The following is a 56,614-nucleotide window of genomic DNA, read 5'->3' as shown; positions in this document are numbered from 1 at the left end:
CCGACCGTCTGAAGCAGTTCTCACTTATCGGAAAACGAAGGTGGCGCGCTGAAACTTATGCGCGCCTGGCGGTCTTTAACGACGACCTGACCGCCCGGTCGCGTCATCACGCTCACCGATCGTTGCGGGTCCTGTCGAATGCCGCCGTTCCGTCGCAGCAGGATTTTTTCGACAAGACCCGTCCGGACCCACTTCCCGGCTAAGGAATGACAGGATGAGCGCCGCCCTGGAGCGATTGAATCATCTGAACCTGAATCACTTGTATGCCTTCGTCGCCGTCGCCGAACACAACAGCTTCACCGCCGCGGCGGAGGCCCTGGGCTTGTCGAAATCGCTACTCAGCGAGCAGTTGCGACGCCTGGAGGCCGACCTCGGGATCCAGTTGCTGACCCGTACCACCCGTCGCATGACCCTTACCGATCGCGGCGAACTGCTGTTCGGCGTGGCCCAGCGCATGCTCGGCGAGCTGGACGGCGCGCTCTCCGATGTGCGCGACTTGCAGGGCGAGCCCAGTGGCCGGTTGCGCATCACCGCGCCGCAGGACTTCGTCAAGTGGCACATCAGCAGCGTTTCCGCGGCGTTCATCCGGCAGTTTCCCAAGGTCCAGGTGGAAATGCTGGCCGATGACCAGTTCAGCGATCTGGTCGGCCAGCGCATCGATCTCGCGGTACGTATCGGCTGGCCGCGCGACTCCGGCCTGCATGCCAGCAAGCTGTGCGACTTCCAGCAGGTTGCCGTGGCGACGCCGGGATACCTCGCCGGCCTGCCGCCGGTGCTCCAGCCGCACGACCTGGCGCGTTGCGAATGGATCGGCCATACCCGCCTGAGCACGCCCTGGACCTGGACCTTCGAACGCCAGCGCGAGCGTGCCACGGTACAGACCCGAGGGCGCCTGCTGGCGAACAACACCCTGGCGGTGTACCGCCTGGTGCTCGACGGTGCCGGCGTCAGCGTGCTGCCGAGCTTCCTGGTAGCCCGCGAGATCGCCCGCGGACGGCTGGTCCGACTGCTGCCCGGTTGGCGCCTGCCGCAGGGCGGCATCTATGCCCTGTACCCCTCGGCGCGCTACATGCCGGTGCGGGTCAGGGCGTTCATCGAGTCGCTGCGCGAGCATCTCGGTCGCGAGCCGTTCCGCCTGGCGCAGGGCGAATGACGCCGGGCATCCGTGCCTGGGGGTAGGGCGAATAACGCCACAGGCGTTATCCGCCGCTGGCGTCGCGGATAGGCGGCGGATAACCGCGAGCGGTTATTCGCCTTACGGCCCCAGGCTGCCCAGGTAGCCGGCGAGCGCCTGGATGTCACTATCCTCCAGGCCGCCGGCGACCGCGCGCATGGTCGCGCTGTTGCCGCGCTTGCCGTCGCGGAAACCGTGCAACTGGGTTGCCAGGTATTCCGCCCATTGCCCGGCAAGGCGCGGCGCCTTCAGCGCCGCCAGGCCCTGGGCGGCGGGCCCGTGGCAGGTGACGCAGGGGGGTACGCCGCGCTGCGCCAGGCCGTTCTCGAAGAGCTGGCGACCGCGTTCGCGTTGCGCCGGGTCGGCCAGGGTCTGCTCGCCGGCACTCATGCGCTGGGCGGCGAACCAGGCGGAGACGTTGACCACGTCCGCCGCGCTCAGCTCCTCGCCGCGACCGTTGGTGGCCGGGTTGCGCCGGCGCTGGGTCTTGAGGTCGTAGATCTGCTTGTACAGGTATTCCCGGTCGAGCCCGGCGAGCTTCGGGTAGCTGCGGTTCGGTCGTGGCCCGCCGTTGCCGTCGTCGTCGTGGCAGCGCGAGCACATCTTCTGCGCCATCGCCTTGCCGCGCGCCAGGTCGGCCGGCGCGTCCGGGCCCGGCACGGCGGCGGCCAGCGGCAGGGAAAGCAGGGCCGAGAGGCAGCCGGCCAGCCAGCGTTTACGCTCAGTCATGCTGCCAGGGCCCCCGTAGCCAGCCGTGGATGTCGTAGTCGGCCATGCAGCGCTGGACCATCGCCTCGCAGTAGGCCAGGTGCCCGCGACGGCTGGCCCAGGCCAGCGAGTCGAGGCGGATCTGCTCGGCATTGCCGGAATAATGGCTCTCATAGACCGCGTGGCGTGCGCCGAACTCGCTGCCGGTGGCGTCCCAGATCAGCTTGAACAGCTTCAGGCGCTGCTCCGGCTCCAGCTCGGCACCGCGGTAGTAGCTGTCCACCAGCCGCCGCGCCTCGCCGTCGCGCAGGTCGGCGGCGCCCGAGACGGTGACCAGCGGGGCGCCGCCGAGGGCGCTTTCCAGCAACTCGCGGACACGCTTCCAGATCTGCGGCACCTGGATGCGCAGGGCATTGGCGTACTCCAGGCGCGGCACCGCCGAACCGGCGGCGTTGCGCTCCGGGTCGCGGGCCATGGCGGTGGTCAGCGCCTGCAGCAGGTGCTGCAGGGCGATCAGCTCGCCGAGGGCCGCCTGTATCCCGCGGAAGCCCTGGGTGCCATTGGCGCGCACGCCGAGGGAAAGCAGGCCGATCATCAGTTCCAGCTTCACCCCGAGGCGGATGCCGGACTGGAAGTTGTACAGGTTGGCGAAGCCCGACTCGGCATAGAAGCCGGTGGCGCGGCGCAGGTCGCGGTAGACCAGGACGTCCTCCCAGGGAATCAGCGCCTTGTCGAACAGCAGCACGCTGTCGTTCTCGTCGAAACGACTGGACAGCGGGTAGTCGAAGGGACTGCTCGCGCGCTCCTCGTAGGATGGCCGGCACATCAGGCGCAGGCCGGGGTTGTCCATGCGGGCGAAGAACACAACGGCGAAGTCCTCGGCCTTGCCGGCCTCCATCTGCGCCGAGGCGACCGGGGCGACGAAGGTGGCGTTGGTGATGGCGCTGCCGGTGGCGAGCATCTTCGCCCCGCTGACGACGATACCCTGGTCGGTCTCGCGTTCGACGTGGACGAACACGTCGCGCATCTCGTGGATCGCCTTGCTGCGGTCCAGCGGCGGATTGATGATCGCGTGGTTGAGGAACAGCCCGCGGTCGGCGAAGGCGCGGTGCCAGGCGCAGGCGTTCTGCCGGTAGTCGCCGTAGAAGCCGGCGCCGGCCTCCAGCCCGGACATGAACGCCGCCTTGTAGTCCGGGGTACGCCCCATGAAGCCGTAGGTCATGCGCGACCAGCAGCCGATCGCCTCGCGCGCGCCGAGCAGGTCCTCGGCGTTCTGCGCGGGGGTGAAGAAGCGGTGGCTGCGGCGGCCTTGGGCATCGACCCGGGTGAGGACGTCGCGCTGCTCGCCGTGGAGGCCGTCGTAGAGCCCGGCGATGCTGCGGCAGGCGTTGCGGAACGCCCTGTGCCGGGTGACGTCGGCGACCCGTTCGCCGTTGAGGTAGACCTGGCGACCGTCGCGCAGGCTGTCGAGATAGTCGGCGCCGGTCATCAGCGCGTTGGGGACGGAATGGCTCATGCTGGTTCCTTGTCGGGACGCCGGCCGTGGCGCGCACGGCCGGCGGGGCGGTCAGTCGCGCTGCAGGTGCGGGTTGCGCAGCGCCGGCTCGGCGTGGATATGCACCCGCCGCAGGTGGCGCGGCGCGCGGTGGACGAAGGCCTCGCGACCGTGCAGCAGGGTCAGGTTGTCGGCGATCACCAGGTCGTCGCTGCGCCAGCGGTGGGCGTAGTGCGCCTGTGGGTGGTACAGGCAGCGGCGCAGGCTGGCGAGCAGTTCGCCGCGCTGTTCCGGGGCGATGCCGTCGTAGTGGAACTCGGAGGGGTTGATGAAGCTGGCGTCGCCCTCGACCGGCGGTTCGCAGAAACGCAGGATGGGGAATTCTCGGCGCGGGTGGCGCTCGACTATCGGTGCCGCCGAGCGGCTGCTGTAGTGCGCCGCGCTGCGCTGGTACCGGCCGCTGGCGCGGCGCCAGAGTTCCAGCTCGCTACTGTCGGCCAGTTGCAGCGCCGCCGGGGTCGAGCTGAAGGTGGTGCGGCCGCCGTCGCTGTCGCCGGGCGCGTCGACACAGTGGAACAGCTGGAATTCCGGCACCGTCTCCAGGTACATGCCGTCCCAGTGCAGCGGCACGTAGTTGTTGGCGAAGATGTGGTCCTCGGCGCCCTCCTGTTCCACCAGCTCGAGCACCGCGCCGAACGGCCACAGCATCACTTCGCCGAAGTCGTGGCAGTAGCGGGTCAGGCTCTCGGCGTCGGCGAAGGCGGCGAAGCCGCGCAGGAGCAGCAGGTGGTGGCTGCGCGCCAGGCCCTTGAGCCACTGCGCCGGCAGCTCGCCGACGTGCATGCCGGGGCGGCCGGGCTCCAGCAGCAGGCCGAAGCGCGGCTGGTTGCCCTGTTCGTCGCGCAGCGGCGAGAGACGTACCGGTTGATCGCTGAGATAGGCGTTCATCGTCTGGCTCCTCGGGCTCAGGCCACGGCGGCGCGCCGGGCGGCCCTGGCCGGCAGGCGGTAGTGACTGGGCTGGCCGTTGATCTGCACCAGTTCGCCGCCGAGTTCCAGCACCTCGCTGCGCTTCATCAGCACGAAGCGGTCCTCGGTGTTCACCGCCACGCCGTGCCAGGGCGTCAGCCAGTCGTCGCGGGTCGGCATCATGTGGATGCCGAACTTCAGGCTGTCCGCCGGCTGCGGATGGATGGACAGACGGATCGCGCGGGGGAACTGGTCGGCCAGCAGCGCGCCCCAGGCCCAGCTGCGCTGGATCACCCCGTAGGCGCGCTCCTTGGCGTCGCGTTGCAGGGCGGTCTTCGAGCCCTGGTAGTCGGGGGTCAGGCCGTCCTCGTAGAGGAAGCGGGTGATGGCGCGGTACAGCAGCAGGCCTTCTTCGCTGGCCAGCAGGGTCTCGCGGATGCTTTCCAGCGGCTCGGCGTAGCCGTCGATCAGCAACTGGCGGAGCTGCTCGTGGTTGTCGCGCTGGGCCTCGAAGGCGCGTACGTCCTCCAGGTTGAACACGCCGATATGGGTGGCGCCGATCTCCTCGATCATCAGGCGCAAGGCATCCTGGTAGGCGCTGATGTGCGCATCGCCGATCCTCACCAGGTCGCCGAACACCCGGCCGTCGGAGCAGACGGTGATCTTCGCGCCCGGTGCATAGAACAGCTGGATGCGCTGGCACAGGTGGTTGAGGAACGACAGCGACAGGCGCTCGGCCATGTCCGGACGGCTGTCGAGGACCTTGCCGGGGTTCGGCGACTTGGCCGGAAACGCCGGCAGGACGAACTCGATGGGCTCGCCGGCTTCGATGAAGGCGGCGATACGCGGCAACTGGACCTGTTCGATGCGGCGGACCTCGTCCGCTTCGCTGGCGCTCTGGCGATGCTCGGGGTAACGGCGGCGATAGAGCAACAGTTCTTTCAATACGCGTGCGGGAAGGGTGTCTTCGGCGATGGCGTACATGCAGGTGTTTCCTCCTTGTGGGCGGATGCCGGCGGGGCCGGCAGCGGAAGGCGACATCCTGTGGACTCGCCGCCGGGGGATAAACCGGGGAAGGCCGGAAACACTGTTCGCTGAAGCTTGACGATGGGCGCCGGGCACGGGCGGGCCGCCGGCGTTGTCGCGTATCGCGGGGAGCTCGGAAGGAAGCGGCCGCCGGCGGGCGGCCGCAGGGCGGTCAGTCGGCGTTCTCGCCGCACAGGTCGAGGGCGAACCAGCGTTGCGCTTCGTCGCGTCCGAGGCCGGCGCCGAGCAGGCCGAAGAGCTTGCCCAGGGCCGCCTCGCGGGTCATTCCACCAGCCGAGAGCAGGCCGGCGTCGCGCAGGCGGCTGCCGGCGGCGTAGACGCCGAACTCGACCTGGCCGTAGGCGCACTGGCTGACCGCGGCGAGCAGCACGCCGCGGGCGTGGGCTTCACGCAGGGTCGCCAGCAGCTCCTCGTCGTCGGACGGGCCGGTGCCGCTGCCATAGCATTCCAGCAGCAGCGCTTCCACGCCGCTGTCGAGCAGTCCGCGCAGGTGCGCGGCGCGCAGCCCTGGATAGAGCGGCAGCACGGCGAGGTTCACTTCCCGGCGCGGCTGGCGGTAGCCGAGCGCCGCGGGCACCGGCGCAGGCTCGGCGTGGCGTGGTCGCGGCAGTTCGGCGAAGGCGTCGAACGCATCGCTGCGCAGCTTGCTGACCCGCGCGCCGTGCAGCAGGGCATCGTTGAAATAGACCTGTACGCCGCGCGCGTGGCCCTCCTGGAGGACGCGCAGGGCGCCGACCAGGTTGTCCCAGGCATCGCTGCCCGGCGCGCCGGCCGGCAGCATGGAGCCGGTCAGCAGCACCGGGATCGGCAGGTCGAGGAGCAGGAAGGACAGCGCCGCGGCGCTGTAGGCCAGGGTGTCGGTGCCGTGCAGGAGCAGCACGCCGTCGTGGCCGGCGTCGAGCGCGGCGACGATGGCGTCGCGCATCGCCAGCCAGTTGCCCTGGGTCATGTTGGCGCTGTCCAGCGGCGGTTGCAGTTCGGCGAAGCGCCAGCGCAGGTCCGGGGCGTCGCCGAGGCTTTGCAGGTGGTCGCGCATGCGCGCTTCGAAGCCGCCGGCCGGGGCCAGGCCCTGCGGGGTCTGCAACATGCCGATGGTGCCGCCGGTGTAGAGCACGAAGAGGTTCTTGACTGGGAGCATCCGTAATCCTTGTGTCGGGCCTTTTCGCGACGGACGTGCGAAGAGGGGACGCCATTGTGGCGCAGGCGCCGCTCCAGGGGGAGGGCGCCTGCGCGAAACTCAGCGAGTGCCGCTCGGCAGCGGCTCGGCGTCCGCCTGCGCCGGGGGCTCGGCGTGCTGGCCGGCGGGCCAGGCTTCGCGGTCCAGGTCGAGGTCGGCGAACTGCGCCGAGTCGAACACCGGCTGCTTGATCCCGGCGCGGCGCTGCACGTCGTAGTCGCGCATCACCCGCAGGCCGACCTTGAACAGCAGAGCCAGGGCCATCAGGTTGACGAAGGCCAGGCAGGTCATGGTGATGTCGGCGAAGGCGAACACGGTGGACAGGTCCTGCACCGAGCCCCAGACCACCAGGGCCAGCACCAGCGCGCGGTAGCCGATCAGCACCAGGCGGTTGCGGCTGAGGAACTGCAGGCTGTTCTCGCCCAGGTAGAAGTTGTAGAGGATGCAGGTGAAGACGAACAGCGACAGGGCCACGCTGACGAACACCCGGCCCCAGTCGCCGACCACCGCGGCCAGGGAGTTCTGGGTGAGGACGATGCCGTCGCCTTCGAAGCCCGGGGTGTAGAAGCCCGAGAGCAGGATCAGCAGGGCGGTGCAGGTGCAGATCACGAAGGTGTCGAGGAACACGCTGAAGGCCTGGACCACGCCCTGCGCCGCCGGATGGCGCACGGCGGCGACCGCGGCGACGTTCGGCGCGCTGCCCAGGCCGGCCTCGTTGGCGAAGACGCCGCGCTTGACGCCCATCACGATGGCGCTGCCGAGTAGGCCGCCGAACGCCGGGTCGAGGCCGAAGGCGCTCTTGACGATGGTTTCCAGCATTGCCGGGACGTGCTCGATCTGGCTGGCGATGACGTACAGGGTGACACCGATGTAGGCCAGGGTCTTGATCGGCACCAGCAGGTCGGAGACCGCGGCGATGCGCTTGATACCGCCGATGAAGACCACGCCGAGCAGCACCGCCAGGGCGATCCCGGTGTGCTGCGGGGCGAAGCCGAAGGCGTTCTGCAGCGAATGGGTGACGGTGTAGGACTGCAGGCCGTTGAAGGCGAAGCCGTAGGTCACCAGCAGGAGTACCGCGAAGACCACCGCCATCGAGCGCAGCTTCAGGCCGTGCTGGATGTAGTAGGACGGGCCGCCGCGATACAGGCCGTCGCCGTCGCTGCGCTTGTAGACCTGGGCCAGGGTGCATTCGAAGAAGCTGCTGGACATGCCGACCAGCGCGGTGACCCACATCCAGAACACCGCCCCCGGACCGCCGAGGGTCACGGCGATGCCGACCCCGGCGATGTTGCCGGCGCCGACCCGGCCGGCGAGGCTCAGCATCAGGGCCTGGAAGGAACTGAGCTGGCCGGCCTGGCCGCGCAGTGATTCCCTGAACACGCCGAACATGTGGCCGAAGTGGCGGAACTGGACGAAGCGCGAACGGATCGTGAAGTAGGCGCCCAGGCCGACGATCAGGACGATGAGGACTTTTCCGGAAAGGAAATCGTTGAGCATTTCAAGCATGGAGGTCTACCTCGGTTCTTATTCTGGTGTCGGCGTGCGCTGCGGCAGCGCCTTGGTGCGCGGCGCATGGTTGGCCATGACGCACCCGGTTACAATTTCGTGGGTTGCTCCTGCTTGATGCGACCTGATGCTAGAATCGCGTCCATAGCATCACTTTCGGAGCCGCCGATGTCCGAGCACCTGGGCGCCAATCTCAAGCTGCTTTGCAGCCATTACCGCTCGATTTCCGAGGTTTGCCGGCAATTGGCGATCAATCGCGCGCAGTTCAACAAGTACCTCAGCGGCCAGAGCCAGCCGACGCCCTACAACCGCAAGCGGATCGGCGACTTCTTCGGCGTCGAGGACTACGAGCTGGGCTTGCCGCCCGAACAGTTCGCCCGCCTGATCGGCGCCCGTGCCAGCGCCCAGCCGCGCCAGTCCAGCAACGACCCGCTGTTGCGGCTGCTGCAACCGCTGCGCGCCGAGGCCGGCGACCTGGGCCGCTACTGCGGCTACTACTTCGAATATGCCAACTGCATGTCGGTGCCAGGCAGCATCCTGCTCTCCCTGGTGCATCTCTACGAGGAGGACGGGGTGTTCCTCTTCGAGCGCCAGGAACGCCAGGAGCGCACCAGCAGTACCGACGTGCAGGCAGAGGAGTGGGCGCGTTGCCGTTATCTCGGCGCGGCCTTCCAGTTGCAGGACCGGGTGTTCCTGATCGACTACGAGTCGCTGACCCTCAACGAGATGAGCCAGACCATCCTCATTCCCAGTTTCAAGAGCCGTATCACCCGCCTGAACGGCCTGAAGATGGGCGTTTCCAGCGGTGACCGGCGGACCCCGGCATGCAGCCGGGTGGTCTGGGAGTACCTCGGTGCGGAAATCAACCGGATCAACGCCTACCGCCAGGTGCGCCTGTACCGCCCGGACGATCCGCGGATCGACGAGGATATTCGCCAGCGCCTGGCGGCGGGGAGCTTGCGGCATGGGTTGCTGGAGACGGAGTGAGGGGCGGGGGATCGCGCAGGGCGGTGAGACCTGCTGACGACCCGGTTCGCGGCCACGAAAAAAGCCCCCTTGCCCGACGGGCAAGGGGGTAATGTGCGCCGGTGGTTGGCCGGCTACCGAGGTTCGTGGGAGTCAGATGTGCAGGGCGTGTCCCAGCGCGCGCAGGGCGGCTTCCTGGACCGCTTCGCCGAGGGTCGGATGGGCGTGGATGGTGCCGGCGATGTCTTCCAGGCGGGCGCCCATCTCCAGCGACTGGGCGAAGGCCGTGGACAGTTCCGAGACCGCCTTGCCCACCGCCTGCCAGCCGACGACCAGGTGGTTGTCGCGACGCGCCACCACGCGGACGAAGCCTTCGTTGGCCTCCAGGGTCATGGCGCGGCCGTTGGCGGCGAACGGGAAGCTCGCCACCAGGCAGTCCAGGCCGGCATCCTTCGCCTGCTCCGGGGACAACCCGGCGACCACCACTTCCGGATCGGTGAAGCACACCGCGGGGATCGCCACCGGGGCGAACTGGCGACGCTTGCCGGCGATCAGCTCGGCGACCATCTCGCCCTGGGCCATGGCCCGGTGCGCGAGCATCGGCTCGCCGGCGAGATCGCCGATGGCCCAGACATTGCGCATCGAGGTGCGGCACTGGTCGTCGACCTTCACCGCCCGGCCGTTCATGTCCAGGCCCAGGCTTTCCAGGTTCCAGCCTTCGCTGCGCGGCTTGCGGCCGACCGCCACCAGTACCTGGTCGGCGGCGATCTCGCGCTCCTCGCCGGCGCCGTCGCGGACCCGCACGCCGTTCTCGCTCGGGCCCAGCAGGCTGTGCCCGAGGTACAGCTCGACGCCCAGCTTGCGCAAGGCCTGGGCCACCGGCTTGGTCAGTTCTTCGTCGTAGCCCGGCAGGATGCGCGGTTGCGCTTCCACCACCGCCACCTCGACGCCGAGCTTGCGGTAGGCGGTACCCAGCTCCAGGCCGATGTAGCCGCCGCCGACCACCACCAGGCGCTTGGGCAGGCTGCCGGGCGCCAGCGCCTCGGTGGAGGAGATCACCTTGCCGCCCAGCGGCAGGATCGGTAGCTCGACGCTCTGCGAGCCTGCGGCCAGCAGCAGGTGCTCGCACTCGATGCGCTGGCTGCCGCCGCCGGCGAGTTCGACCGCCACGCTTTTGCCGTCGAGGATCCTCGCCCAGCCCTGGACGACATCGACCCCGTGTTTCTTCAGCAGCGCGGCGACGCCGCTGGTGAGGCGGTCGACGATGGCGTCCTTCCATTCCACGGTGCGGGCGATGTCGATGCTCGGCGCCTGTACCTGGATGCCCAGCGCCGACCGGCCGGCATAGTGGCGGGCCTTGAGGTATTCCTCGGCGGCGTGGATCAGCGCCTTCGACGGGATGCAGCCGACGTTCAGGCAGGTGCCGCCGAGGGCGGCGCCCTCCACCAGTACGGTGGGAATGCCCAGTTGCCCGGCACGGATCGCCGCGACGTAGCCGCCGGGACCGCCGCCGACGATCAGCAGGGAAGTCTTCAGGATCTGGCTCATCGCTTACTCCAGGAACAGGGTGGCAGGATGTTCGAGCAGGCCGCGCACGGCCTGGATGAAGGCCGCCGCGTCCATCCCGTCGACCACCCGGTGGTCGAAGGAGGAGGAGAGGTTCATCATCTTGCGCACGACGATGTTGCCGCCGACCACCATCGGTCGCTCGACGATGCGGTTGACGCCGACGATGGCCACCTCAGGATGGTTGATCACCGGTGTGCTGACGATCCCGCCGAGCGCGCCGAGGCTGCTCAGGGTGATGGTCGAGCCGGACAGCTCCTGGCGTTGCGCCTTGCCGCTGCGCGCGGCTTCGGCCAGGCGCGCCACTTCGCTGGCGTTGCCCCAGAGGTCGCGCGATTCGGCGTGGCGCAGCACCGGCACCATCAGGCCGTTGTCGCTCTGGGTGGCGATGCCGACGTGCACCGCGCCGTAGCGGGTGACCACCTCGGCCTCGTCGTCGTAGCGCGCGTTCAACTGCGGGAAGTCGCGCAGCGCCACGACCATGGCGCGGACCAGGAACGGCAGCAGGGTCAGCTTGCCGCGCTGGCCACCCCATTTCTGGTTGAGATGGGCGCGCAGGGCTTCCAGGTCGGTGACGTCGACTTCCTCGACATAGCTGAAATGCGGGATGCGTCGCTTGGCGTCCTGCATCTTCTGGGCGATCTTGCGACGCAGGCCGATCACCGGCACCGCCTGTTCGTCGTGTCGCTCGGCATACCCTTGCGCGGCGCCGCCGCTGCGCGTGACGCTGCCGTCCTGGGTCAGGTAGGCATCGAGGTCCTCGTGGAGGACGCGTCCGGCGGGACCGCTGCCCTGCACGAACTGCAACTCGATGCCCAGGTCGCGGGCGCGCTGGCGCACCGCGGGGGAGGCCAGCGGGCGTTCGCCGGGCTGGCGCCGCTGCCGTGGCGCCTCGCTGTCGCGCAAGGCGCGCGGCGCTTCGGCGGCGGCTTTCGGCGCCGCGACCGGGGTCTCCTTGGGTTCCTCCGGGGCGGCTGCGACGGGCGCGGCCGGCGTCGCCGCGGCCGGACTCTCGGCGAGGTTGCCGGCGCCTTCCACCTCCAGGCGGATCAGTTCGCCGCCCACCGCCATCACCTGGCCCGGCTGGCCGCCGAGGGCGAGGATGCGTCCGGCCACCGGCGAGGGAATCTCCACCGTGGCCTTGTCGGTCATCACCTCGGCGAGGACCTGGTCTTCATTGACCGAGTCGCCGACCTGGACATGCCACTCCACCAGTTCGACCTCGGCGATGCCTTCCCCGATGTCCGGCATCTTGATCACATGGGTACCCATTCAGACCTCCATCACACGCTTGAATGCCGCGCCGACGCGCGCGGGGCCGGGGAAATACGCCCACTCCTGGGCATGCGGGTAGGGGGTGTCCCAACCGGTGACGCGCTCGATCGGCGCCTCCAGGTGGTGGAAGCAGTGCTCCTGCACCAGCGACATCAGCTCGGCGCCGAACCCGCAGGTGCGGGTCGCCTCGTGGGCGATGACGCAGCGGCCGGTCTTCTTCACCGAGGCGACGATGGTTTCCAGGTCCAGCGGCCAGAGGCTGCGCAGGTCGATGATCTCGGCGTCCAGGCCGGTCTCGTCGGCTGCGGCCTGGGCCACGTAGACCATGGTGCCGTAGGTCAGCACGGTCAGCGCCGCGCCGGGGCGGACGATCGCCGCCTTGTCCAGCGGCACCTTGTAGTAGCCGTCCGGCACCTGGCTGGCCGGATGCTTGGACCAGGGCGTCACCGGGCGGTCGTGGTGGCCATCGAACGGGCCGTTGTAGAGGCGCTTGGGCTCGAGGAAGATCACCGGGTCGTCGTTCTCGATGCAGGCGATCAGCAGGCCCTTGGCGTCGTAGGGGTTGGACGGCATCACCGTGCGCAGGCCGCAGACCTGGGTGAACATCGCCTCCGGGCTCTGGCTGTGCGTTTGCCCGCCGTAGATGCCGCCGCCACAGGGCATGCGTACGGTCATCGGCACGATGAAGTCGCCGGCCGAGCGATAGCGCAGGCGCGCCGCCTCGGAGATCAACTGGTCGGAGGCCGGGTAGACGTAGTCGGCGAACTGGATCTCCACCACCGGGCGCAGGCCGTAGGCGCCCATGCCGACCGCGGCGCCGATGATGCCGCTCTCGGAGATCGGCGCATCGAACACCCGCGAGGTGCCGTATTTCTTCTGCAGGCCTTCGGTGCAGCGGAACACGCCGCCGAAGTAGCCGACGTCCTGGCCGAATACCACCACGTCGTCGTCGCGCTCGAGCATGATGTCCATCGCCGAGCGCAGCGCCTGGATCATGGTCATGCTGGTGACCGTCTGGGCGTTCTCGTGTTGCGGGTTCATGGCATTCATACCCCGAGCTCCTGGCGTTGCCGGCGCAGGTGCTCCGGCAGTTCTGCATAGACGTCCTCGAACATGCTGGCGGCGCTCGGCACCCGGCCGTCGATCAGGGTGCCATGGCTCTCCGCCTGTTTCTGCGCGGCCAGTACTTCGGCTTCGAGGGCCTTGTGGGTGGCTTCGTGCTGTTCCTCCGACCAGATGCCGAGGCCGATCATGTGCCGCTTCAGGCGGGCGATCGGGTCGCCCAGCGGGAAGTTGGTCCAGTCGTCGGCGGGGCGGTACTTGGACGGGTCGTCCGAAGTCGAGTGCGGGCCGGCGCGGTAGGTGACCCATTCGATCAGGCTCGGCCCGAGGTTGCGCCGGGCGCGCTCGGCGGCCCACTCGGAGGCGGCGTAGACCGCCAGGAAGTCATTGCCGTCGACCCGCAGCGAGGCGATCCCGCAGCCCACGCCACGGTTGGCGAAGGTGGTGCCTTCGCCGCCGGCGATGGCCTGGAAGGTGGAGATCGCCCACTGGTTGTTGACCACGTTGAGGATTACCGGCGCGCGGTAGACATGGGCGAAGGTGAGGGCGGTGTGGAAGTCCGACTCGGCGGTGGCGCCGTCGCCGATCCAGGCCGAGGCGATGCGCGTGTCGCCCTTGATCGCCGAGGCCATGCCCCAGCCGACCGCCTGGATGAACTGGGTGGCGAGGTTGCCGGAGATGGAGAAGAAACCGGCCTCCTTGCTCGAGTACATGATCGGTAGCTGGCGGCCCTTGAGCGGGTCGGCCTCGTTGGAGAGAAGCTGGCAGATCATGTCCACCAGCGGGTATTCGCGGGTGATCAGGATGCCTTGCTGGCGATAGGTCGGGAAGCACATGTCGCCGTCGCGCAGGGCCAGGGTGTGGGCGGTGGCGATGGCTTCCTCGCCGAGGCATTGCATATAGAAGGAAAGCTTTTTCTGCCGTTGCGCGGTGAGCATGCGCGCGTCGAACAGACGGGTCTTGAGCATCGCCCGCATGCCGCGCAGCAGTTGTTCGTTGCTGAGCTGCGGATTCCAGGGACCGACGGCGTGGCCGTCGTCGTCGAGCACGCGTACCAGGCTGTAGGCCAGGTCGCTGGTCTCGGCGGGCTCGACATCCACCGGCGGCTTGCGTACCTCGCCGGCGGGGGACAGGTGCAGATAGGAAAAGTCGGTCTTGCAGCCAGGACGCCCCGTGGGCTCCGGGACATGCAGACGCAACGGCTCGTAATCACTCATGACAGGCCTCCGGCCCGGTCCGGGCCAAACGGTTGGAGAGATCAGAAACGGGCGAACGGCGCTCGAAGCGGCGGACTGGGCGGATGGCGGGTTCCCGTCCTGTGGGTGGGGGCGGGTTGCAGGCATGCCGGGGTACGGCAGGCGCGATGGTACTGGGTGACGTCACTCATGGTGAGGCCCTCGGGTTTTGTTTTTGTAATTTCAGTATAGGCTTCGGGTGCTAGTTTTTTGCTCCAAATTGACTAAGGTATTCCGACAGTATTGGGTTGTTTGAACTACAAGAATCGCTGACAAGAGAAACAACGCACCATGGCTGAACTCGACCGCATCGACCTGAAAATCCTCCGCGCCCTGGCCGACGACGGCCGCCTGAGCTGGCGCGATCTCGCCCAGAAGGTCGGCCTGTCGCTGACGCCGACGCTGCGCCGGGTACGCCGCCTGGAAGAGGAACACTACATCCAGGGCTACTTCGCCCGGCTCGACGAGGAGCGCCTGTCCGGGGCGATGAGCGTGTTCGTCTCGGTGTCCCTGGAAAAGCAGACCGGCGACTACCTCGCGCGCTTCGAGGAACGCATCGTCGATGCGCCGCAGGTCATGAGCTGTTTCCAGATGACCGGCGATGCGGACTACATGCTGCGGGTTGTGGTCAAGGATCTCGCCGCCTACCAGGCGTTCCTCACCAATACCCTGACCTGCATTCCCGGCGTGGCTGGCATCAAGTCGGCCTTCGCGCTGAAGTCGGTGATGCTGCGCTCGGCCCCGCCGCTCTAAGCATAGACCCTGTTTATCTGCGTAACGTTACGCTATTCTGATTGCGTAACGTTACGCAGATGGAGGCGTTCATGAAAGCCAGCAAACCCGGCCCCAAGCCGAGCGGCAAGGCCAAGTCGGCCGCCCAGCGGATGCGCGAGTACCGCGCGCGCAAGGCCGAGGAGGCCCTCGGCGCCGAGCATTCCGACAAGGAGCGCGAGCGGCAGATCCGCCGCGAGGCGCGCGCCGAACTGGAACGCGTGAAGCTGGAGCAGCAGCGCCGCGAACACACCCTGCGCAAGGAACTGGAAGCCTGCCAGACCGAGATTGGCCGCCTGCTCGGCCTGCTGCGCCGGCACGGCATCGATCCGCACCCGGGCAACTGATCAGCCGGGCGTGTCGAGGAAGGCCAGCAGGGTCGCTTCCTCGGCGCTCAGCCAGCGGCGCTTGCGGGCGCGCCTGAGCTGGCCCAGTTGCCCGGCCTGGTAGGCCTCGATGATCGCCGGGTGGATGTAGCATTGCCGGCAGATCGCCACGCTGTTGCCCAATTCGGCGGCGACCTCCGCCACCACCGCGCCGAGCCCGTCGGCTTCGGCACGCCGCAGGCGCTCCAGCGCCAGCGCGCTGCCGGCCCAGGTGCGGTAGTCCTTGGCGCTGAAATCCTCGCCGGTGTGCCGGCGCAGGTACTCGTTGATGTCGTGGGAGCCGATGCGGTGCGGCTGGCCGTCCTCGTCCAGGTACTGCAACAGGTCCTGGCCGGGCAGTTCCAGGCAGCGCCGCAGCACCCGCGCCAGGCGCGGATGCTCCAGGCTGACGTCGTGCTCGATGCCGCTCTTGCCCTTGAAGCGGAACCGGATGCGACTGCCGTTCACGTCGACGTGCCGGGTACGCAGGGTGGTCAGGCCGTAGGAGCGGTTGTCGCGGGCGTAGCGGTGGTTGCCGACGCGGATCAGGGTGGCGTCGAGCAGCGCCACCGCCAGGGCCACCACCTTGTCGCGACCGAGGCCGGGCAGGCGCAACTGGGCGTCGATGTGCCGGCGCAGCCCCGGCAGCGCCTGGCCGAAGCGCAGCAGGCGCTCGTACTTGTCGGCATCGCGTACCTCGCGCCAGCGCGGGTGGTAGCGGTACTGCTTGCGCCCACGGGCGTCGCGGCCGGTGGCCTGGAGATGGCCGTTGGGGTCGGGACAGATCCAGACCTCGCGATAGGCCGGCGGAATGGCCAGCTTGTCCAGCCGGCGGATTTCCTCGGCGTCGCCGATGCGCTGGCCGTCGGCGTCGAAATAGACGAAGCGCTTGCCCTGCCGGCGTCGACGGATGCCCGGCTGGCGGTCGTCGACGTAGCAGAGGCCGGCGGGCAGGGCGGGGATCTCCGGTGGCGCTGCGCTCATGCTTGGGTTCCGAAGGAAAGCTTGCCTGTTTAGGCCGCTGCGCCCGTTGGAACGTTCAACCGCGCTGCGCTTGCTCCTGCTCGTAGCCGATGGCGCCGGCGATGTGGCGTCCGGCGATGTAGCCGAAGGTCAGCGCCGGTCCCAGGTTGATGCCGCCGGCGGGATAGTGGCCGGCGAACAGACTCGCCATGTCCGCGCCCGCCGCGTACAGGCCGGGGATCGGCTGGCCGCCGCCGTCCAGCACGCGGGCCTGGGCGTCGGTCTTCAGCCCGGCGAAGGTACCGAAGCAGCCGGGCTCGACCTGCACCGCGTAGTACGGTCCGCGTTCGATGGGGGCGACGCAGGGATTCGGCCCCGGATACGCCGGGTCGCCCTGCTTGCGGTTGAATGCCGTGCCGCCGCGGCCGAACTCTGGGTCGCGGCCCTCGCGGGCGTGGCGGTTGTATTCGGCGACGGTGGCGGCCAGGCCGGACGGGTCGATGCCGCAGCTCCTTGCCAACTGATCCAGGCTGGCCCCGCGCTTGAGATAGCCGCTGCGCAGGTGCGCGGTGATCGGCAGCGGCGCCGGACGCACGTAGCCGAGGCCGTAGCGGCGCAGGAAGCGCCGGTCGCAGACCAGCCAGGAGCGTGCCGGCTGCCCGGGCGGGGTGGCCTCGAGCAGGGCGGCGACATAGTCGTGGTAACCGTGGGCCTCATTGACGAAGCGCCTGCCGTTGGCCAGTACGCCGATCACCCCGGGCTTGCCGCGCTCGATGATGTGCGGGAAGTGCCCGGTCTCGCCATCGCCGTGGGGAACTCGCGAGACCGGCGCCCAGGCGATCGGCGAGCGCAGGTCGTCGGCCACCCGGCCGCCGGCGCTTTCCCCCAGGCGCAAGCCGTCGCCGTTGCAGCCCGGCGGCGGCAGCGGCAGCAGGGTGTCCAGGGTAGGGGCCAGCGCGGCGCGGCGCTGCGGATCATGGGGAAAGCCGCCGCAGGCCAGGACCACGGCGCCTGCCTCGATGCGCAGGAGTCCCTCGGCGCTCTCGACCAGCGCGCCGACCACCTTGCCGTCACGCATCAGCAGTTCGCGGGCTGGCGCCGATTCGATCAGGCGCACACCCAGGGCTTCGGCGGACTTGGCCAGGCGCGCTACCAGGGCCACGCCATTGACCAGGTGCATGGCGCGACCGTAGCGCAGCAGGTGCCAGAGGTGGCTGGAAAAGCGCCGGGCGACATGCAGGAAGGCCGGCAGCGAGCGGGTCAGGTCGAGGAAGGCGGCGAGGTCGGCGCCGGCCATGATCGGCATGCCCATGAACGAGGTCTCCCGCAGGGTCTTGCGCAGGCGCGGCAGCAGCGGGCCCAGTTGTCGTGCGTCATAGGGCGCGGCGACCAACTGGTGGCCGCCCTCGGCGGCGCCCGGCGTGTCGCCATGCATGTCCGGGATGCCGTTGCCGTCGACGAACCGCAGGTGGGTGTGGCGCTCGAAGAAGGCCACCATGTGCGGGCAGGCTTCGAGGAAGGCGTCGATCCGCGCGGCGTCGTAACGCTCGCCCAGTTCGTGGCGCAGGTAGGTACGCGGTTGCTCGATGTCCTCCTCGATACCGGCGCGACGCGCCAGCGGGTTGCGCGGCAACCAGGCCCAGCCGCCGGACCAGGCGCTGGCGCCGCCGAACACCGGGTCCTTCTCCACCAGGACTACCCGGCGCCCGTGCCAGGCCGCGGTCACCGCCGCCGCCAGCCCGGCGGCGCCGGAGCCGACGACCAGCACGTCACAGGTTAGCGGGGTGGTCTCGACGGCCGCAGAGGTCATGGCTTCTCCCTTTTTTCAAGATTTCGGAACGATGTTCCATATTCTAGGGAGGCAATGCCCGCCTACCAACCCGCTCGGCGAAAGGAGCGGGCGATCATCGGCCAGGTCGAAGCGAGGTCGGCCGCCCGTTAGGGAAAAGGGAGACGGGAGGGGAAAGGCCCGGCGCAGGCGCACCGGGCCGAGGGCGTCAGCGCGCTTCGCCGCCGCCCTGGACCGCGGCGGCCTTCTTGCGCACCGGGAAGGGGAAGTAGAGGGCGCGCAGCAGCGCGACGCGCTTGATCACTTCGCCGATCAGCAGCGAGGCGATCACCGAGATCACCAGGGCGACGCTGGCAGCGGCCGGTTCCGACAGGCCCAGGTGGACCAGCAGGTTGAAGGTCTTGTGCTGGATCTCGCCGTGGAAGATCAGCAGGATCAGGGTCGACTGGCCGATGTAGGTCATCGCCTTGCCCAGCCAGTCGATCTTCATCATCAGCCCGGACAGCGCCCAGCACAGGTAGACGCCGCTCACTGCCTGGACGGTGGCCCAGAACCAGTGGTCGTAGCGGCGCTGCGCCATGTCCACCACCGTCGGGTAGTAGAGGAAGCTGGCGGTGGTCACGGCAAGGGCGATGCACAGGGTCAGCAACGAACTCTGGTGGCGACGCAGGACGTCGCGCAGGACATAGCCGAACATGAAGTGGGCGCTGCTGATCAGGGTGATGTCCAGGCTGAACGGCAGGCCCGGCAGCAGGTACTGTTCGCCGCCGAACTCCACCGGGATCTGCCAGAACGTCTTGAGGAACAGGATGCCCAGGCCCAGTTGCACGGCCAGCAGCACGCAACTGGCGGCGAGGGACAGGCCGAGACGCTGGATGACGCGCAGCATGAACCAGGCGAACAGGGTCGCTACCCAGAAGTGCGGCAGGTACCAGAGCGCCTGCCAGGGCAGGGTGTCGACCGAGGCGTACAGCACTCCGCCGATGTCCGGCAGCAGCGGCTGGCCGCGCAGCAGGTCGCGGAGGATGACGTAGCCGAGCATGGTCACGAAGAACGGCTTGAGGAGGGCGTCGGCCTTGCGCAGGGCCATCTCGCCGAAGGGTTGCTCGGTCCTGAAGAACACCCCGGAAATGAAGAAGAACAGTGGCAGGATGAACGGAGAGAGCAACGGATAGAGCACGGTCGGCGAACTGGCGACGAACCAGCTGTGTCCGAAGACGATGATCAGGATGCCCACGCCGCGGGTCACATCCATCTGAATCCAGCGTTTTTTCACTTTGCAACTCCCGCTTGACGCGCTAACTCACAGTGGTTGTTCGAAGGCCCCCAGGGCCAGGCTCCCTACCCGGAGCCATGGGTCAATCGGTGCGCCAGGGCCGCAGCCAGAGCGCCATGCCGAGCAGCGCCAGGCAGCCGGCGACGGTGCCCAGGCCCAGTTGCAGCCAGATACCGTCGATGCGGAACAGCAGGCCGGCGGCGAGCGCCATGGCCAGGGCGCTCAGTAGCCACAGCCGGGCCCAGGGCAGGGCGCCGAGCAGGGCCTGGCGACGCATCAGCAGCAGCGCGGTGCAGAGCACCCCGCCAAGGGCCGCGAGGGGAATCCCTGGCAGTCCGAAAATCAACGGCAGGACCGCCAGCAGCGCGGCGTTCAGCGCGCTGCCGAGCAGCTCGCAGCGCAGCGGCAGGCGAGTATCGCCGGCGGCGTAGGCGTAACGCGCCAGCAAGGCATTCCAGGCGCCGAACACCAGTGGCACGGCGAACCAGGCCAGCAGCGCCGGCAACGGCGAGCCGGCGGTCTGCTGCGGCAGCAACAGGGCCACCAGGCCGGGTGCGGCAGCGACCAGCCCGACCCCGGCCGGCAGGGTCAGCAGGCTGGCGGTCTCCAGGCCGCGGCGAAGCAGGGCCAGGCGCTCGCCACCCTGGCGTCGGCTCATCATGCCGAGCAACACCTGGTTGAGGCTCATCAGGGCGATCAGCGGCAGGTTCATCAGCTTGCGCGCCAGGTTGACCCAGGTCACCGCGCCTTCGCCGAGCAGCGACGCCACCAGCCGCTCGACCAGCGCCAGGCCCTGGCTGGCGGCGTTGCTCAGCAACAGCGGACCGATGCGCCCGCCAAGCTCGCCCAGTTCGACGCCGGACAGGCGCCAGTGCCAGGGCCGCCAGCCCTCGATCCATAGCGAAGGCAGCAGCACCAGCGGCATCAGCAGGCTGCCGAGCAGGCAGGCCAGGGCCAGTTGTTCGGGCTGGCTGGCCTGGCCGTGCAAGGCCAGGTAGAGCACCGGCGGCAGGTTGAACAGCAGCGAGCCGAGCCCAGCCAGGACGAAACGCTCGGCGGCCTGCAGGGGGATGCTGAACAGCGCATGGAGCATCAGTCCCGGCACGCACCAGGCGAGGATCCGCAAGTTGGCCGCGGCCTGGGCGCTGGCCGTCTCGGCCAGGCCCGGGCCGAGCAAGCGCACCAGCCAGGGCGCCGCCGCCAGCAGCAGGAGGCTGAGCGCCACGGCGATACCGAGCAGCGCCGGGAGGATCGCCGCCAGCCAGTCGAGGCGACGTTCGCCCTGGCGTTCGAGGAACAGTGGCAGGGCCGCAGCGCTGAGCACGCCGCCGGCCAGCGACATGCGCAGGGCCTCGGGCAGGAACAGGGCGATGAGGAAGGCGTCGCTGCGCTCGCCGGCGCCCCAGGAGGCCACCAGCAGCCATTCGCGGGCGAAGCCCAGGCACAGGCCGAGCAGGGTGGCCAGGGTCAGCCAGAAGGCGGAGCCGAGCATCTCAGGCCTCGGCCCCGCGCTCGAGCTGTCGCTTGAGCTTGCGATAACCCACCGCCCGCGGTTGCGGCTGGCGTTCCGGGAACAGCCGGCGGGCTTCCAGCAGGTTGATCCCGACCAGCAGCCAGAACAGGCCGATCATCACCACGGCGAAGCTGAAGTAGTGGTCGAACAGGCCGCTGACCAGCGCCGCCAGGATGCCGCCGGTGCTGCCCAGCCAGATCGCGTTGTCGCGGGTCAGGCGGATCGGGCCTTTCTCCGGACGGGCTTCGCGCCACCAGCGCCAGGTCACCGCGATGAACAGCAGCATGCCGCCGAGGCCGACCTTGTACATGAAGTTCAGCCACAGGTTGGAGATGCCCAGGAGGTCGGTGCCCGGCACCGGCGGGTCGACCTTGAAGCCGATTCCCAGCGGATAGCGGGCGACGGCCTTGGGGAACATCCGGTATTCGTCGAAGCGCACCTCGGTACTGGCGTTCTGCGGCGAGAAGATGGTCGCCAGGCGTTCCTGCAACGGCGGGTAGCTGAGCACCAGGACCACCACCAGGCCGACCCCGAGCAACAGCAGGCGGCCGGTGTAGGGCACCTTGCGCAGGGACATCCAGAACAGCACCACCGCCAGGCTGAGCATCGCCCCGCGGGAACTGGCGAGGAGGATCGCGGCGGCGCCGAGGACCGCCACGGCGAGGCCCAGGCCGCGCCGCCAGCCCTGGTTGGCGACCCCGTAGCAGAACGCCAGGGGCAGCAGCAGGGCCATGATCCCGCCGGTGGCGTTGGGGTGCATCCATGGCGAGCCCATTCGCGAGGAAAGCGCCTCCAGGCCGAACTTGAGGGTGTCCAGGTTGGCGTAGTTGAACATCGCCAGGATCGGCGCCATCCCCGACGCCGAGCGGTAGCGGATGAACACCGCGATGGACATCAGCAGCATCGCCAGGGTGCCCAGCAGCAGGGCGATGACCAGTGTCTCGCGGTTCTTGCGTTCCACCAGCAGGCGTCCGGCGAGGAACACGATGGACAGGTTGAGCAACCAGCGCAGCCAGTTCGACAGGCCGCTGGCCTCGGCCTTGATGCTGACCTGGCCGACCACGAACGGCAGCACGGTGAACAGCATCAGCCACAGCAGCATGCGCTCGGTGGAGCGGTAGCGCAGCGCCGGCGCCGGCGGCAGGCGCGAGAGGAAGATGTGCCAGAGCACCGCGCCCCAGGTCAGGGCGAGAATCGCTTCGCTGACCGTCGAACGGATCCCCACGTTGACCGTGGAGTAGGGCATGAAGGTCGCCACCAGGGCGAACAGCAGCAGCCCCCAGAACGGGAAGCGCAGGATGGTGACCGCGGCCGCCAGGCCGACCATGGCGGCGCCGGCCTTGGCCGGGCTGAGCATCAGCAGCGCTCCGCCGAAGGCCAGGCCGAAGACGACAGCGACGAGGTTTCCCAACGACATTCTCAACTCAGTTCCTCGATCAGTGCGGCCAGCCGTTGCCGGTAGGCTTCGCGGTTGAAGCGTGCAGCCCAGGCGATGAGTTCTTCCGCCGAGGCCTCGCGCGGCGCATCGGCCAGGCGCAGCATCAGGCGTTCCAGGGCGGCGCCGTCGCTGGGCGAGAAGCGCGGCGCCGACGGCGGGGTGACTTCGTCCAGCGAGGTGCCGCTGGCCACCGCCACCGGCGTGCCGACGCTCAGCGCCTCGACCACCGGCAGGCCGAAGCCTTCCGCGTAGGACGGTTGCCAGAGCCGCTCGGCCTGGCGGTACAGCGCGTGCAGTTCGGCGTCGTCGAGCCCGCCGAGCGCGTGCAGGCCGGGCAAGCCGCGTTGTTCCTCGGGCAGGTGGTCGAGGCTGCCGACCAGCACCAGCGGCGGCACGCCGGGCGCCTGGGCGCGCGCCCGGGCCCAGGCGCTGACGAACCAGGGCACGTTCTTGCGCAGTTCGCGGGTACCCACCAGCAGCCAGTAGCGTGGCGGCAGGCCGCGTGCCGAGAGGTCGGCGGGTTCGCCGGCGAAGCCGTCGACCTGGTTGGGCAGCACCCGGACTTTCCCGGCGACCCCGGGAAACAGCCGCACAGCCTCGTCGGCGCTGTACTGCGAAGGGGTCCAGACACGGTCGGCGACACGCAGCGCATAGGCGATCGACAGGTAGTCGCTGACTCGATAGACCAGCGCCTTCAGGCGGTTGGCGTGGTAGTTCTTCAGGGTGATCTGGAACAGGTCGTGGATCAGCAGCGCATAGCGCACGCCCGGCGGACGCGGCGGTAGCGGCAGGCCCATGTTGAAGGTGCTGATGTACAGGTCGATGTCCTGCTCGCGCAAGGCGCGTGGGAGGAACCCGGCTTCGAAGCGCAGGCGCTGGTGCGGCTGGTGCATCGCGGTGCGCGGGCAGCCCCACGGCGGGCAGACCGCCCGCTGGCGCAGCGGGTCGTCGAGAGGGGCCACGGTGAAGCGGGTCACCTGCGTGCCGGGCAGGCTTTCCAGGGCCTGCTCCATGGCATAGACCTGGCGGCTGATGCCCGAGTGCGGCGAGCTGCCGACGGTGCGGTAGTCGAGTCCTATGCGCATGCCGGCGCTCCTTCGGCGAGGCCGGCGTAGACCTGTTCCAGTTGGCTGGCGGCGACGCTCCAGTCGTGCGCGCGACGTACGTAGGCGCGGCCGTTCTCGCCCAGCGAGCGGGCCTGCGCGGGGTCCTGCAACAGGCGCACCACGGCGTTGGCGAGCTGCTCGGCGGTTTCGCCGCCCAGGTAGTCCTCGCCGTCCCGCAGTTCCAGGCCGGAAACGCCCTGCGCGGTACTCGCCAGCGGCAGCCCGGCGGCCAGGGCCTCGAGCACCTTCAGCTTCGAACCGCCGCCATGGCGCAGCGCGGCGAGGAACACCGAACTGCTCGATTGCAGTTGCAGCAGGTCGGGAACGAAGCCTTGCCATTCGATGCGCGGATCGCTCCAGCGTTGCGCCCACTCCGCCGGCAGCGCATAGCCGCAGACGCTCATGCGCGCCTCGGGGCAGTGTGCCCAGACCCGCGGCAGGATCTCGTCGAGCATCCATTCCACGGCATCGACGTTCGGTGCGTATTCGTAGTTGCCGAGGAACAGCACGCGCTGCGCTTCGGGCGTCGGCCGGGCGGCGGCGAAGTGCTCGCAGTCGACCCCGTTGACCACCACTGGCACCGGGCGCCCGAGCATCGCGCCGAGCTGCCGCGCATCTTTCTCGGTCACGGCGACGACCGCTGCCGCCTGGCCCATCACCCGGCGTTCCCAGCGGCGGTAACGCCACTGGTCGTAGCGCACGAAGGGCAGCGCCCAGCCCGGCAGGCGGTCGTAGGTGGCGGCACCGAGGGACGACTCGACGTTGTGCTCGGTGAGCACGAACGGCTGGCCGGCGTCGCGCAGCGGTCGCTCGTAGGGCTGGAAGCTATAGCTGTGCTCGACCTGGACCACGTCCCAGGGCTCGCGCAGCAACTCCGTGGCGGTGCGTTGCAGCTCCGCCGACAGGCCGTTGACGCTGGCCAGCAGCGGGTAGGGCGCGAACAGCGCGGCGAGCAGCGTGGAGAGGCTGCGCAGCGGTCGGCGCGGCAGCACGACCAGGCGTTCGAGGAAGGGCTCCAGGGCCTGGCGATCCTCGGCGCTCACCGGCTGCTTGCTGTGCAGCAGCACGGTGATCCGGTGGCCGCGTGCCGCGAGGCTGCGCAGCAGGTGGTACTGGCGGGTCTTGCCGCCGCTGGTGGTGGGCCAGGGCGAGTAGGGCAGGATCCAGAGAATACGCATGGGTGGCTTCACTCCCAGACCAGCATCTGCAGGCTGGACTTCACCGGGACTTCCAGGCCGTCGCTGCCGCTCAAGGGCGTGACCTTGCCGCTGAGCGGATCGTGCAGGGTGGCCTCCTTGAGCTTCGGCAGGCGCACGTTGCCGCCGCGGGCCGACCAGAACAGCCAGACGTTGCGACCGTCCTCGCGGGTCCAGCCGATGCTGAAGGAACCGTCGGGCAGGTCCTCGGTGACCGGCGGGTCGGCCGGGCGCAGCTTCGGCCCGGTGACCTTGAGGAAGCGTTGCAGGGCCAGGTAGACCGGCTTGGGGTTGGCGTCCAGGTCGAGCAGGCCGTAGTCGCGGTCGCGCACGCTGGCGCGCTGGTCGAGATCGCTGAGGGTGAAGAGGAAGATCCGGTCGTAGTCCAGCGCACTCATCAGCGCCAGGCGACGCAGCACGTAGTCGGCCTGGCCTTCGACGCCAATGATGTCCTGCAACTCCTTCGGCCCCTTGTAGGCCGACCAGCCCCACTCGGTGCTCCAGATCGCCGGCACGCCGGCGTTGCGCAGGGCGCGGTTGATCTGGTTGGCGTGGGAGACGAAGTCCAGGTTCCACGGGTAGTTGCCTTCCGGCAACTGGGTATAGGGGTGGTAGGTGGCGATGGTGCCGAGGCTCTCCACGCCCAGGTGGCCGAGGGCATCGAACATGGTGCGGCCGTCGGGCATCTCGCTGAAGAAGGCCATGCCGGCGGAAACCACCGGCTTCTCCGGGTCGACCATGCGCAGGGCGATGGTGCTGGCCTGGAGCAGCTTGGCGTAGCCTTCCGGATCGGCCTTGGGCCGCCAGAAGCCGATCAGGTTGGGCTCGTTCCATACCTGCCAGGCGGCCACGCTCGGGTAGCGCTGCGAGAGCATCGCCATGCGCCGGGCGAAGACTTCCGGGTCGCGCGGCGGATACTGGTCCTGGAAGGGCGAATAGAACGGCGCGGTGGTGATGAAGCGGGCCGATCCGACCAGGTAGAACACCGACTTCAGCTGGCGCGCCTCGAGATCCTTGACCAACTGGTCGAGGGAGGCCAGCTGGTACTGGTCTTCGGCGGTTTCCAGGCGGTCCCAGTGCAGGTCCAGGCGCACCCACTCCAGCCCCAGGTCCTGCAGGCGGTCGATCTGCTTGTTGTAGCGCTCCGGGCTGAACCAGAGGAACTGCGCGTTGACCCCGAGGAAGTCTTTCCAGACCACCGCGCGAGGCGCCTTCAGTACCTGGATCTCGGCGTCCGCGGGACGCCCCCAGAACACCAGCAGCAGTACCACGGCGAGCAGCAGCGCGCTGCCGCCCAGATAGAGTCCCTTACGTGCCATGAACGGTTCCCACCATGTCGTTGAACAGTGCCTGGAAGCGCAGCGCGGTGCGCGGCCAGGTCCGCGCATGGCCGATCGCTCCGGCGCGCTCGGCCCAGGCCTGTGCCAGGCGGGGTTCGCGAGCGAGGTTCAACAACTGTTCGGAGAGGGCTGCCACGTCTCCCTGAGGGTAGATGGCGCCGTTGCCGCTGGCGACTTCCTCGGCGAAGGCGCGAGCGTCCGAGGTGATCGCGCCGCGCCCGCAGGCTGCCGCCCAGGACAGGGCGCCGCTGGTGCCGCGCTGCTGGCCGAGCAGACCGAGTTTCTTCGACTCGCGGTACGGCAGGACCATCACGTGGTGGGCCTGGATGGTACGTGGGATGTCCGCGGCGGCCAGGTTCAGGTTCCAGTCGATGGCATCGGCCAGGCCAAGCTCGGCGATCTGTGCCTTCAACTGGTCGAGGTAGTTGCCGCCGGCGCCGAAGGCCATTTCCGCGGCGGTGCCGCCGGCCAGGGTCAGGCGCACGCGCTGGCGCATCTCCGGCGCGCTGGCGAACAGGTCGGCGAGGGCCTCGAGCAGGTCCTCGATGCCTTTGCCGCGATAGATGAATCCGAAGTACAGCAGGCGCAGGGTGTCCAGCGACGGCAGCGGCACCGTGGCGATCTCCAGGTTGCCGTGGTTGATCACCTCGACCCGCCCGGGCGGCAGGCGCATCCGCCGGGCCAGGCACTCGCCGCCCAGGCCGGTGAGGGTCACCAGGCGCGTCAGGCCCTGGGCCACGGCACGCTCTTCGCGCAGGGTCAGCGGGTCGGCGAGCACCACGGCGGCCTGGGGCAGGGGAGAGGGCAGGCGTTCCAGCAGGTTCAGCGGCCAGGGCAGGCGCTCGCGGCGCCAGACCATGCGCTCCGGATCGTGCACGGTGGCGCTCAGCGGCAGGCGCGGGAAGCGCTTGCGCAGCTCGCGCAGGGCGATGAACTCACCCAGGCGGCCGCCGCCGAGTTCGGCATGGACCAGGTCGAAGGCGTTCCAGTCGACGCTGTCCAGCCGGCTGGCGATATTCGCGCTGTCGGCCGCCACGCCGGCGAGCGGCGTGGCTACTTCGATGCCGAGACCCTGCAGGGCGTTGCGGAAATGACTGGCGTAGTCGGCGATGCCATTCTTTTCCGGCGGCAGGGGCGCGAGGAGGGCGATCCGCATCAGAACGCGCTCCGGTAGCGGGCGATGGTCTGCAGGACCTTGCTCGGCACCTCGAAGCGGCGCCGGTTGATGATGATCCCGTCGACCTTGCCGAACGCCGTGGTGAGGATGGTCAGCGCATGCTCGACCACCGGCACGGTGCTCTTCTGCGCCTCCACCACCAGGGCGATCAGGTCGGCGCGGCGCAGGGCGATGAAGGCCTCGCGGCTGTCCAGCAGGGCCGGCGCGTCGAGCAATACCACTTCGCCCGGCTGGGCCGGTTCGCCGCCGACCCGCACGCGCACGCCGTTTTCCTCCAGCAGGCGGCGCAGTTGCTCGATGATGAAGGTCACGCCTTCACCGTGGCGCGCCGAGGTCAGGCCCAGGGTCAGGCCCTTTTCCTCGATGCGCGCGTAGGGCAGCAGCCCGTACAGCCGGTAGATGCTGGCGGTGAAGGCGTTGCTGCTCTCCGCGGTGCTGTTGCTCAGCTCCGGCAGGGTGGTCCACAGCGGCAGGCCGAATTTCTCCTCGACCAGGCCGCCGTCGTGGATGCGCTGGTCGAGCAGGTAGCAGAGATAGACCACCAGCAGGCCGACGGCGAGACCGAAGGGCACGGCGAGGAACAGCATCAGCAGGGTTTTCGGGAAGATCCGCCCGGGGTTGTAGGTGGCTTCCTCGATCACCGAGATGTTGCTGATCTGGCTCTTGTCCAGTTCACGGTCGATCCGCGATTTCTCCAGGCTGTCGACGTACAGCGCGTAGTTGCGCTCGGTGGCGTTCAGCTCGCGCTGCAGGCGCGCCAGGGTCGGCTCGATGTCCAGCGCTTCGCGCCGTTGCGCCTCGAGTTCGGCGAGCTGCTTTTCCTGCTCCGCGAGCTGGGTGCGCAGGGCCGCGTTGTTGCTGGTCTCGTCCAGCAGGACCCGTTCCAGGTGAGTGGTCAGGGTGTTCGGCGCGCGGTCCTCGGAACTCTGCACGGTGGCGCCTTCGTCCTGGACTTCTTTCTCCAGGGCACGGATCGAGGCGTCCAGGGCCTTCACCGGCGGCGCGTCGTCGGTGTAGGTGCGCATCATGTCGGCGCGTTCCAGGCGCTTCTGGTTGAGCAGCCGGCGCAGGTCCTGCTGCGCCGGGTTCAGCGCGATCTGCCGCACCGTGACGATCTCCCTGGGCAGCCCCTTGAGTTGCTGGCGGGTGGATTCCAGGGCGCTGTCGGAGGAGGCGATCAGGCGGATCGAGTTGAAACGCTCGCCGCGCAGCACGTTGATCCGCTCGGACAGGTCCTGCAGGCGGTCCTCGATGCTGGATGCGCCGATCTCGTTGAGGTGCTTGAGGATCTGCGCCTTGTAGCTCTTGATCTGCGCCGCGCTGTCGGCGGTCTGCGCCTCGTAGAAGGCGTACAGGCTCTTGCGGCCGAGCGCCTGGGTGCGCTCTTCCATGTAGATCTCGATCCAGGCCTTGACCACTTCCTGGGCGACTTCCGGCTCGCTCCAGGTGAAGCTGATCTCCATCACCGTCGAGCCGGCCGCATGGGTGACCTCGAATTTCTTCTCCAGGTCCTTGGCCAGGCGCTCGACCGCGGTGGTTTCCTCGATCACGCCGAAGGTTTCCAGGGTCACGCGAATCCCGTCGAACACCGCGCCGATGGCCTTCTTCACATAGAACTTGGTGCGCTTCCACAGGCCCTCCGGCGGCGGCCGGTTGGCCAGCACCTCGAGGTAGCGCTCGGCCACCTGGCGGACGATCGGCCGGCCGGTGAGCAGGCGTTCTTCGTCGACGATAGGGTCGCGCTGGGTGCTCGGCATCACCAGTGCCTGGCGGTTGCTGATCTCGATCGGCAGGGTCGAGTCACGACCCGGCTTGACCAGCAGGCGTGCGTTGGACTCGTACTTGGCCGGCAGCAGGAAGGCGCCGAGGACGATGATCACCACCGCGCTGAGGGCCGCCAGCTTGAACTCGCGCTGGTAGATGAACAGCAGGCGCAACAGATCACGCAAGGAACGAATTTCTATCATGGCGATGTCGCTCCTCAGCGATCGTTGTTGACGGTGTAGCTGACGCCGACGCCGATGGACTTGGCGAAGGGCAGCAACTGGTTCAGGTAGACGTCGACGCCCTCGATACGGTCGCCGACCATCGACTTGGGCACGAAGACGATGTCGCCACGCTGCATGGCCAGGGGCTTGCGGCCTTCCGGCCCGATCTTCATCAACTGGCTGAAGTCGAGGAAGTAGGCGTGGTAGCGGCCTTCCGAGTCCTCGCGCATGAGCGCCACGCGGCGGGCGTCGCCCACCGGCAGGATGCCGCCGGCGCCGAGGATCGCCTGCTCCATATTGTTGGCGGCGGGGATCGGCACGGCCGACGGGTTGCGCACCGCGCCGCCGACGAACACCGTATTGCCCGGCGCCTGGTTGATGTTCACCGTGACCCGCGGCTCGCGGTAGATCGGCGCGAGCTTGGTGGTCAGCTCGTTGGCGATTTCCTGCGGCGTGCGGTGCGCGGCCTGGATGCGACCGATGAACGGATAGTAGATGCTGCCGTCGTTGAGCACGGTGTACAGCGTCAGTTCATAGATGGTGGCGACGTTGAACGCCGAGAGGGTCGGCATCTCCCCGGCATCGCGGACGATCCGCAGGGTGTCCCCGACGCGCACCCGCTCCATCGCCGGCGGTAGCCTGGCGAGTTCTTCCAGGGCACGCTTGCCGCTGTCCACGGTGTCGCTGTCCGGTGCGGGAATCCGTGCGGGGGTGTTGCATGCGGCCAGGGCGAGCATGGCGAGCATGAGGAGGGTGCGTTTCATGAGGGAGCACTTCCTGTAGGTCATGATGTTCACTTCCAGTAGCCTGGAAACATGCTGATGCGGCGCTTGAGGGCGACCGGCAGGTGGCGTTCCAACTGGCCAAGGCGGTAGCCGAGCAGCTTGAACGCGCTACGCAGCGCTATTTCAGGTACGCGATACAGGGCACCGGCGGCACGCAAGGCCTGTATCTCGGCGAGGACATAGCGCTTGCCCTCGCCACCCGCGCCGCCGAAGGCGGCACGTATCCAACGCTCGCGGCCGTAGAACACGCCGATGTCGAAATAGCGGCGGAACTCTTCCAGCAAGCGGTAATCGTGGGAATGGTAGACCTCGGCGCTGGCCGCGTAGCGCACCGCGTAGCCGGCCTGCAGCAGGCGCGCGGCGACGTAGGCGTCCTCGCTGCCGATGACGTCTTCGGGGAAGCCGCCGACGGCCGCCAGGGCGTCGCTGCGGTAGGCGGAGAACGAGTCGGAACTGAAGCAGGTCTTGATCCCCAGTTCCGAGGCGTCGGCCAGGCGCTTGCTGCGGCTTTCCGGCGGGTAGTTGAAGCGCCGCGTCTGGGCGCCGAGCAGGCCGGCGCCGGGGTGCGGCAACTGGCGGCCGTAGGCCACGCCGATGTCGGCCTCGGCATAGAGTTCGTCGAGCAGGTTGGCGAAACTGTCGGGCGAGGCGGGAATGGCGTCCTGGGTCAGGTAGATCAGCGCGTCGGCCTCGACCTGCTGGCTGGCCCAGCGCCGCGTCCCGCCGTGGTTGAAGCTGGCCGGCTCGATGACCTCGACCCGCGCGCCGAAGGCGCGGAAGCGCTCCACCGTGTCGTCGCTGGAGCGGCTGTCCACCACCAGGATGCTGTCCGGCTGCCGCCGTTGCGCGGCCAGGGCCGGCAGCAGCCGGTCCAGGTGCGCGCCGGCGTTGCGCGTGGGAATGACCAGGGCGCAGCGCATCAGGCTTTCTTCTCGTCGCTGGCGGGGGCGCGACCGTAGATGTCGTTGAAGCGGACGATGTCGTCCTCGCCGAGGTACTCGCCGCTCTGTACTTCGATCATCACCAGGTCGATGATCCCCGGGTTGCTCAGGCGGTGGCTATGCCCGGCGGGGATGAAGGTGGATTCGTTGGTGTTGAGGAGAAACTCGCGCTCGCCATTCTCCACCAGCGCCATGCCGCTGACCACGATCCAGTGCTCGCAGCGATGGTGGTGCATCTGCAACGACAGCGAAGCCTTGGGGCGCACCACGATGCGCTTGATCTTGAAGCGGCGGCCTTCCTCGAGCACGGTGTAGGTGCCCCAGGGCCGGCTGACCGTGCGGTGCAGGCGGAAGGCGTCGTGGCCGCGACGCTTGAGTTCCTGGGCGACGAACTTGACGTCCTGGCTGCGCGCCGCGTCGGCCACCAGCAGGGCGTCGGGGGTGTCGACGATGATCAGGTCGTGCACGCCGACGGCGCCGACCAGGCGCTTCGGCGAATCGATGTAGCAGTTGCTGACGTCGTGCAGCACGCTCTCGCCGCGTACCTGGTTGCCGTTCTCGTCCGCCGCGCTGAGTTCGCGCAGCGCCTGCCAGGAGCCGATGTCGCTCCAGCCGATGGAGCAGGGCACCACGGCGACCTTGTCCGAGCGCTCCATCAGCGCGTAGTCGACGGAGATGTCCGGCGCCTCGGCGAAGGCCCCGGCGGCCAGCTCGCGCTGGCGGCACTGGCCGTTCTCCAGGCTGCTGCCGTCGGCCAGGGCGGCGCGGGCGGCGATCAGCACCTCCGGCGCGTGGCGCTCCAGTTCCTGCAACACGGTGGCGGCCTGGAAGCAGAACATGCCGGCATTCCACAGGTACTTGCCGCTGTCCAGGTAGGACTGAGCGGTGGCCTGGTCGGGTTTCTCGACGAAGCGCGCGACCCGGAAGCCGTTGCCCAGCGGGGCGCCCTGTTCGATATAGCCGAAGCCGGTCTCGGCGCGTTCCGGAGTGATGCCGAAGGTCACCAGGTAGCCCTGCGCCGCGAGTTCGCGAGCCTTGGCCACCGCCGCGGCGAAGGCCTGCTCGTCGCGGATCAGGTGGTCGGCGGGAAGGATCAGCAACTGCGCCTGGTCGCCGAAGTGCTCCTGCACATGCAGCGCGGCGGCGGCGATGGCCGGCGCGGTATTGCGTCCCACCGGCTCCAGCAGCAGGTCCTGGGCCAGGCCGCTGCGGTTGACCGCGCGGTAGTCGTCCAGGGTGCGGAACAGCAGGTCGCGGTTGGTCACCGTAAGCAGGCGGGCGACGTCCGGCAGCCCGGCGATACGCAGGAAGGTCTTCTGCAACAGGCTCTGGTCATCGGCCAGGCGCATGAAGGGTTTCGGCATGCTCTCCCGGGAAACCGGCCACAGGCGGGTCCCGGAACCGCCGGAAACGATGCAGGGGATCAGCGGGGCGACGGCGTTCATCAGTAGACTTCCTTGGTCAGGAGTACGGCTGGCACCGTACGGAACAGGATGTAGAGGTCGAACCACACCGACCACTTGGCGATGTATTCGAGGTCGTATTCCACGCGTTTCTTGATCTTGTGCAGGGTGTCGGTCTCACCGCGGTAGCCGTTGATCTGCGCCCAGCCGGTGATGCCGGGCTTGACCCGGTGGCGCGAGCTGTATTCGCTGACCGCTTCCTCGAAGGGAATGCCGGCGGCCTTGGTCGCCGTGGCGTGGGGGCGCGGACCGACCATCGACATGCTGCCGGCGAGCACGTTGAACAGCTGCGGCAGCTCGTCGATGCTGGTCTTGCGGATGAAGCGGCCGACCCGGGTGATGCGGTCGTCGTCGCGGGTGGTCTGGCGTTCGGCGTTGGCGTCGGTCCTTTCCGTGTACATCGAGCGGAACTTGAAGACCCAGATCAGCCGGTTGTTGTAGCCGTAGCGTTTCTGCCGGAACAGCACCGGCCCCTTGGAGTCGAGCCTGATCGCCAGGGCCACCAGGGCCATCAGCGGGGCGAAGAGGACCAGCGCGATGCTCGCCAGGACCAGGTCCTCGCAGCGCTTGATCAGCGGCGACCAGCCGCGCAGCGGCAGCTCGGACGCGTTGAACATGGGGATCCCGGAGACATCGACGATGCGGTTGTGGGCATGCCGGAAGGCAGCCATGTCCGGCACCAGCAGGACGTTCACCGGCAATTGCCGCAGGCGGTGGACGATGGCGCCGATGCGCCCCTCGGCGAACCAGGGCAGGGCGACCAGCACCTGGTCGACCTGTTCCTGGCGGATCAGTTTCTCCAGGTCCTTGGTGTTGCCCAGCAGCGGCAGCGAGTTGTAGTTCTCCGGGACCCGCTCGGAGCGGTCGTCGATGAAGCCGATGATGCCGGAGCGGATGTCGTGGTTGCGTACCAGGTATTCGGCCAGGTGCATGCCGCTCTCGGTGAAGCCGAGGATCACCGTGCGTTGCAGGTACATGCCGCGTTTCATCCAGGCCCGGTACAGGCGCAGCACCAGCAGGCGCTGCACGCCGAACAGCAGCAGGCTGCCGGTGAACCAGAAGATCACCAGCTTGCTGCTGAGGTAGGGAAACAGGCCCAGGCCCTGGTACATGAACAACAGCAGGCAGAACGCCGAGGCCCAGGCGAAGAACATGATGCGGAAGCGCAGGCGGTTGCTGAAGATATCGTCGGAGTAGACGTCCAGTGCCTGGAACATGATCACCGTGAGCGCGCCGAAGAACAGCAGCAGCCCGAGCATGTTGCTGCGCAGCTCCACGGGAACCAGGCCGGGGTAGTACAGCAGGAACAGCGCCGGGGCGATGGCGGTGAGCGCGTGTACCAGCTTGGTCGCGACCAGGAAGTACTCGATGAATCCAGCCCGTGTCAGCGACAGGCTATCTACCGACTTCGAATGCATGTTGTTTGCTCTGCCGATCACGGGCAGTCCATTGAGTGGATAGGGAAGAGCAAGGCGGTGAAGCGTCAATTTAGTGACTATTTTCATTTGCCACGCGGTTTAGTCATTTTCCCGTCGAATAGGTTCATTCGTCGATAGTGGCTTTGTGATAGCTATCTTAGCATTCCCAGGGAAATATCCGTAGTCTGGGTAAGTTTTTTTAGTCAATTTATTGACGTATTTCTGGCGCCAAACTTTTATCCAAACAGTAGACGAGGAAATCTGACGCTGCCAATCCGCGAGCGCTCTGGCCTGGGAAGCGAAACGGGGTGAAAGGTGAAGGCAGGCCGCTCGGCCAAGTGGCCTGCCGCCGGTTCGACGACCCGCCTGTTCACTGGCGCTGCGGGCTGCCTGGGCAGGATGCGCCTGCGGTTCCATGACGCAGGATGGCCGTCCGAGCGTGCCGATCCGGCTTGGGGGTGCTTGGCGGACGTTGTCCGTTGCCCTCGTCGAAGGCGGAAGAGGTTCGGGCCCGCGGCGTGCGCGGACGGGGCTACCAGAACCAGCCGCCGCGCGACAGCTCCTGCTGGCAACTGCGGTACTGGGCGCCGAACAGCGAGGCGCGGGACTGGACCTTCTGCGAGACGTTCTTCAGCCATGGCTTGGCGTCGTAGCTGCGGTTACGGTAGCCGCCCCAGCCCTCGTGGTAGTTCAGGTACTGGCCGTAGGCGTCCCACTTGGAGACGCCATTGACCCGTTGGCTCTTCTGGATGTACCAGCCCATGAAGTCCAGGGCGTCGGCGAAGTCGTCGCGGCTGGCGCCCCAGCCGCCGGCCTCGCGCTTGTAGTCGGCCCAGGTCTCGTCCTTGGCCTGGGCGTAGCCGTAGGCGGAGCTGACCCGGCCCCAGGGGATGAAACCGAGGAAGTAGTAGCGCGGCGGCAGGGCGTCGTGCTTGAAGGACGATTCCTGGTACATCATCGCCATCGGCACCTGGACCGGCGCGCCCCAGCGCTGCTGCATCTTCAGCGCCGCCTCGTGCCATTTCGGTTTTTCGCGGAAGATCTCGCAGAGGTTATCGGGATTGGCGGGGGGCTTGGTGGCGCAGCCGGCAAGAGCCAGGAGCAGGGCCGGCATCGAGAGCCGCAGCATGAAAGGGGTCCTTTGGCAGACGTCTGGGTCGCTTAACGCTGGCGCTTTATACCCGCTTTCCGGCACTCCATGCATCCCCAGGCCGATTCCCTGCCTGCGGGGGGCGGTCGGCGCTTCCTCAGGTCGGCCTGGGCGTCTCGGCCTGGCCGGGGGCTCCCTCCAGGCGCGGCCCCCAGTCCTCGACCTGGCCTTTTTCCAGGCGCCGCTCCAGGGTGCGCCGCCAGGATGGCGTCAGCGGCAGCGCCAGGCACTGGCGCAGCAGCCCGGCGTCGGCCCGCCTGTCGAACAGCACCTCGGACAGGCGCAACAGCGACCAGTCCGGATGGCGCCGTTCGACCAGTTGCAGGATATCTCCAGCCGCCACCACGCCTTCCTCCAGCACCCGGTAGTACCAGCCGGTGCGCCCGGACTCCTGCACCCTCAGGGACATCCCGGCGACCTCGAAGCGGTCGTTGAGTTTCCAGCAGGGCATGCGCCCCTGGGACACCTCCAGCAGCGCGGTGCCGGCCCGCACTCGGTCGCCGAGGCAGACGTCGGCTTCGCTCCAGCCGCTGGTGCTGAAGTTCTCGCCGAAGGCGCCCGCCTGCATCAGCAGGGGGTGTTCGCCCAGTTCGGCGATCCAGGCGGCGTAGTGTTCGCGTGGGTAATGGTGGATCGCTTTCTCGACGCCGCCATGGACGCGCAGGTCGCCCTGTTCGTCGCCCTCCAGGCCGACGGGGGTGACCCTGAGCGCACCGTCGCGCGGAGACTTGGCGATGCCGCTGCGCGAGCCGGGGCGGGTGAAGGGCCGGGCGCGGCCGGTGAGAAGGGCATCCAGGGGTAGGGCAGGCAGGGGTAGGGCAGGCAGGGGCATGGGAGGGTTCTCTAAGATGCGAGATGGTATCGACTAAATACAATATAGAGTCCGCCAAGCCTTCGCCCGCTGTCAAGCCGCCAGACCCATCCGGATGCGTCGATAGCCTCGGTGGGCGGGGGTTCGTCCCCAGGACCTAGCTGAGCTGGCCGTGGGATTCTGAAGCTCGTCAAGAGTTTTGCCGTAATGGTCACGCTGGCTTGCACGCTACGGTGCTTACGACATTACTTTGCGTACGGAACCTAGCGCAGAAGTAACACAAGCAAGTGTTCACTCGATATCTCCAAGCATGAAATGGATTTTAGAATCTATAAATTGTAGCGAATACTTCTAGTCGACTCATCTACGATAGTTACAATCTGGGTGACATGTCATTAGTATTCTCCATGGGGTGTTTAATGAAGTAAAACGCAGATAAGACATGGTGCCGCTAAGGACCTGCCGAAGAGGGTGTCCGAAAATATCCGGCATTTGTCCGAAGATACTCTAGAAAAAAGATGCTTCATGCTGGTTTTATCAGCTTCCGGGCTAGTAGTACGCATGAGGCGGCGGATGGAAACAATGAAAAAGACCGAATCTATCCTGTTGCTGATCCTCCGGGATATGCGGTGATGTTGGGTTTTTTATTGCGGGCGTCTATTGATGAGTCTGCCGCTTCATCTAAGGGCGATATCGATCATACTGCAGTGTTTCGTGTTGCTAAATTGAAAACATAGTCCAAGAGAGGCGGATACCTTCGCGACTCAGATAATAGTAGTGCATGGCATGCGTGCGGAGTAGTGTTAAGCGAGTTAAAAGTAAATATCAGTAGATGGTGAAGTGCTCTTGATCTTCACCGTTAAGAGAAAAGTCCTTAAGGACTTAACCTTGCTCCGCTACCGGATAGTCACTGGCTGTTAGCAGGGTCGAGACGAGCTAGCACAAACTGAGAGATCGCCAAGAATGATAAATAAGAGAAATGCTATTTTCCTCTCAATGATTCTCATCTTTTTTATCATCGCCTGCATTGGTAGTGCAGGTGTGAGAGTGTGGAATTTTTACACTTTGTTTGACTCGGGGAAAATTGCTGAAAATTTTCGAGCAATGCCGAGACTGTTTAACTCGGTCCCAATAAAGAAGAGCGGAGCGGCTCATTTTTTTGAAAAAAACCTCAGGGATATGCCTGGCTCATTTAGCTTTCAAGGTCACGAGGTTGGCTTTAAAAACTGGTTGGCGAGCAGCAATACCACCGGCCTTATAGTTCTCAGTGACGATCGCATTGCCTTTGAGGAATACTACCTGGGCAATAGTGCGAAAAGCCTTGCTATTGGCTGGTCGGTAAGCAAATCATTAATGTCCCTCTTGATTGGAATGGCAGTTGATGAAGGATCAATACACAGTCTGCTAGATCCTGTGAACCTGTACGCCCCACAGCTTTCTGCTGGCGGATATGCGGGTGTTTCTTTGAGAGATGTGCTTGAGATGTCATCAGGAATAGCTTTCAGTGAGGACTACGGGAATTCGGACTCCGATATCAACCAGCTAGGTAGGACTATAGCGCTTGGCGGATCAGTAAATGAAAAAGTGAGTTCATTGAGAAGAGAAGATGCCCCGGGGAGAGTGCACCACTACGTTAGCGTAGATACCCAGGTGCTTGGTATGGTTTTATTGGGCGCGACTGGTATGGGCCCCTCACAGTTTATGAATCAAAGACTTTGGCCCCAACTGGGTGCCGAATGTGAAGGTGCATGGTTAACAGACGATCGGGGCACAGAGCTAGCATTCGGTGGGGTGAACCTTTGCCTAAGAGACTTTGCACGCATTGGTCTATTATTTCTTCATGGCGGTCGCAGCCTGACTGGAAGTCAAATTGTAAGTGCTGAGTGGGTCAAGGCATCAACCAAACCTCGGAGTGCTCACTTGCGTCCTGGACGTTACATAGAGGATGGTGAGCCAAATCTTGGGTATGGTTACCAGTGGTGGATTCCAGAAGGCAAAGAAGGGGAGTTCTTGGCTATCGGAGTGTACGGGCAGTTTATTTATGTAAACCCACTTAGGCGTGTGGTGATTGCAAAGACCTCCGCGTATATCGACTACAACGTTGACGGCATCCGTATGGAGCATGAGGCACTTGCAGCGTTCAGGGCTATATCAAGAACAGTAGGGGTGAGGTGAATATAGACATGGTGACCGAACACATATTTGATTTTGAATGGCGCCCTCTGCAGAACTATCTTCGTGATCGAGATATCGCAATACCACCCTTTGCGGCAGATCAAGAGTCAAGAAGTGACGCACTTTACAACTGGATAGTTAGCAAGGGGTATTCAGGAAAAGAAGGACTGAATCTTGGTACTTATTACCATATATCTGATTATGGCGTGATAGGATTGGCGTTGCTATGCGCTGAGAACGTAGGTGATATTTTGAAAGTCATAAAGGCCTATGTCAAGTTGTTCAATCGTGATATAGCTAATGTTGACGTCAAGCCTAGGGAGAATTACGAAGTAGAAATCCATATTTCAGTTAACTTTAAGCCGGAGTGGAATGACGCATCCCGTCAGTTTCATGTAAATGTTATAGCCTCTGCAACCTACAAGCTCATTATGGACCTGTTAGGTAATGACTTTCCCATCTCTGCATTGACAGTACCTGTGCACGGCGCAGATAAAACAATCTATGAAGGTTTCTTTTCTTTGCCTGTGAAGCATGAAGGAAGTGACATAATATTTAGCTTTCCAGCTCATCAGTTGAATAGAACACTGGCGACTGCCAATCCGGCGGTATTTCAGTCAGCCCTGAATATGGCAGGTGAGAGTTTCAATGCTCTGTTGGAAGTAGAGATGGGAGGGCTCCGTCAGCGAATCGAGTTATTCCTTGAGTCCATACCAGATCAATACCCTAGCTTGGTGACTACCGCAAAGTATTTATGCATGAATGAGCGGACGGTAAGACGTCGCCTGGCGGACGAGGGATGCACTTATCGCCAGATTGTAGATAAGGCCCGCAAAGAACGAGCAATTGCACTGCTACTGAACTCATCTATACCAGTTGATCGTATTAGCGATATTCTGGGGTACTCGGAAACAGCGAGTTTTAGACATGCATTCAGACGTTGGACCGGGCAGTCTACTACAGAATTCAGAAACAGTTTCCACTGATCTATCTAGTTTGAGATTGGGCAAGGAGCATCTTATGAATTTCAATAATCGTAATAATCAGATTCTGTCTATGATTGCCGAGACTCAGTTCGATGCTTACGTTTTGGGCTATATTGCGAAGGCGCGGACAATCTCGATTGCTGATGATTCCCTTCGCATTGAGGCCGAAGGATCAGCAATGCTTGCTGGACTAATTAGCGACTCATGCAGGAAACGTCGAACTCAAAAGAATCCATTTCCATATTTGCTACTTCAGATCGCGCACGAAGCCTTGGATCGAACCAGGCTTAATCTCGCAAATGTTCGTAATATATCTAGCGCTGATGCATTGTATAAAGAGCTGCTTAGTCAGGCTGCGTGGGACGCCTCAGTTGCTATGGATAATATATCGGAATTTGTCGAGCCAGATCAGGGTAGCGTCGGAGTAATCGAGCGACTTGTCGAGTTTGCACATAATTCGGGTATTGCAGAAGGTCAAAACCTGGCGCTGGAAGCTCTTGCAGTTCTTGGCTTAGACGTCAAGAGCCATTTCTAGATACTAAAATAAAAGATTGCCTCTTTTTCAAGGAGGAAGAGCGTTGAGGATAGTTTGCCTATTGGTATTGCTGAGTCTGATCGGCGGCTGCTCCCATTCAGTCACTTTGCAGGAGCGAGCAGAGCAAGAGGCCATTTTTATCCAGGAATTCCGCCAGGAATTCGCCAAGAGGCTTCGTTACCCGCTGTTCGCACCGGGAGATGAGATCCCCGAGGCCGATGTTGTGGTGTTTTTCCGCTTCGCAAGCTCGTCGGGACGCATAAGCAGTTGCCGGGTACAGTACGGCGAGGGGAATGTTAAGAGCCGCAGTACGCTCGATGAAGTCTTCGCCAGGCGCGTGATAGCCACCTGCCGCGAGCCCGATCTACCGGTTGCTCCGCCCGCTCTGCTGGATGGTGGTGGAGGTTTCGGCTTCAAGCTGAGAGTGATGTTTCGCAAGGAAGTGGAACGTCCTAGGTGAGCAGCGTTCAGCGTCTAGGGTCGTTGCCGCAACTTTTTCCAGCTCATGCTCAATGACGTCTAAACTTTAGTGATGTTGAGAATGAAGTGCTGGTAAAACAGAATGACTCTTACAAGTCTGCTTGTGTTTTTTGGGAGGACTAGCCTGCTCGACGGAACTTATAGATCAGTCGATCTGACCAGCAAAAAAACAATCCTATATGGGATCACCCAGCGCCCCACCTAGCTGCTTTCATGCAGGGCATAAACATGAAGCTCAAAAGCATTAGCATTTTTGCCATACTCGCCCTTTGCTACAATATCACTCTTTGTGTCGCTGAAGAACCAAAGAGCTACTTCCCACCCGGGGATTACTATAGGACTGGAAATAGTGGGCTGCTGACGATATCTCCGTTATTCGAAGGACTTCAAAAGTTTCGGATACGAAGCACTGGACACAATGCCCATGCTTGCGGATTGAATGGAACTATAGAGTCAGATCATGTGCAGGTCGACGTCCGTGGCATCGGCGATATGTCGTGCGATGTCGTTTTCAAACTGAATGATGACAGAATTACCATAGAGAAAGGAGTCGCAAGTAGGGACTGTCAGGGCTTCTGCGGGGCGGCAGCAGGTTTTACTGGCACGTATTGGAAGCCTTCCCCAATCTGCGAGCCCGCCTCTATAAAATTCAACGACAAGCAAGTGAAGAAAGCACTGAAGAATAACGAGACAGAGAAGGCCTACTGGATTTCTCGAAAACTGATAACAGAGTGTAGGGACATGTTTGAAGGTTTTGGTTATCTCTCTCGTGTTTTTCATACGGCACATCTCTCCTTGTCTGCCAAAAACCACCAATGCAAGAAGATACTAGAGAAGGGCAGCTTCTTCAGAGACCTGAAGCGAGAGTATTTGCCGGAAAAAATGCAAAATGAATATGACAAGTATTCTACTGAGTTCAATCGTCTAGAAAGCGAGTGCGAACAATCAATGAAATAACAAATTGGCTTCACTAAGCAGAGGAGACTAAGGTGGATAGAGAATTGGATCAGCCCCTTCAGCGCAATCTGGAGCGGCTATACAATTACCTAGAAAATCCAGAACGAGAGGAGGCACAGCGTGTTCTGCTCGCAGCGGAACCAGAGCCGATCCGAATTACTCACGGAATTCCTGACCTCTATACCGACTGGCTGTCATCCCCCAGCTACTCAGCACAAGGTGGGTTGACGGGGCAACTGACGCAGGTCATAAGCCAGACTGCCGGGCGGCCCGTTCTAGTGTTCGACGACTACTTCAAGGTTCATGAGGTCACTATTCGTACGGTCGCCGAAACCGGAGGAGCCAACAGTATTTCGGTGAGCGACCTCCAGGTGCAATTGAACCAGCAGATCAATACCTTTATCCAAGACCGCATCGATGGTGACAAAGCCGATAAGGTCAGCCGCCTCCAGTCCAATATTTCCTATCTGATTGAAATGGGTATTAATATCGATTTCACCGCCCGTCATGAGCTTCCACCTGGTGGGCGAGGCAACAGAGCTACTATTCCGACCTCTGACCCCAACGGTGAATCAGGTGTAACGATTGGCTATGGCTTCGATGTCGGCCAGCACGATGAATCCGGCATTCAGGCTCTGAACATCGCTGAATCCACGCGCAAAAAAATTCGCCCCGCCCTCGGCTTGAAAGGAGCGAACACCGCGACCTTCCAGGCATTAGCCCAACTCATCCCGGTACTCACAGATGAAGACGGGCTGTCCCTCTTTACCGCCAAGATGATCAAGGTCACTGATCGGATGAAGGTGAAGTTCCAGCAGTGGAGCACCTTACCTCCGGCGGTCAAAACCATAGTGACAGACCTGTATTACCACTATGGTGAGTATTCCTCGTTCCCAAACTTTGAGACTGCTATTTCTCAGAGCGACTGGCCAGCCGCCATTAGGGAGTTGAGGAACTGGAATGGTACTCCCAACAGTACCGATCCGAGCGATGGCATAGCCAGGCGATTGAACAATCGCGCGGACTATCTCCAACGATCCCTGGGACTCTAGAGGAGGCAACCATGGCCGAGATCAATATCTACCAGAACCCTGGTCAATCCCTGGCTAATATCTATAAGGGTTTTGCCCGTCAATGCAATCCTGGCTTTGTCTTCCCCGAAGCACAGACTATAGAGGCATGGGACATTCCGCTGAAGCTACACCCGGAATTCGTCCCGGGCGGAGACATCAGCAAAGCGGACCAGCAGTATTCGACGTTGCTTGCCCAAGAACTAGCCAACGGCGTAACCATTGGTTTCAGGATGGTCAATGAAAAGGAACGTGTTTGCAACGGTGAGATACTTCCTTTGCTCACCTCCATGGCGCAGAATCTTGATAGAATAAAGGCTCGCTTCGGCAGCGGATATCTTGACCGCTTCAAGGGCAGCCCGAACGTCTATCCAACCGACGTTGGTCTATCTCCGGACGCCTCCGGAGGCATTTCGCAGGAGTCCGGGCTGCTGGTTTCCTACGGTGTGAACCTGCGGACACTGGCTCCAGGCACTTGGCAGGCAATGACGCTCCCCGAGGATATTAAGACGTTGGTAGGGCCTGGTGTTGGCCTACGTCTGGACGCGCCAAATTTCAGCGACGTATTCAATACGATCAAATCGGGCCTCCGCTATACGACCGCAGTAGCCTTGCTGCTGGCCTATTTTGCAGCGATCTAATGTTATCTGGCCCTCTCCTTCGATAAAGAGGGCTAGATAAAAATTATCACACCCGGTAAATAATATGTAGATACCATAGCCCTTGATTCCGGAACTCGGAGAAGCGTTACTCCACACTGTCAGGTGTTGGAAAAACTCAGCTGGTTGGCCCGCAGCGCTATTTGTAGCGGTTTGCAAACGAAAGTCGCTACACTTATCGAACTATTTTTCTAGAAACCTGTCGACTCCCCACATGGGGAAATTCGTGTCACAGTTATAACTCCACGCTATACGTGTGGATGCCCAAACGATTTGCGTACCGATTAAGCGAGTCCAGTGATCCAAGTACGCGCACAAGTTCACCTCGAGAACGTAGCGGGTAATATTGACCGTCGGGACTGTAGCGCACTTGGAGCTGCCAACCGTGGCCGGAAGGCGCCGGAATAGCACGTAAGTACCGCGCAGCTCCGGCAACCACTAGTATCTTCAGTGCCTCGGCGCTGATTGACTCACGCATGGCGACTTCGCCTCGATGGTGGCGTGTTATCCAGGGCGGCGGCGATATCTTCCGGCATCAGTTCTCGCTGCGCCTTCTTCGACAGCATCTTGCCTTGCGTTGACTGCCGCGGATTTCCCGGTACCGATTGCGAGCGCCGACTGTCGCGCTGCGCTTGGACGAGCTGGGCGACTTGCAGCACATGACCCAAGCGCTTGTTCTCGACGATGGCACCCTGGTCTATCTCGCAGAGTTTGTCGTAGGTGGTAAAGGGGAGGGCGGTGCCGTCCACCCTGGGCTCGATGCGGCCATCCGGGTAGTGGTAGATCTCGACATGATCACCCGCCAGGCGACGGGACTGCGGAGTGTCCGCTAGCAGATACAGCACCTTGTCGTACTGCACGGTCAACCGCTGCGAAACTCGCCGCGCTTCTCGCCAGGCGAAGATCAGATCCAAATCTTCATCACTGTGCAGCGGGCGATGGCAGTCATGCTCAGAGCGCGGCGGCTTGGCAAAACGCGCGTTGTAGCTGGCCATAAAGTGGGCTGCAAAGGCATTGGCGTCGGGCATGTTGCTGATTCCGCGAAGCCGCAGCTCCTTGACCAGGCGATCCTGCAGAGTGAGGTTCGCACGCTCCACACGACCTTTGGCCTGGCTGCTGTTGGCGCAAATGCTCTCGATGTTCAACTCGTACATCGCTCGGCCGAACTGGGTATAGCCGTCGCCGCCCTGAGGCGCCTTATGGTTACTGCGGAACACGCTGGCTTTGTCGCTGTAGAAGGCCAGCGGCTTTCCATGCCGCTCCAGGTAGGGGGCATGCCGAGATAAGGGGGAAATTCATTCATTTGGTCTGTAAGTAGCTGTTTTTGATCATGAAAGCCCTAGGGCGATGATCGCATTAACCACACCCGCCTCTATCTTGTGCTGCGAACTCCATTCCCATCCGCCGACAGCGTTTTTGATCCGCTCGTAGCGCAGAAACGACTTTGAGGCTTTTGGATGGCCCTTTCCTCAACCGTCGCAGGAGGTACTGATCATGGAGCACACTGCCGCTCAACCGGTTGAAACGGTCGTAGACATTACCTGTGATGTTTGCCGCCAGAGCACTAGCGTTGAAGGTTATGGTCAACAGTTTGGAACCCTTCAGGCACACTGGGGGTATGGCTCCAAGCATGATGGCGAGCGCTACAAGGTTCATCTTTGCGAGCTTTGGTTTTCCGCACACTAAGCGGCCTACGTCGCGAGCGCATGGTCAACGCCATGTTCGACGAGGAGCCTGATTCCACGAAGGATGAGTTCGGCCTGGTGCGGCGTGACGAATTCTGGGGCGATGGCTGAGCCTGAGCGCAGATATCAGGAGTGGTAGCCGTTCAGTCTTCAATCGAAGAGCTGAAGACAGGCTCGAAAATCGAACCCGCCGCTTGCTCCTCATTCCGGCCGGCCTGCAGCATGTCGCCCTTGCTCGGGTAGTGACACAGCAGCCGCCGAGCCTCATTGCGGATGGACTCCGACAAGGTGGTGTCACGAGAGAGCTCGACGAGAAACTCCTGGGCCTGCACCACCGAGCGGGTACGTTCGTAGGGTAGCGTCATCTGAACCTCCACTCCGCTTCTGACCTCAGTGTGCTGGATCATGAGCTACTTGCGCCACCGCTGCTCGTGGGCGGTGCCTGCCCGAGCAATTTCAGTTGCGCGGTGGCTTTAGCCAGACGCTCCTGCAGGCTCTGGGTTTGCTGTGCCTGAATCGAGGAGGCTTCACCAAGCCGGGTCACCTCATCCTGCAGAGCGTGGCAGCGCTGCTCCAGGGCTTCATTCGTACGTTCAATGCTGGTCAGCGTGTTCTGGGCGACCTCCAGAGCCTGAGCCTTCTGCGTCAGTAGCTTCTGCTGCGCATGCTGATCCTTCTGCTGCTGCCGCGCCTCGGCAAGCAGGCGCGCATTGTCGCGGTTCAGGTGGGTCAGCTCGTCCTGCTTGACGATCAGGGTCTGCTGTAGCTGTCGCAGTTCCAGTTGCAGTTGTTGTACCTGCGACTCGTGCCGGCGCTGCTCTTGCTCACGCTGCTCCTTGCTGGCCTGGCGATAGTGCTCTAGGGCATCACGGGCATGCTGATGCTTGTCCTCCAGCGAGCGAATCTGCCCGTCGCGGTCTTGCAGGCGCGCTTCCTGGTCGTGGTTGGCTTGCTGCAGGCGGGCATTCTCGACCTCGGCCTGTTGGCGCAGCTGTTGTTCCTGCAGCAGTGCTTGCTGGGCAGCCTGGAACTGCTCCGTGAGCCCAGCGCACTGACCTTCCAGCTGCTGGATACGGCTTTCGGCCTGCCGAATCTGGTTCTGGTAATCGAGTCGTTCCCGTGCCAGTTGCTCGCGCTCCTGGGCCACGTCGGCCTGCGCTTCCTCCTTGAGCTGATCCGCCAACTGGGCCACCAGGTTGGCCAGCTGCTCGCTGAGCGGCAATGCGGCCGCGTTCCGGCCGCGGTCGGCGTCTTCGAGTTCTTTCAGGTAGCGATGGATGGTGGTTTTCGAGCCGGTATTGCCCAGCTCGACCCGTATTGCGTCGATGCTGGGATTCTCACCCCGCGCCAGGATGGCCTGGCGGGCTTTCTGAACCAGCGCCTTGTTGATGCCGCCGCGGGCCATGGTCTGCTCCTACGATTTCATAATGGATTACATACCATGTATTTACATACTAAATTGTCATGAAGTAAAGCAGGATTTGAAGGCTTGTTTCAGATAAAATAACCGATGATTATTCAATATGATTGGCAAAAACGGCTGCTTCGCGGTCGTTTCCCAGTACACAAAGGGCACGCACGGGCGATGAAGGACGTCGAGCGCTACCTGCAAGCCGGCACGCGGGAAAACACCCGGCGTAGCTACCAGTCGGCCGTCGAACATTTCGAGGTGACCTGGGGCGGCTTCTTGCCGGCCACGAGTGACTCCATCGTGCGTTACCTGGTGGACTACGCCGACACGCTGAGCCTCAACACGCTAAAGCAGCGCCTCGCCGCCCTCGCGCAGTGGCATATCAGGCACGGCTTCCCCGATCCCACCAAGACCCCGACCGTACACCAGGTACTGAAGGGAATTCGCACCCTGCACCCGAGCCAGACAAAGCAGGCCGCGCCGCTGCAATTACAGCATCTGGAGCATGCGGTTGAGTGGTTGGAGCAGGAGGCTATGTGTCTGTTTCAAGCCGAAGACCTGGCGGGATATTTGCGCTGTCGGCGGGATACGGCATTGCTACTAATCGGCTTCTGGCGAGGCTTTCGTAGCGATGAACTGTGCCGCTTGCAGGTGGAGCACATTCAAGCCGAAGCCGGTGCTGGCATGACGCTGTTTTTGCCTTGGAGCAAGGGTGACCGGGACAACCTTGGCACCACTCACTACGTACCTGCGCTGAGGCGGCTGTGCCCAGTACAGGCCTATCTCGACTGGATCGGTGCAGCAGGGATTGCTCGAGGGATGGTTTTTCGTCGGCTGGACCGTTGGGGCAACTTGAACGAGGCTGGCTTGAATCCTGGCAGTCTGATCGTCCTACTGCGGCAGATACTCCAGCGTGCGGGGATCCAGGCTGACCTTTATACCAGCCACTCATTGCGTCGAGGCTTCGCCACCTGGGCCACGGCCAATGGCTGGGACATTAAGGCGTTAATGACCTACGTGGGGTGGAAGGACATCAAATCGGCGATGCGCTACATCGACCCTGCCATCTCCTTTGGCGGCCTCGCTGCGAGGCCTGCTCTCGAACTAAATGCCAGCACTTTGACTCAAGTGCCAGCTTCTCACTAACATCGACGCACGACAGGAGTGACGGTGCAATGAGTACGCAGACCAGCATCGAATGGACGGAAATGACCTGGAACCCGGTGGTGGGTTGCACCAAGGTGTCGCCGGGCTGCAAACACTGCTATGCCGAGAACATGGCGCGTCGCTTGCAGGCCATGGGCACGCCCGGCTACGAGAACGGCTTTCGCCTCAGCCTGCGCCCAGAGAAACTGCAGGAGCCTCTGCAGCGCAAGAAGCCGACCATCTACTTTGTCAATTCCATGTCTGACCTGTTCCATGAGCAGGTGCCGGACACCTACATCGACCAGGTGTTCGCGGTTATCCACCAGGCCTCACAGCACACCTTCCAGATCCTCACTAAGCGGGCCGAGCGCCTGGCCGACTATTTCAGCCAGCGCACACCGCCGGCCAACGCTTGGCTGGGGGTCTCGGTCGAGGACCGGGAGTACGGCGTGCCCAGAATCGACTGCCTGCGTGGCATCAACGCCGCGATCCGTTTCCTCTCCGCGGAACCCTTACTAGAAGACTTGGGTGAACTGAACCTGACTGACATCCATTGGGTCATCGTCGGCGGCGAGTCCGGCGCCAAGGCCCGGCCAATGAAGCAGGAGTGGGTGGATAACATCCACCGCCAGTGCGATGCCTTTGGCGCTGCTTTCTTTTTCAAACAATGGGGCGGCTGGGGCTCCGATGGCGTGAAGCGTTCAAAGAAAGCTAATGGCCGGCTGCTGAAGGGCCAGACCTGGGATGAAATTCCGCTGCTGACCCTCGCCTGATACCAAAACAAGGACGACCCGATGGCCAAGGATGACGAGAAGTACCGCTGGGACTGGGCAACCCAAACCTTTCCCACCATCGATCCACACAGCAAGATCAAGCACCAGATCATCGACGACTACATCCAGGCCTACATCGATGTCCTGATGCGGAATCAGCAAATGCCACTGCTTGGCCTATCAATTGTCGATGGCTTCAGCGGTGGAGGTATATATAACGACAGCGCAGGCGGTCACCACTTCGGCTCCCCGGTGATCGCCCTGGAAGCAATCCAGGAGTCGGAAGTGCGCAACAACGTGGGGCGCATCAAGCATCGACCGATCTGCTCGCAGCATCACTTTGTGGATGTGAAGCCGAAGAATACTGCTTGCTTGCACGCCGTCCTGGCCAGCCGCGGACATCAGGCCCGCATTGGACAGGACATTCACCTGCATACCGCCGAGTTCACCAAAGCTCTTCCGGCCATTGCGCAAAGCCTCAAGGCCTTTGGAAAAAGCGAGCGCGTTCTGTTTCTGCTCGATCAGTACGGCTACGGCGACGTGCCATTCGGCCAGATCAAATGGATCTTCCAGCACCTCAGCAATGCTGAGGTCCTGCTGACCTTCAATGTCGACTTTCTAATCACGTACTTAGCGGACCGCCACGCCAACCGCAAGGCTATTGCCAGTATCGGTCTAGAACAGTATGTCCCCTGGGAACAGCTACGGCACTTAAAAGCACATAGCTCCCAGGATTGGCAGTACCTGATCCAGCGCTATCTGTCGGACGGGATCAAGCAGGAAAGCGGCGCGCAGTTCATGACGGTGTTCTTCATTCGCCCACACGGCACCAACCCCATGGCCTACTGGTTCATCCACCTGGCGAACAGCTACCGCGCCAACGACGTGATGAAAGCCATACACTGGAAGTACGGCAACAATTTCTCCCACCTGTTATCACCGTCCTGCTTCTTTGGTTACGACGCTAACCGGGATGTGGGGGTGACCGGCCAGCCGGACCTACTCTGCGAAGGAGAACACCAGTTCGACCAAGTGACTGATACCCGGATTCGTGGGGAACTGTCCGAGCTGCTACCCAAACAGGTATTCGAAGTCGAGCGTCGTCCCTTCATCCAGCTCATGACGGAGCTCACCAACTTCACCATGGCAGACGAAAGTCGCGTGAAGCTGGCCCTGGATGTCGCGGTGGCCAACGGCGATATCCAGGCAGTGGACAAGGAAGGCAAGAGCAGGCGGCGCAAAGGCACGAGCATCAAGTCCACCGATATCCTGATCGCGCCGCCGCAGAAGACGTTTTTCTTCTTTCCCCAACAGAAGAAGACGTCCAGGGACACATGACCATCAACACCGCTGCCGCCAACAGTGTTAGATCTGATCCTGGCCTTGTCGACCGAAACGCTGGTCAAGCGCTCCACTGCGGTTAAGGCCTGGCCCCTTCTCTGGGCCTGGCTGCCAGTCTTGATTGCAAGCTCCAACGAGTGCGGCGATAAGAAGGGAGTTTCAAGCGGGCAAGCCCAAAAACTGCATAGTGCGTGATGTGCAAGTGAAAATCATTGTCACTTGCCACGGAGCTGACTAAAACCTGCCCAGTTGGCACCTCCCTCCCCGAAGTTAACTATCGATTAAGTATTTGATTTAAAAAGAAAATATAGGCGATCCAGAAAAATAATTTGACATGCCAGCCAAGTTCAAAGTAGACATGCAGGCATAGGGAAACAGATTTTCATAATAGACAGTAAGGATGCTTGAATGGATTTTTCAATTAATCCCCCCCAGCGAATTGTCTTTGTGGGACTAGGAACGATTGCCCAGTCCTTCCTTCCTCTCCTTTCTAAGGTTCACGACTTATCTACTTTAGAAATCTACGCGATCGATCCAAAAACACCACCGCTTATTGAGTACTTTGCTAACAGTTTTGGCTTAAAATTTATCAACTCTGCAATTGATCAAATCAACTATCGCGACATTCTTGTGCCGATTCTTGGTGAAGGGACGGTTCTAATAAATCTATCAACCGATGTCTCAAGTCTTGCCCTGATAGAATTATGCCGCTCCGCAGGGGCTCTTTATTTAGACACATGCATTGAGCCGTGGAAGGGCGGATATGATGACCCAACCATACCACTGCATAAGCGAACTAACTATCACTTAAGAGAACAAATGCTGTCTCTGAAAAAGAGGCTAGGCTCAGGGGTGACGGCTCTCGTGGCGCATGGCGCGAATCCTGGGTTGGTATCCCACTTCGTTAAACGTGCTCTTTTAGATTTAGCGGAAGAGATATTGGGTGATTGTAAAAAGCCCTCTAATAAAGAGCAGTGGGCTATCCTAAGCCAAAGATTGGGTGTCAAAGTAATCCATGTCGCAGAGTACGACTCGCAAATTTCTCAGAAATCTAGGGAGAGGGGTGAGTTCGTAAATACTTGGTCAGTGCATGGGTTCATAAGTGAGTCGCAACAACCGGCAGAGTTGGGCTGGGGAAGTCACGAGCGAAGTCTACCCACGGATGCGTCAATGCATACAGATGGATGCGGAGCAGCAATCTATATTGAGAAGCCAGGGGCCTCTGTTAGAGTTAAGACATGGACGCCATTTAACGGCCCTAGCTTAGGTTATTTGGTAACTCATCACGAGGCAATTTCAATTGCTGACTTTTTGACGCTCAGAACTGCCGATGAGACATATAGACCAACTGTCCATTATGCCTATCGCCCAAGCGATGAAGCAATTCTCTCTGTACATGAATGGTTCGGCAATGATTGCATGACTCCAGAAAAGACAAAAGTACTTCGTCCTGGTGATATCTTGTCGGGTTCTGATTACCTCGGTGTTCTTCTTATGGGGCACGAAAAATCTAGTTATTGGTATGGATCTATCTTAAGCATCGAAAAGGCCAAGGAACTTGCCACTCTCAACACTGCAACAACGTTACAGGTAGCAGCCGGAGTTCTTTCCGGTTACTTATGGATCCTGAGCCATCCGTCGGCAGGAATAATTGAAGCCGAAGACATGGATCATGAAGTGGCACTATCTTATATTTCACAGTATCTAGGCGAACTAAAAGGGGTTTATTCGGACTGGAATCCTACCAAAAACAACCCAGGCACCTTTTCGGCCATAGATAGCGACTCTCCCTGGCTGTTCTCAAATTTTGTCCTCTGAACAAGGAGCGTTCAAGTGTCAAATGTTAAGTCGGGTATTGGTCTTAAAAGCTACGAATGGTCATCCCTGGAGTTGCTGAAGGGTTTGTCAATTGAACAGATAAAGTCGAATCCCTCAAAGCTCGAGGAGCGTCGGCCTTTCTTTTGGCATGACATGAGCTCTGAATTTGATTCAATAAACTTCTTGCGCTACTTGTTTGGCCGTCGCGACATTCAATTTAGCAATGAATTTATCGAGTTCGTATGCCTGTGGCATCTCGATGAGCAAAATCATTATCGCGGACTGAGAAAGATTAATAGCGTACTTTACTCCATGCCGGAAGACATGATTGATCGCGAGATTAGATCGAACTCTCCGGACTTTTCTCATATCGAAGACTTCATGAAGGATGAATTCACAATTCTTCTCTCTATCGCATTTGATGAAGTGACCAGCACAAGAGCCTACAAGCAAGATGTAAGCTTCTTTGACTCGTTTGAAAACGAGTCTCTTTCAACCTGGATTAGATATGCTGCCCGTGATGAGGCAGCCCATTACGGTAATGCAATGAAAATTCTTCGCCTTAATCACTCTCATCGCTTTGATGAGGTTGAGGCGATTCTAGACAAGATTGTGGAATTCGAAACTTCAGAGAGCTTCGACTATCAGCGAACCTTTATATTTGACCATGACACCGACGACTTTTCTCATGTTTTATTGAAGGATAGTCGCGATACCATATTAGAGGTACTTCGAGGAAAATGACCTGGTTAGTTATGGCACTTATGGCTCCACTGCTGTGGAGCCTTTCAAATATCCTGGACAAGCTGGCAGTGATCCATCATGCGAATCACTGGACTACATTTATATTTCTCCTGAGCATTGGAAATCTTCTTTATTCTGCGCTGATTTTTCTTCTCTTTACACCATCTGACTTTGACACAACCTCAGCGCTTCTGAACCTGCTGTCAGGATTATGCATTTTTGGAATGTATTTCCTATACGCAATGCCGCTGAAGTCGGTCGATATCTCTACTGCGATTGCGCTTCATCAGTTAACTCCTTTGCTGGTGCTTGTCGTATCGATCCTCTTGCTTGGTTATTCGCCAACAGGGATTGAGCTGCTCGGCATTGCCTTGGTTTTTGTCGGGGTTTACTTTGCTGTGGCAATCGGCAAAGGGAGACCAGGCTCGATAAGTTTATCAGCAGTATTGCTTCTAATAGGTTCAGCAGTTTTTGGGGCGGTGGCTACGCTACTATACGATCACCTGCTCCTGAGTCACAGCCTGCCCTCGGTTCTTATGTTTAACTATGCAGGCTACGGTCTTGGCGGGACTCTGATGCTGCTGGTTCCGAAATGGCGCCATTCCATCGCAAAGGATGTCTCCGAAATGCCACCAAAGGGCTGGGCGGTGTATGCGCTGAGCAATCTCTTCGACGCCGGTGGATACGCGCTTTTTATTGGCGCATTATCTGCTGGTGGAAACGTTGCGGTGGTCTCGGTTTTGGTCAGTCTTCACCCGGTATATGTGCTAGCCTTAAGTCATTGGCTAGCAATAGTTAACCCAAAGATACTCAGCGAAAACTTTAGCTCGTCGGACGCATATAAGCGCATGAGCGCCATAGTCGTAATCGTTGCCGGCGTAATAATGATGACCAAGATCTGAAGATGCCATGAGCAAAAATTCAAATATCAAGTTGATCTCAGCCTCAATAGATGATGAGCTCTTACTCGTGGAGCTAATGAAAAAATACCACCTATACGATGGTATTGAGATGACTGACGAAGACAGGCTGGCTGCACTTCGCCCTCTCTTGTCATCTTCAGAAAAGGGCAACGTTTGGATTATTTGTCTTGGCAGCAAGCAGATTGGATATATTGCTACTTGCAATTGCTACAGTATCGAGTTCAGGGGGATTGAGGTCTGGATTGATGAATTTTATATCGATGAACAGTGCCGAGGACAGGGATTTGGCAGTGAGATTCTAGAAAAGGTCAAGTCCTTCTTGAAGTCTCAAGGTGCCGCAATAGTTCATCTAGAAGTGGACGAAAATAATCCTAAAGCAGTAAGCTTTTATAAGAAGTCAGGTTTCGAATTTCGCGAGCGATTCGTTATGATGAGTCATAGTCTCAAGTAAAGATATACATTTTGAGTGGTACCTATGATTACGCAGCCCCTTGTCAAATTGGCTGCTGAACTGGTCGACGTTCGGGCAATGCCGGCGTTTCTTTGTCGTGATCGCTCAGCGGCTACCGAATCGCTAGGTCACTGATCAAGCCGGGCTGATTCCGGCTCGGCTTGATACGGTTTAACGAGCTACTGCTGATGCTCAGGCTCAAGACTGGTCAAGGGAGTTAGGAAGCCCTGAGCGGAGCGAATCCACGTCGCCAGCGCTTCTAGGCCCAACTGCACAGATTCTGCTTCAGCCCAGATACACGCGTTCTCGGTGGGTGCAGCCGGGGCAGTCCCCTCGACGATAGTCAGTGCCATTGCGTGCAATTTCAGCAGTTCGTCACGCAAGGCGGTGATACCACCCATTTCCGAGAGGCATGCATCCAGACCTTCAACTAGCCGTAGAAGTTGGGATGTATCGAATCCGGCTCGCATTCTGTCCAGTGCTGCGATGTCCACCTCACCGTAGGGTGTGACTCGAAAAGACGCTGACGCAATCTCGATCATATTGCCTCCTCGGCCGCGGCCTTACTGGTCGAGTTGACTCGCAACGAGCCGGCAGCCTGTTGGAATACCGAATCCTTGATCCAGGGCTCCGGCGGTCGGTTGAGCTTAAGGTTGAACTCGCCGAAACGCTTGACGTTACTGGTCAGGTAGGGGCTAAGAAAGGACACGTCCTCATCGGTAAACTGCCACCCTTCGCGGGCTAGTTTCTGCAAGATGCGCATCATGTCCACGGTGTTCTGCAGAATCACCGACGAAGCCACCATGTCGTTGTAACGCAGACGTTTCTGCTGCTCGTCCGGATCGTTTTCGGCAATTACATCGCCGCCGAAAGAGAGCCACTTGGAGAAGCCGTTGTAGGACTCGATCTTGTTGGTGTTCGCAGTGACCTCCTGGCGCAGCTCTCGGCTGCCAATCCAATTGAGCAGGAAAATCGTGCGGATAACACTGCCCAGCGTCTGTGCTGCGAGGTAGAGCTTGTTGCGCCGGCTGTAAGAGCCAAGTTTACGTAGCAGCATGGGCGAGGAAATCTTGCCGGCCTGGATCGACAGCGCAATCTGCATCAGATCCTGCCAGTGAGTTTCGATCAGGTGCCAGTCGGCAGTGTCGGTGAACAGTCGGTTTATGTGCTTGTACGATACGCCTCGATCCGGTCGGCACATCACTAGGTCGCGCCAGTTGCGGATACGCGGCATCAGATTGATACCCAGGAGATGAGTGAAGGCGAATACTGTGGCCGACTGGCCCTGGGTGTCGGAGTAGACCGTATCGGGCTCGACGCTAAGGCTGACTTTGAGCAGTCCCTCTATCACATAGATCGCCTCCCAGATGCCTGGCGGGATGAAGTGCTGGAACACTGCAATGTAGTTGTTGGCCACGTGTCGGTACGCCACGGCCCCCATCTTGCGATAGCGGAAGTGGTAGCCGGCCAGTAGGTTGTCGTCATAGAAGTCGAACTGGGTACCGTCTGCGGCCACTGCTTTGCCATCGCCCCAAAGCTTGGGCAGGTCAAGTTGCAGATAGAGCTCCACCAACTCGCGATTAGCCTTGTCCAGTTTCTCCAGCGAGAGGTGGCGGCGATTGGTATAGGACAGCATATGCGGTGTGACATTACCGGCCAGATGCCGCGCGGCCTGGCTGGGGCCGAGGTTGCAACCCATGGCGAAGATCGTCATCAGGTAGCGCTCGGCCGGCTCTTTGAGCTTTGGCTCGTTGCCGGACATCGGTCCGAAATGCCGCGTGAACTGAATCCAGTGCTCAATGTTGGCCATAATGTCCAGCACGTGCCTGGCTGGCATACGCTGCATAAGCGCCGTCTGTAGCGAGATGGCTGAAGGCGGGATGTCCCGCGCCATCACCCGCCGCAGTACCGGCTCGCCTGCATCGTTGATCGACACATCCCCTCGACAGGAAGGGAACTTGTCATCTAACTGTTGCGCGGTTTCCTCCAACTGGCTCTTGAGCGAGGCGACAAACTCCTTCGCTGTGGTAGGAAGGCCCACCTTCTCGCAGTATGCCGGTAGCCGCTGGAGACACTCTTCCCAAGGCAGCAACTGTTTACGGTAGTCGGCGAAGGATTCCGATCCCTGCACGCACAGATCACCCGAGCGCAGTTCACTGGCCAGGTAGGAGAACACGCAGACCTCCAGATAACGTCGGTTGGTAGGCGGCCCTTCACTGGTAGGGCGACGCACGATCTTCACCCAGCGATCTGATGCAAACGACAAGTCGACATGCTCATCGATCCATTCACTGTGCAGATTCTCACTGTCCTGAATGAGCTGAAGCGCCTGGATAAGTGAGCGATCCTGGGTGGTGGGCTCCAACTGGAGAAGGTGGCTGAGGCGAAACAGCAGTGAACGATGGGACTTGAAGTGCCTCCAGATCAGCGGCAAGTAGTTATTACCTCCTGTGGCCTGAACTTCAGCACAAACCTCTCGCAACCGATCCATGTTGCCATCGGGGGAGAGGTATTCTCGAATCAGGCTACCAGCCTCCTGGTCATCCGGCTCTTGAACCAGAATCTGCACCACGCCGTCCAGGGTGGCCGCCAGTTGTTCCAACTTCTGACGTTGACGTGCCTGGATTTGCTCCAGCTCCTCCTTGGCGCGTTTGTGGATCGTGGAGATTCTTCGGATGAACATCTCGGCCAGGTGATCTCGGGTTCGCACCCGCATACGGTAGATCAAAGCAAGCATCAGCGTGTAACGCTTCGGCAGCGAGCAGTCCTTCAGTTCAGATACATCCGACGCCGCAGCTTGGGCAGCAAAGTGGCGAATTTTCGTATCGACGATCCCATCAAAAATGGCATCCAGTTTCCCGAAACTCTCTAGCCAGGCTAGGTGGTCGATCAGTACCTCCAGATGCTTGCGCGAGGGTTTCTTGGGTGCCTGTTTGAGTGTGTTGAAGTCACTCTGCCGACGCCCGAAGTCCGTGTCGAGAAGATCCCTTAGCTTATAGATCACCTTGATTGGAGCTCTGGCTACCACAAGGTTGAAGATTTTCTCTTGTGCTTCTGCACGAGCGGCTTCTGCTAGGTCATTCAAGGTCGAATAGGCGGGCAGCTCGTAGTTTTGGCGCAGCAACTCGTCAATGATCGCATTAATAATGTCAGCGCGCTGTTCGAGGAGGGGAGCCATCAACTGTGCATGCGTGGATGCTATGTCTTGACCATCCGAGCCGTAGAACGGTCGAACCCCAAGTTTTTCCCGAACGGCACTCATATGGCGGTAAAGCTGCATCCACTTGTAGGGTGATAGCGCAACCTTGCTGCGTAGACCTATTTGTGTGCGGATGAAATCGACAACTGGCTCCGGCACTTCAGCGATTTCTGGAAAGTATCGGAGTACCTGAAAAGTCTTGAACAGAACAGCGAGATTCAGTCGGAATGCTGCATTAGAGCGACTTTTGACCCACGTGACTTCTTCCTCGGAGAAGCTGAATTCACGCTGAAGCTCGGCCCTCGAATAGGAGCGCGACAATACAGGGTAGGCGGTACGTTCGAGGGATGCCATGTGTCACTCCTTTCCTTGAACCAGACGGAAAAGATAGACCATGAGTTGCAAGCCAGCGCTTGCCGGATAGAAAGCCTTTCAGAGCAATGGCTTACATTCCAAATGAATGAATTTTCCCCTTATCTCGGCATGACCCCTAGACGCCGATTTGGGACATTTCTATTTGGCTAGATCGAGACATTACTATTTGGCCTTAACACTCTTGCTTCGCATAATGCTCGGCCTTATGTTGAGCGCC

General features: G+C 62.4%; 49 protein-coding genes and 2 pseudogenes. 20 read left to right on the top strand and 31 right to left on the bottom strand.

The window, feature by feature from the left end; translation table 11 throughout:
- Positions 1-214: 214 nt before the first annotated feature.
- Complete coding sequence (ptxR, locus tag HMPREF2581_RS02795; protein WP_003139449.1) at positions 215-1,153, top strand: HTH-type transcriptional regulator PtxR; 939 nt, start codon at positions 215-217, stop codon at positions 1,151-1,153.
- A 102-nt stretch (positions 1,154-1,255) separates the two neighbouring features.
- On the opposite strand, the gene pvcD is transcribed toward ptxR, so the two are convergent.
- The 6 genes from pvcD to HMPREF2581_RS02765 all read right to left on the bottom strand — a co-directional run bounded on the left by pvcD (position 1,256) and on the right by HMPREF2581_RS02765 (position 8,075).
- Entirely contained in the window at positions 1,256-1,903 is a 648-nt protein-coding gene (gene pvcD, locus HMPREF2581_RS02790) for a paerucumarin biosynthesis heme-binding protein PvcD (RefSeq protein WP_003089261.1), read from the bottom strand.
- Positions 1,896-3,398 (bottom strand): paerucumarin biosynthesis protein PvcC, encoded by a 1,503-nt coding sequence (gene pvcC, locus HMPREF2581_RS02785; protein ID WP_003089259.1) that lies wholly within the window; start codon positions 3,396-3,398, stop codon positions 1,896-1,898. The genes pvcD and pvcC overlap by 8 nt, the downstream gene beginning before the upstream one ends.
- A 51-nt stretch (positions 3,399-3,449) precedes the next feature.
- Positions 3,450-4,325 carry a paerucumarin biosynthesis oxygenase PvcB gene (gene pvcB / locus HMPREF2581_RS02780; RefSeq protein WP_003089257.1) on the bottom strand — a complete coding sequence of 292 codons (876 nt, stop codon included), beginning with the start codon at positions 4,323-4,325 and terminating at the stop codon, positions 3,450-3,452.
- Positions 4,326-4,342: 17 nt separating this feature from the next.
- On the bottom strand, positions 4,343-5,329 hold the full coding sequence (pvcA, locus tag HMPREF2581_RS02775; RefSeq protein ID WP_003139453.1) for a paerucumarin biosynthesis protein PvcA: 987 nt from the start codon (positions 5,327-5,329) through the stop codon (positions 4,343-4,345).
- A 214-nt stretch (positions 5,330-5,543) separates the two neighbouring features.
- Positions 5,544-6,530, bottom strand: a complete 987-nt coding sequence (locus HMPREF2581_RS02770) for an asparaginase (protein WP_003131823.1) — start codon at positions 6,528-6,530, stop codon at positions 5,544-5,546.
- A gap of 99 nt (positions 6,531-6,629) precedes the next feature.
- Positions 6,630-8,075 carry an alanine/glycine:cation symporter family protein gene (locus HMPREF2581_RS02765; RefSeq protein WP_003089254.1) on the bottom strand — a complete coding sequence of 482 codons (1,446 nt, stop codon included), beginning with the start codon at positions 8,073-8,075 and terminating at the stop codon, positions 6,630-6,632.
- Positions 8,076-8,243: 168 nt separating this feature from the next.
- Between HMPREF2581_RS02765 and HMPREF2581_RS02760 the strand changes: the two genes are divergently transcribed.
- Positions 8,244-9,062 (top strand): transcriptional regulator, encoded by an 819-nt coding sequence (locus HMPREF2581_RS02760; protein WP_003089253.1) that lies wholly within the window; start codon positions 8,244-8,246, stop codon positions 9,060-9,062.
- Positions 9,063-9,194: 132 nt separating this feature from the next.
- Here HMPREF2581_RS02760 and lpdA read toward each other — a convergent pair whose 3' ends face one another.
- The 4 genes from lpdA to HMPREF2581_RS02740 are packed head-to-tail and all read right to left on the bottom strand — an operon-like array spanning position 9,195 to position 14,161.
- Positions 9,195-10,589 (bottom strand): dihydrolipoyl dehydrogenase, encoded by a 1,395-nt coding sequence (gene lpdA, locus HMPREF2581_RS02755; protein WP_003120146.1) that lies wholly within the window; start codon positions 10,587-10,589, stop codon positions 9,195-9,197.
- Positions 10,590-10,592: 3 nt separating this feature from the next.
- Complete coding sequence (locus HMPREF2581_RS02750) at positions 10,593-11,879, bottom strand: dihydrolipoamide acetyltransferase family protein (protein ID WP_003139455.1); 1,287 nt, start codon at positions 11,877-11,879, stop codon at positions 10,593-10,595.
- Positions 11,880-12,932 (bottom strand): alpha-ketoacid dehydrogenase subunit beta, encoded by a 1,053-nt coding sequence (locus tag HMPREF2581_RS02745; protein ID WP_003089248.1) that lies wholly within the window; start codon positions 12,930-12,932, stop codon positions 11,880-11,882.
- The gene (locus HMPREF2581_RS02740) at positions 12,929-14,161 is read right to left on the bottom strand and encodes a 3-methyl-2-oxobutanoate dehydrogenase (2-methylpropanoyl-transferring) subunit alpha (protein WP_003111886.1); all 1,233 of its coding nucleotides are present in this window, start codon (positions 14,159-14,161) and stop codon (positions 12,929-12,931) included. Before HMPREF2581_RS02740 ends, HMPREF2581_RS02745 begins: the two co-directional genes overlap by 4 nt.
- Before the next feature lie 309 nt (positions 14,162-14,470).
- Here HMPREF2581_RS02740 and HMPREF2581_RS02735 point away from each other — a divergent pair, with 309 nt between their 5' ends.
- Positions 14,471-14,932: an Lrp/AsnC family transcriptional regulator gene (locus HMPREF2581_RS02735; protein WP_003089245.1), complete on the top strand. Its 462-nt coding sequence runs from the start codon at positions 14,471-14,473 to the stop codon at positions 14,930-14,932.
- 71 nt (positions 14,933-15,003) lie between these two features.
- On the top strand, positions 15,004-15,297 hold the full coding sequence (locus HMPREF2581_RS02730; protein WP_003113727.1) for an inner centromere protein: 294 nt from the start codon (positions 15,004-15,006) through the stop codon (positions 15,295-15,297).
- On the opposite strand, the gene HMPREF2581_RS02725 is transcribed toward HMPREF2581_RS02730, so the two are convergent.
- The 16 genes from HMPREF2581_RS02725 to HMPREF2581_RS02650 form a co-directional block, all read right to left on the bottom strand.
- Positions 15,298-16,299, bottom strand: a complete 1,002-nt coding sequence (locus HMPREF2581_RS02725) for a DNA topoisomerase IB (RefSeq protein WP_003139459.1) — start codon at positions 16,297-16,299, stop codon at positions 15,298-15,300.
- A gap of 55 nt (positions 16,300-16,354) precedes the next feature.
- Positions 16,355-18,088 carry an FAD-dependent oxidoreductase gene (locus HMPREF2581_RS02720; RefSeq protein WP_003139461.1) on the bottom strand — a complete coding sequence of 578 codons (1,734 nt, stop codon included), beginning with the start codon at positions 18,086-18,088 and terminating at the stop codon, positions 16,355-16,357.
- A gap of 187 nt (positions 18,089-18,275) precedes the next feature.
- Positions 18,276-19,343 (bottom strand): acyltransferase family protein, encoded by a 1,068-nt coding sequence (locus HMPREF2581_RS02715; protein ID WP_003139463.1) that lies wholly within the window; start codon positions 19,341-19,343, stop codon positions 18,276-18,278.
- An 82-nt stretch (positions 19,344-19,425) separates the two neighbouring features.
- Complete coding sequence (locus HMPREF2581_RS02710; RefSeq protein WP_003131842.1) at positions 19,426-20,835, bottom strand: lipid II flippase MurJ; 1,410 nt, start codon at positions 20,833-20,835, stop codon at positions 19,426-19,428.
- Position 20,836: 1 nt separating this feature from the next.
- Positions 20,837-22,273, bottom strand: a complete 1,437-nt coding sequence (locus tag HMPREF2581_RS02705; RefSeq protein ID WP_003089234.1) for a biofilm formation protein PslJ — start codon at positions 22,271-22,273, stop codon at positions 20,837-20,839.
- A 2-nt stretch (positions 22,274-22,275) separates the two neighbouring features.
- The gene (locus HMPREF2581_RS02700) at positions 22,276-23,379 is read right to left on the bottom strand and encodes a glycosyltransferase family 4 protein (RefSeq protein WP_003089232.1); all 1,104 of its coding nucleotides are present in this window, start codon (positions 23,377-23,379) and stop codon (positions 22,276-22,278) included.
- Entirely contained in the window at positions 23,370-24,578 is a 1,209-nt protein-coding gene (locus HMPREF2581_RS02695) for a glycosyltransferase family 4 protein (RefSeq protein ID WP_003089231.1), read from the bottom strand. The genes HMPREF2581_RS02700 and HMPREF2581_RS02695 overlap by 10 nt, the downstream gene beginning before the upstream one ends.
- Before the next feature lie 8 nt (positions 24,579-24,586).
- Positions 24,587-25,915 (bottom strand): glycoside hydrolase 5 family protein, encoded by a 1,329-nt coding sequence (locus tag HMPREF2581_RS02690; RefSeq protein ID WP_003089230.1) that lies wholly within the window; start codon positions 25,913-25,915, stop codon positions 24,587-24,589.
- Positions 25,905-27,092, bottom strand: coding sequence for a glycosyltransferase family 4 protein (locus tag HMPREF2581_RS02685; protein ID WP_003089229.1), 1,188 nt, complete (start codon positions 27,090-27,092; stop codon positions 25,905-25,907). The genes HMPREF2581_RS02690 and HMPREF2581_RS02685 overlap by 11 nt, the downstream gene beginning before the upstream one ends.
- Positions 27,092-29,080, bottom strand: coding sequence for a GumC family protein (locus tag HMPREF2581_RS02680; RefSeq protein ID WP_003089228.1), 1,989 nt, complete (start codon positions 29,078-29,080; stop codon positions 27,092-27,094). Before HMPREF2581_RS02680 ends, HMPREF2581_RS02685 begins: the two co-directional genes overlap by 1 nt.
- A 14-nt stretch (positions 29,081-29,094) precedes the next feature.
- Positions 29,095-29,865, bottom strand: a complete 771-nt coding sequence (locus HMPREF2581_RS02675; protein WP_003089227.1) for a polysaccharide biosynthesis/export family protein — start codon at positions 29,863-29,865, stop codon at positions 29,095-29,097.
- A 29-nt stretch (positions 29,866-29,894) separates the two neighbouring features.
- Positions 29,895-30,806: a glycosyltransferase family 2 protein gene (locus HMPREF2581_RS02670; RefSeq protein ID WP_003139465.1), complete on the bottom strand. Its 912-nt coding sequence runs from the start codon at positions 30,804-30,806 to the stop codon at positions 29,895-29,897.
- A complete protein-coding gene (locus HMPREF2581_RS02665; RefSeq protein WP_003139466.1) occupies positions 30,806-32,272 on the bottom strand; it encodes a mannose-1-phosphate guanylyltransferase/mannose-6-phosphate isomerase in 1,467 nt (488 codons plus the stop codon). The genes HMPREF2581_RS02670 and HMPREF2581_RS02665 overlap by 1 nt, the downstream gene beginning before the upstream one ends.
- The gene (locus tag HMPREF2581_RS02660) at positions 32,272-33,708 is read right to left on the bottom strand and encodes an undecaprenyl-phosphate glucose phosphotransferase (protein WP_003111160.1); all 1,437 of its coding nucleotides are present in this window, start codon (positions 33,706-33,708) and stop codon (positions 32,272-32,274) included. The genes HMPREF2581_RS02665 and HMPREF2581_RS02660 overlap by 1 nt, the downstream gene beginning before the upstream one ends.
- A gap of 532 nt (positions 33,709-34,240) precedes the next feature.
- Positions 34,241-34,837 carry a transglycosylase SLT domain-containing protein gene (locus tag HMPREF2581_RS02655; RefSeq protein WP_003089218.1) on the bottom strand — a complete coding sequence of 199 codons (597 nt, stop codon included), beginning with the start codon at positions 34,835-34,837 and terminating at the stop codon, positions 34,241-34,243.
- 118 nt (positions 34,838-34,955) lie between these two features.
- Positions 34,956-35,690: an MOSC domain-containing protein gene (locus HMPREF2581_RS02650; protein ID WP_003139467.1), complete on the bottom strand. Its 735-nt coding sequence runs from the start codon at positions 35,688-35,690 to the stop codon at positions 34,956-34,958.
- A 497-nt stretch (positions 35,691-36,187) separates the two neighbouring features.
- Here HMPREF2581_RS02650 and HMPREF2581_RS32840 point away from each other — a divergent pair, with 497 nt between their 5' ends.
- The 8 genes from HMPREF2581_RS32840 to HMPREF2581_RS02615 all read left to right on the top strand — a co-directional run bounded on the left by HMPREF2581_RS32840 (position 36,188) and on the right by HMPREF2581_RS02615 (position 42,513).
- Positions 36,188-36,406 carry a hypothetical protein gene (locus HMPREF2581_RS32840; RefSeq protein ID WP_123794462.1) on the top strand — a complete coding sequence of 73 codons (219 nt, stop codon included), beginning with the start codon at positions 36,188-36,190 and terminating at the stop codon, positions 36,404-36,406.
- A gap of 226 nt (positions 36,407-36,632) precedes the next feature.
- Positions 36,633-37,844 (top strand): serine hydrolase domain-containing protein, encoded by a 1,212-nt coding sequence (locus HMPREF2581_RS02645; RefSeq protein WP_003139468.1) that lies wholly within the window; start codon positions 36,633-36,635, stop codon positions 37,842-37,844.
- Positions 37,845-37,852: 8 nt separating this feature from the next.
- Positions 37,853-38,830, top strand: a complete 978-nt coding sequence (vqsM, locus tag HMPREF2581_RS02640; RefSeq protein ID WP_003131850.1) for an HTH-type transcriptional regulator VqsM — start codon at positions 37,853-37,855, stop codon at positions 38,828-38,830.
- Between the two features lie 34 nt (positions 38,831-38,864).
- Entirely contained in the window at positions 38,865-39,365 is a 501-nt protein-coding gene (locus HMPREF2581_RS02635; protein ID WP_003131852.1) for a hypothetical protein, read from the top strand.
- Between the two features lie 43 nt (positions 39,366-39,408).
- Positions 39,409-39,825 (top strand): hypothetical protein, encoded by a 417-nt coding sequence (locus HMPREF2581_RS02630; RefSeq protein WP_003139469.1) that lies wholly within the window; start codon positions 39,409-39,411, stop codon positions 39,823-39,825.
- 248 nt (positions 39,826-40,073) lie between these two features.
- Complete coding sequence (locus HMPREF2581_RS02625; protein ID WP_003131854.1) at positions 40,074-40,802, top strand: hypothetical protein; 729 nt, start codon at positions 40,074-40,076, stop codon at positions 40,800-40,802.
- Positions 40,803-40,834: 32 nt separating this feature from the next.
- Entirely contained in the window at positions 40,835-41,854 is a 1,020-nt protein-coding gene (locus tag HMPREF2581_RS02620; protein WP_003131856.1) for a pesticin C-terminus-like muramidase, read from the top strand.
- 11 nt (positions 41,855-41,865) lie between these two features.
- Positions 41,866-42,513 carry a DUF3218 family protein gene (locus HMPREF2581_RS02615; protein ID WP_003139470.1) on the top strand — a complete coding sequence of 216 codons (648 nt, stop codon included), beginning with the start codon at positions 41,866-41,868 and terminating at the stop codon, positions 42,511-42,513.
- A 488-nt stretch (positions 42,514-43,001) separates the two neighbouring features.
- Here HMPREF2581_RS02615 and HMPREF2581_RS32835 read toward each other — a convergent pair.
- Positions 43,002-43,799 (bottom strand): annotated as a pseudogene (locus HMPREF2581_RS32835) (ISNCY family transposase); the annotation flags it as partial.
- Positions 43,800-44,025: 226 nt separating this feature from the next.
- Between HMPREF2581_RS32835 and HMPREF2581_RS33465 the strand changes: the two are divergent.
- A pseudogene (locus HMPREF2581_RS33465) lies at positions 44,026-44,327 on the top strand (hypothetical protein).
- A gap of 32 nt (positions 44,328-44,359) precedes the next feature.
- Here the strand turns inward: HMPREF2581_RS33465 and HMPREF2581_RS02600 are convergent.
- Both HMPREF2581_RS02600 and HMPREF2581_RS02595 read right to left on the bottom strand, forming a co-directional pair.
- Positions 44,360-44,581 carry a BPSL0761 family protein gene (locus HMPREF2581_RS02600; protein WP_010792965.1) on the bottom strand — a complete coding sequence of 74 codons (222 nt, stop codon included), beginning with the start codon at positions 44,579-44,581 and terminating at the stop codon, positions 44,360-44,362.
- 38 nt (positions 44,582-44,619) lie between these two features.
- Positions 44,620-45,621: a DNA-binding protein gene (locus HMPREF2581_RS02595; protein WP_003111051.1), complete on the bottom strand. Its 1,002-nt coding sequence runs from the start codon at positions 45,619-45,621 to the stop codon at positions 44,620-44,622.
- 105 nt (positions 45,622-45,726) lie between these two features.
- Here HMPREF2581_RS02595 and HMPREF2581_RS02590 point away from each other — a divergent pair, with 105 nt between their 5' ends.
- The 7 genes from HMPREF2581_RS02590 (at position 45,727) to HMPREF2581_RS02565 (ending at position 52,823) form a co-directional block, all read left to right on the top strand.
- The gene (locus tag HMPREF2581_RS02590; protein WP_077488341.1) at positions 45,727-46,773 is read left to right on the top strand and encodes a site-specific integrase; all 1,047 of its coding nucleotides are present in this window, start codon (positions 45,727-45,729) and stop codon (positions 46,771-46,773) included.
- A 29-nt stretch (positions 46,774-46,802) separates the two neighbouring features.
- Positions 46,803-47,546 (top strand): DUF5131 family protein, encoded by a 744-nt coding sequence (locus tag HMPREF2581_RS02585; protein ID WP_003111049.1) that lies wholly within the window; start codon positions 46,803-46,805, stop codon positions 47,544-47,546.
- 21 nt (positions 47,547-47,567) lie between these two features.
- The gene (locus HMPREF2581_RS02580; RefSeq protein WP_003111048.1) at positions 47,568-48,884 is read left to right on the top strand and encodes a three-Cys-motif partner protein TcmP; all 1,317 of its coding nucleotides are present in this window, start codon (positions 47,568-47,570) and stop codon (positions 48,882-48,884) included.
- 411 nt (positions 48,885-49,295) lie between these two features.
- Positions 49,296-50,705: a saccharopine dehydrogenase NADP-binding domain-containing protein gene (locus tag HMPREF2581_RS31545; protein ID WP_003111047.1), complete on the top strand. Its 1,410-nt coding sequence runs from the start codon at positions 49,296-49,298 to the stop codon at positions 50,703-50,705.
- A gap of 15 nt (positions 50,706-50,720) precedes the next feature.
- Entirely contained in the window at positions 50,721-51,449 is a 729-nt protein-coding gene (locus HMPREF2581_RS02575; protein ID WP_003111046.1) for a hypothetical protein, read from the top strand.
- Positions 51,446-52,351 (top strand): EamA family transporter, encoded by a 906-nt coding sequence (locus HMPREF2581_RS02570; RefSeq protein WP_003111045.1) that lies wholly within the window; start codon positions 51,446-51,448, stop codon positions 52,349-52,351. The genes HMPREF2581_RS02575 and HMPREF2581_RS02570 overlap by 4 nt, the downstream gene beginning before the upstream one ends.
- A gap of 7 nt (positions 52,352-52,358) precedes the next feature.
- Entirely contained in the window at positions 52,359-52,823 is a 465-nt protein-coding gene (locus tag HMPREF2581_RS02565) for a GNAT family N-acetyltransferase (protein ID WP_003111044.1), read from the top strand.
- 179 nt (positions 52,824-53,002) lie between these two features.
- On the opposite strand, the gene tnpC is transcribed toward HMPREF2581_RS02565, so the two are convergent.
- Together tnpC and HMPREF2581_RS02555 are read right to left on the bottom strand one after the other, a co-directional pair.
- Positions 53,003-53,365 carry a Tn3 family transposase post-transcriptional regulator TnpC gene (gene tnpC, locus HMPREF2581_RS02560; protein ID WP_003111043.1) on the bottom strand — a complete coding sequence of 121 codons (363 nt, stop codon included), beginning with the start codon at positions 53,363-53,365 and terminating at the stop codon, positions 53,003-53,005.
- Positions 53,362-56,376: a Tn3 family transposase gene (locus HMPREF2581_RS02555; protein ID WP_023098965.1), complete on the bottom strand. Its 3,015-nt coding sequence runs from the start codon at positions 56,374-56,376 to the stop codon at positions 53,362-53,364. Before HMPREF2581_RS02555 ends, tnpC begins: the two co-directional genes overlap by 4 nt.
- Positions 56,377-56,614: the final 238 nt, after the last annotated feature.

This window comes from Pseudomonas sp. HMSC057H01 (assembly GCF_001836405.1).
Taxonomy (GTDB): Bacteria; Pseudomonadota; Gammaproteobacteria; order Pseudomonadales; family Pseudomonadaceae; genus Pseudomonas; species Pseudomonas aeruginosa.
The sequence above is the reverse complement of the archived record's forward strand: the minus strand, read 5'-3'. Positions and strand labels throughout refer to the sequence as shown.

Coding starts and splice junctions, on each gene's coding strand:
- ptxR (WP_003139449.1), top strand. CDS start 215: ATGAGCGCCGCCCTGGAGCGATTGAATCATCTGAACCTGAATCACTTG.
- pvcD (WP_003089261.1), bottom strand. CDS start 1,903: ATGACTGAGCGTAAACGCTGGCTGGCCGGCTGCCTCTCGGCCCTGCTT.
- pvcC (WP_003089259.1), bottom strand. CDS start 3,398: ATGAGCCATTCCGTCCCCAACGCGCTGATGACCGGCGCCGACTATCTC.
- pvcB (WP_003089257.1), bottom strand. CDS start 4,325: ATGAACGCCTATCTCAGCGATCAACCGGTACGTCTCTCGCCGCTGCGC.
- pvcA (WP_003139453.1), bottom strand. CDS start 5,329: ATGTACGCCATCGCCGAAGACACCCTTCCCGCACGCGTATTGAAAGAA.
- HMPREF2581_RS02770 (WP_003131823.1), bottom strand. CDS start 6,530: ATGCTCCCAGTCAAGAACCTCTTCGTGCTCTACACCGGCGGCACCATC.
- HMPREF2581_RS02765 (WP_003089254.1), bottom strand. CDS start 8,075: ATGCTTGAAATGCTCAACGATTTCCTTTCCGGAAAAGTCCTCATCGTC.
- HMPREF2581_RS02760 (WP_003089253.1), top strand. CDS start 8,244: ATGTCCGAGCACCTGGGCGCCAATCTCAAGCTGCTTTGCAGCCATTAC.
- lpdA (WP_003120146.1), bottom strand. CDS start 10,589: ATGAGCCAGATCCTGAAGACTTCCCTGCTGATCGTCGGCGGCGGTCCC.
- HMPREF2581_RS02750 (WP_003139455.1), bottom strand. CDS start 11,879: ATGGGTACCCATGTGATCAAGATGCCGGACATCGGGGAAGGCATCGCC.
- HMPREF2581_RS02745 (WP_003089248.1), bottom strand. CDS start 12,932: ATGAATGCCATGAACCCGCAACACGAGAACGCCCAGACGGTCACCAGC.
- HMPREF2581_RS02740 (WP_003111886.1), bottom strand. CDS start 14,161: ATGAGTGATTACGAGCCGTTGCGTCTGCATGTCCCGGAGCCCACGGGG.
- HMPREF2581_RS02735 (WP_003089245.1), top strand. CDS start 14,471: ATGGCTGAACTCGACCGCATCGACCTGAAAATCCTCCGCGCCCTGGCC.
- HMPREF2581_RS02730 (WP_003113727.1), top strand. CDS start 15,004: ATGAAAGCCAGCAAACCCGGCCCCAAGCCGAGCGGCAAGGCCAAGTCG.
- HMPREF2581_RS02725 (WP_003139459.1), bottom strand. CDS start 16,299: ATGAGCGCAGCGCCACCGGAGATCCCCGCCCTGCCCGCCGGCCTCTGC.
- HMPREF2581_RS02720 (WP_003139461.1), bottom strand. CDS start 18,088: ATGACCTCTGCGGCCGTCGAGACCACCCCGCTAACCTGTGACGTGCTG.
- HMPREF2581_RS02710 (WP_003131842.1), bottom strand. CDS start 20,835: ATGCTCGGCTCCGCCTTCTGGCTGACCCTGGCCACCCTGCTCGGCCTG.
- HMPREF2581_RS02705 (WP_003089234.1), bottom strand. CDS start 22,273: ATGTCGTTGGGAAACCTCGTCGCTGTCGTCTTCGGCCTGGCCTTCGGC.
- HMPREF2581_RS02700 (WP_003089232.1), bottom strand. CDS start 23,379: ATGCGCATAGGACTCGACTACCGCACCGTCGGCAGCTCGCCGCACTCG.
- HMPREF2581_RS02695 (WP_003089231.1), bottom strand. CDS start 24,578: ATGCGTATTCTCTGGATCCTGCCCTACTCGCCCTGGCCCACCACCAGC.
- HMPREF2581_RS02690 (WP_003089230.1), bottom strand. CDS start 25,915: ATGGCACGTAAGGGACTCTATCTGGGCGGCAGCGCGCTGCTGCTCGCC.
- HMPREF2581_RS02685 (WP_003089229.1), bottom strand. CDS start 27,092: ATGCGGATCGCCCTCCTCGCGCCCCTGCCGCCGGAAAAGAATGGCATC.
- HMPREF2581_RS02680 (WP_003089228.1), bottom strand. CDS start 29,080: ATGATAGAAATTCGTTCCTTGCGTGATCTGTTGCGCCTGCTGTTCATC.
- HMPREF2581_RS02675 (WP_003089227.1), bottom strand. CDS start 29,865: ATGAAACGCACCCTCCTCATGCTCGCCATGCTCGCCCTGGCCGCATGC.
- HMPREF2581_RS02670 (WP_003139465.1), bottom strand. CDS start 30,806: ATGCGCTGCGCCCTGGTCATTCCCACGCGCAACGCCGGCGCGCACCTG.
- HMPREF2581_RS02665 (WP_003139466.1), bottom strand. CDS start 32,272: ATGAACGCCGTCGCCCCGCTGATCCCCTGCATCGTTTCCGGCGGTTCC.
- HMPREF2581_RS02660 (WP_003111160.1), bottom strand. CDS start 33,708: ATGCATTCGAAGTCGGTAGATAGCCTGTCGCTGACACGGGCTGGATTC.
- HMPREF2581_RS02655 (WP_003089218.1), bottom strand. CDS start 34,837: ATGCTGCGGCTCTCGATGCCGGCCCTGCTCCTGGCTCTTGCCGGCTGC.
- HMPREF2581_RS02650 (WP_003139467.1), bottom strand. CDS start 35,690: ATGCCCCTGCCTGCCCTACCCCTGCCTGCCCTACCCCTGGATGCCCTT.
- HMPREF2581_RS32840 (WP_123794462.1), top strand. CDS start 36,188: ATGCTTCATGCTGGTTTTATCAGCTTCCGGGCTAGTAGTACGCATGAG.
- HMPREF2581_RS02645 (WP_003139468.1), top strand. CDS start 36,633: ATGATAAATAAGAGAAATGCTATTTTCCTCTCAATGATTCTCATCTTT.
- vqsM (WP_003131850.1), top strand. CDS start 37,853: ATGGTGACCGAACACATATTTGATTTTGAATGGCGCCCTCTGCAGAAC.
- HMPREF2581_RS02635 (WP_003131852.1), top strand. CDS start 38,865: ATGAATTTCAATAATCGTAATAATCAGATTCTGTCTATGATTGCCGAG.
- HMPREF2581_RS02625 (WP_003131854.1), top strand. CDS start 40,074: ATGAAGCTCAAAAGCATTAGCATTTTTGCCATACTCGCCCTTTGCTAC.
- HMPREF2581_RS02615 (WP_003139470.1), top strand. CDS start 41,866: ATGGCCGAGATCAATATCTACCAGAACCCTGGTCAATCCCTGGCTAAT.
- HMPREF2581_RS02600 (WP_010792965.1), bottom strand. CDS start 44,581: ATGACGCTACCCTACGAACGTACCCGCTCGGTGGTGCAGGCCCAGGAG.
- HMPREF2581_RS02595 (WP_003111051.1), bottom strand. CDS start 45,621: ATGGCCCGCGGCGGCATCAACAAGGCGCTGGTTCAGAAAGCCCGCCAG.
- HMPREF2581_RS02590 (WP_077488341.1), top strand. CDS start 45,727: ATGATTATTCAATATGATTGGCAAAAACGGCTGCTTCGCGGTCGTTTC.
- HMPREF2581_RS02585 (WP_003111049.1), top strand. CDS start 46,803: ATGAGTACGCAGACCAGCATCGAATGGACGGAAATGACCTGGAACCCG.
- HMPREF2581_RS02580 (WP_003111048.1), top strand. CDS start 47,568: ATGGCCAAGGATGACGAGAAGTACCGCTGGGACTGGGCAACCCAAACC.
- HMPREF2581_RS31545 (WP_003111047.1), top strand. CDS start 49,296: ATGGATTTTTCAATTAATCCCCCCCAGCGAATTGTCTTTGTGGGACTA.
- HMPREF2581_RS02570 (WP_003111045.1), top strand. CDS start 51,446: ATGACCTGGTTAGTTATGGCACTTATGGCTCCACTGCTGTGGAGCCTT.
- HMPREF2581_RS02565 (WP_003111044.1), top strand. CDS start 52,359: ATGAGCAAAAATTCAAATATCAAGTTGATCTCAGCCTCAATAGATGAT.
- tnpC (WP_003111043.1), bottom strand. CDS start 53,365: ATGATCGAGATTGCGTCAGCGTCTTTTCGAGTCACACCCTACGGTGAG.
- HMPREF2581_RS02555 (WP_023098965.1), bottom strand. CDS start 56,376: ATGGCATCCCTCGAACGTACCGCCTACCCTGTATTGTCGCGCTCCTAT.